We start from the raw sequence: 52,890 nt of genomic DNA, 5'->3' as shown, positions 1-52,890 counted from the left end.
TTGACCTGTATTTTTGCCACCAACGCTTCGGCCGCTTGGACCTGCGCCACAAGCCTGTGGATACTTGAGCCCAGGGTGTTACCTATGTCCTCGCACACCCGTTACCCATGTCCCCGGTCCAAACAGGTGGGCAAGCTCGCTTGCCCACCATCCCTTCACGCCGGCAGCGTTTCCACGAAGCTCGGCCGCTGGACCAGCTTGTCCTGCAGTTTCGCGAGGTTCGGGTACTCGGCGCGCCAGTCGATGTCCTTGAAGCGGAAATCGAGGTAGCCCAGCGCGCAGCCCACGGCGATGTCGGCGAGGCTCAGGTAGATGCCCGCGCAAAAGGGCTTGTCGCCCAGGCCCTGGCTCATGGCCTTCAGGCTGGACTGCGCCTTGGACAGCTGGCGGTCGATCCAGGCCTGGCTGCGCTGTTCGGCCGTGCGGCCGGACCAGTGGCCTTCCAGGCGCGCGAGGATCAATGCGTCCATCACGCCGTCGGCCAGCGCTTCCCAGGTCTTCACTTCGGCGCGCTCGCGCCCCACGGGGGGAATCAGCTTGCCCACCGGCGACAGCGTGTCGAGGTACTCCACGATCACCCGCGAGTCGAACAGCGCTTCGCCGCCTTCCATCACCAGGCAGGGCACCTTGCCCAGCGGGTTGGAATGCATGATGGAGGTGTCCGCCGACCAGACATCCTCCTCGATGAACTGATAGTCCAGCTTCTTCTCGGCCATCACGACGCGGACTTTGCGCACGTAGGGGCTGGTGGTGGATCCGATCAACTTCATGGCGTGTTCGAGTTCTGGTTGGGGGGTTCCGATTCATTCTAGGGTAAGGGATTTCCGGGCCGTCGTCGGTGTGCGACAGGGCGTACGGGGAAAAGCCCGGTGGTGCGCCGCCTACAATTCCGCCATGGCACTCTCCACGATCTCGGCCCTCTCCCCGCTCGACGGCCGCTACGCCGGCCGGCTGGCGCCGCTGCGCCCCCTGATGAGCGAACAGGGTTACATGCACAAGCGCGTCCAGGTGGAGGTGTGCTGGTTCATCGCGCTGTCCGACGCCGGCTTTGCCGAATTCAAGCCGCTGTCGCCGGGAGCGCGCACCTACCTCCTGGGCCTGGTCAAAAACTTTTCCGAAGCTGACGCCGCCGCGATCAAGGACATCGAGAAGACGACCAACCACGACGTCAAGGCCGTCGAATACTGGATCAAGTCGAAGTTCGAGGCGCGGCCCGAGCTGCGCGCCGCCAGCGAGTTCGTGCACTTCGCGTGCACCAGCGAGGACATCAACAACACCAGCCACGCGCTGCAGCTGAAGGGCGCGCGGGAACAGGTGCTGCTGCCCGGCCTGGACGCGGTGATCGCACGCATGCGCGACATGGCCCACGCCCATGCCGCGATCCCGATGCTCAGTCGCACCCACGGCCAGACGGCGAGCCCCACGACCGTGGGCAAGGAAATCGCCAACGTGGTGGTGCGCCTCGCCGGCGCGCGCGAGCGCATCGCGGGCGTGAAGCTGATGGCCAAGATGAACGGCGCGGTCGGCAACTACAACGCGCACCTGGCCGCCTGGCCCGATTTCGACTGGGAAACCTTCGCGCGCAAGGTGGTGGAGTCGTCCGAGCCCCTGGGCCTGGGGCTCACCTTCCAGCCTTACAGCATCCAGATCGAGCCGCACGATTACATGGCGGAGCTGTTCGACGCGATCGCCCGCGCCAACACGATCCTGGTGGACTTCAGCCGCGACGTCTGGGGCTACGTGAGCCTCGGCTACTTCAAGCAGAGGCTGCGCGAGGGCGAGATCGGCTCCTCCACCATGCCGCACAAGGTCAACCCGATCGACTTCGAGAACGCCGAAGGCAACCTGGGGCTGGCCAACGCGCTGCTGCGGCACCTGTCGGAGAAGCTGCCGATCTCGCGCTGGCAGCGTGACCTGACCGACTCCACGGTGCTGCGCAACATGGGCGTGGCGCTCGGTTACGCCGCGCTGGCCTACCACTCGCTGGGCGTCGGCCTGGGCAAGCTGGAGCTGAACGAGGAAGCGCTGCGCGAGGACCTCGATGCCTCGTGGGAGGTGCTGGCCGAACCGATCCAGACCGTGATGCGCCGTTTCGGCGTGCAGGGTGCCTACGAGAAACTGAAGGAAGTGACGCGCGGCAAGACGGTCGCCGCGGCGGACCTGCATGCGCTGATCCGCTCGCTGGAGATCCCGCAGGCCGAGAAGGACCGCCTGCTGGCGATGACGCCGGCTTCCTACATCGGCAAGGCCGCCGAACTCGCGAAGCGCGCCTGAAGTGATGGTGCCCCCACGCTCCGCACTACGTGTCGTCGCTGCCCCCCGAGGGGGCTGGACCGCCTAGGGGCGGCCCGTCGACGGTCCATGGCCCTCAAGTCCACGATCTACAAGGCGCAGCTCTCGGTCGCCGACATCACGCACGGCTACTACGCGGACCACGCGCTGACGCTGGCGCGCCATCCGAGCGAAACCGACGAACGCATGATGGTGCGCCTCGCGGCGCTCGCCTTCCACGCACACGAACTGCAGACCACCTGCAATGGCGACGGCACGCTGGCCTTCGGCAAGGGACTGTCCGATCCGGACGAACCGGACGTCTGGCTGCGCGACTTCACCGGCGCGACGCGGCTGTGGATCGAGGTGGGGCAACCCGACGAAGTGGCGATGACCAAGGCCTGCCGCCGGGCCGACCAGGTGGACGTGTACGTCTTCCAGCATTCGGCCGAGGTGTGGTGGAAAGGCGTGCAGAACAAGCTGACGCGGCTGGACAACCTGGCGGTGTGGCGCATCCCCGCGGACGCGTCGCAGGAGCTCGCGACGCTGGCGCAGCGGAGCATGCAGCTGCAGGCGACGATCCAGGAAGGGACGCTGATGCTCGGGGACGGCGCGCGGCACGTGGATATCGAGCCGGTTCGCTGGAAGTGATTCCCGTCATCCCCGCGCAGGCGGGGATCCAGGGCATTCAGGAAAGCGGAAGCGCTGGATTCCCGCCTGCGCGGGAATGACGGAGTCTCAAGGCATCGCCCGCCCGCAGTTCCAGCACGACTCGAACCCGCCCTCCACCACCTCGCCGCACGCGCACACCCAGCGCCGCTGCGGCAGGCTCTGCAGCTGGCGCAACAGCGTCCGCGCCGCATCGGCCTGCTCGTCGTGCGTGACCCAGATCTCCGGCAGGCATTGGTCCGGCGGGATCTCGCCGGCCACGCTGGAGAGGAACTGCCGCTGCACGCTGGCGTGGATGCCGGCTTCGTGCAGCAGGTCGGCCCACAGCGCGGCGATCGCCGCATTGGGGGCCTTGGCGATGCGCTTCACCGCGAGCGCTCGGCGTAGCGGTTGAAGCGCCAGGCATCGCCTTCCAGCGTGATGCGGCGCCAGACGTGCCGCTTCTCGGCGGGCGACAGCTCGGTCCAGCGCTGCACCTCCTCGAAGCTGCGGCCGCAGCCCTTGCACTGGGCGTCGCCCTGGCTGGTGGAGCAGATCGCGATGCAGGGCGTGTCCGCCTGCGTGTCGTACCAGGCCTTCCAGGCGGCGAAGGCCTTGGGCGGGAAGGTCCACTCGTCGGCCTCGTCCTCGTGGTGGAAGACCATCAGGGCGTACACCTCGGCCAATGCGCGCAGCTCGGGTGCCAGGGTCACCCCGTCCGGCGAGGGCTTGCGGTCGCGCCAGAAGTTGATGGCGGCTTCGATGTCGGTGATGTGGATGCCGGCCATGGGGAACGGTACTGCGGACGGGCATGATAGCCAACACTCGCCAGCGCGGCCCGCTTGTGGTCTAATCCGCTTCGCGAAGGGGAGTAGCTCCCAATCGGTGTGTCGTCAATACGAAGCCTGGCTTCCGGCGCGCCGGGCCTGCCGCAAGGGCAGGCCGAGCAAGACCTTCGAAACGGACCCGCGCGGTCCGGATCGAAGCGCCCTCTTCCGCGTTTCCCTGCGGCTTCGGTCCGGCTCGTTCGGGTGGTTTCCCACCTTTTCGGAGCTCTTGCATGGAATTTCTGTCCGCCGCCTGGTGGTCCGCGCTGCTGGCCATCATCCTGATCGACCTCGTCCTCGCCGGCGACAACGCCATCGTCATCGCGCTCGCCGCGCGCAGCCTGCCGCCCGAGCACAGGAACAAGGCGATCGTGTGGGGGACGGTGGGCGCGATCGTCGTGCGCTCCGTGATGACCCTGGGCGTGGTCTGGCTGCTGAAGGTCCCCGGCCTGATGCTGGTGGGCGGCCTCGGCCTGCTGTGGATCGCCTACAAGCTGATCTCCCAGGACGAGGGCGGCGACGACCACGGTCCCATGGCCACCACCTTCTGGGGCGCCATGAAGACCATCATCGTGGCCGACGCGCTGATGGGCGTGGACAACGTGCTGGGCGTCGCCGGCGCCGCCCACGGCTCGATGGACCTGGTGGTGATCGGCCTGCTGGTGAGCGTGCCCATCGTGGTGTTCGGCAGCAAGATCGTGCTGCGCCTGGTGGAGCGCTTCCCCATCATCATCCAGGCCGGCGCCGCCGTGCTGGCCTTCACCGCCGCCAAGATGATCATCGGCGAGCCGCTGCTCGACCCGGTGTTCGACCCCCATGCGGTCGCGCGCTGGAGCACGTATGCTGTGTGCATCGCGGGCGTTCTCGGCGCGGGCTGGCTGGCCACGCGCGGCGGGCGCCGGTCCACTGGCGCCAGCTGACGGAAGGCGCCCCAAGGAGGCACCATGGACAAGGTCATCGTGTATCTCGACGATCCGGCTTACGCGGCCCAGCGCATGCCGGCCGGTTCGCCCACGCACTGGGTGCTGGTGGCCTGCGCGCCGCGCATGACCCACCGCATCAGCAAGTGGGTGAGCCACTCGGCGCGCGAGAACTGGCGGGCCAAGTGGGCCGACAAGCTGTTCGACCAGGTGGTGCCGCCCCTGCGCGCGCGGGGCGACGCCGTCACGCCGGTGCTGGCCCGGGGCCCCTTGCCGGAACTCACCCGCGTGCTGATGGCCGAACACGGCACGGCGCGGGTGATGGACGTGCGCCGCCCCAAGGCGCCCGAGGGCAGCGAAGGCGGACGCGCCACCCCGGGCGGCGCGCTGCTGGGCCTGGGCCTGCTGCTGCTCGCCTTCGACTAAGCCCCTGCTGGGCGCAGTGCTATGCTCTGCGCCCATCATGCTGAAGCTCCTCGCCAAGTGGCTGCTCAGCGCCTCGGCGCTGCTGTTCGTCGCTTACGTCTACAGCGGCGTCGAGGTCAGCACCTTCACCTCCGCGCTGCTCGCCGCGCTCGTGATCGGGCTGCTCAATGCGGTCGTGCGGCCGGTGCTGGTGGTGCTCACGCTGCCCGTCACGGTGCTGACGCTGGGCCTGTTCCTGTTCGTGATCAACGCCCTGGTGTTCTGGGCCGCCGCCGCGGTGCTCGACGGCTTCCAGGTGCGCGGCTTCGTCGGCGCGCTGGTCGGCTCGCTGCTCTACACCGCGATCGGCGTGGTGATCGAATCAGCGCTCGAGCGCCTGTTCGCGAACAAGTGATTCGACCTGGCGGGCCCGGGTGTCGACGATCGACGCCTCGATGTGGTCGCCGCCGGCGCCGCCACGGCGCACCAGGTCCTGCGCGGCCTTGAAGCGGTCCAGCGCTGCCGTGTAGTCCAGGTCGGCGACGCGCGCTTCCGCTTCCGCGCGGATCGCGCGTAGCTGCTGGCCTTGTGCGGCGTACGCCGATGCGAGCAGCTGCCAGGCCGTGGCGTCACGCGGCTGGTTCGTCACCCAGGTCTGCAGGCGTTGCGCGGCTTCGGCCGCCTTGCCGGATTGCACCTGCGCCTGCGCCGACAGCAGCAGGTCCGGCCGGCGCCGGCTGTCGACGTCGACGAGCTTCAGCACGCGCGCCGCGTCGTTCTGGCCGATCGCGACCTCCGCCGCGAGCAGCCGGGCGAGGCGCTGCGCCGCCGCATCCTCTCCCGCCACGGCGTCCAGCCGGGCTTGCAGTCGCGCCGCCGTGGCGTTGTCGCGCAGGCGCGTGGCAGCCAGGATCGCGGCGTACAGCGCGCCGGCCTGGCGCGCCCTGGGCAGCGAGGCGAAGCTCGCCGCCTCGGCCTCGGCCACCGCGGCGCGCAGCGAATCGACGCCGGGGTAGGAGATCACGCGCGCCCGCGCCGCCGCCATCGCGTGCTCCAGCGTGGACGGCACCGGCGCCCGGCTGGCGAGCTGCTGGCGCGACTGCATGTCGGCCGCGCGCTCGGTGGTCATCGGGTGGGTGCGCAGGTAGGGATAGTTGCCGTTGTCGTTCAGGCGCGCGGCATGCTGCAGCTTCTCGAACATGGTGACGAAGCCCTGCGGCTCGAAGCCGGCGGCGGTCATCACGCCGAAGCCGATGCGGTCGGCCTCGCGCTCCATGTCGCGGGAGAAATTGAGCTGCTGCTGCGCGGCCAGCGCCTGCGACCCGTGCATGATCGCGCCGCCTGCCTGCGGGTTCTTGCTGGCCGCCAGCGCGCCGAGGATCATCGCCGCGATCATCAGCGGCGTCTGCTGGCTCTGCTGCGTCATCAGGCGCGAGATGTGGCGCTGCGTGACGTGGCTCAGTTCATGGGCCAGCACCGAAGCGAGCTCGTCTCGGCTGGCCGTGGCGGCGACCAGCCCGCTGTGCAGCCCCAGCCAGCCGCCCGGCAGCGCGAAGGCGTTGATGCTGCGGTCCTTGCCCAGGAGCACCTGCCAGGCGAAGCGCTGGTCGAGCTCCGGGCCGAGCTCGCCCCGGGCACGCGCCGCCTTCAGCAGCGGCTGCCAGATGTCCTGCACGTATTCGACCAGCACCGGATCGTCGATGTAGTCGGGATCGCGGTACAGCTCGCGGGCGATGCGCTCGCCCAGCTTGCGCTCCGCCCCCAGCGTCATGTCGCTGGTGTCGCCCAGGGTGGGCAACTGCGCGCCCGCGGGCGGCAGCGCCAGCAGCAGCGCGAGGGACAGCAGGGCCGATTTGCGGCGCAGGGAGGAAAGCGGGATCTTCAAGGCCAATCGATTGGGCGGCGGTGGCCGCGGTGCCGTTTCGGACAGTATGCCTCGCCTCCAGGGATGGGCCAGCGCACCCTGGTCGTATGATGGCGGCCCGCAGCGATGGTTCCCGCATGAACGGACTCACCCATTTCGACGAGCAGGGCCAGGCCCACATGGTGGACGTGGCCGGCAAGGCGGCCACGAAGAGGGTGGCGGTCGCCAGCGGCCGCATCGAGATGCTGCCGGCGACCTTCGCGCTGATCGAAAGCGGGACGGTGAAGAAAGGCGACGTGCTGGGCATCGCCCGCATCGCGGCGATCCAGGCGGCCAAGAAGACCAGCGAGCTGATCCCGCTGTGCCATCCGCTCGCGCTCACGCGCGTGGCCGTGGACTTCGAGCTCCATCCCGCGCAGGGCGGCCGTCCGGCCGCCGTGACCTGCATCGCCACGGTGGAAACGGTCGGCCCCACCGGTGTCGAGATGGAAGCCCTCACCGCCGTCAACGTCGCCCTCCTCACGATCTACGACATGTGCAAGGCGGTCGACCGCGGCATGACGATGACGGACGTGAAGCTGCTGGAAAAGCACGGGGGCAAGTCGGGCAGCTACGTGGCACCCTGACGTAAGTCGTTGATTTCGTTAGGGATCCGCTGACAAAGCGTCGTGGCATCCGAGCATGCTCCGGACTTCCGGGAACGGCGCTCATGGTGCGGTAGCGGCCTCGAAAACTCGGTCTTGTCCAACGCCTGTCCAAGTGAGAGGCGCATGGCATCAATCCGGCAACGAGCCGACAAGTGGCAAGCACGTATCGCCCGAAAGGGTTTCCCGCCAGAAGTCAAGAGCTTTGGAACGCGCTCTGAGGCAGTCAGGTGGGCGCGAGAGATCGAGTTCGCAATGGACTCGGGCTCGTTCAGATCGTCTGGAGTTGCGGCAGCGTTGACGCTGCGGGCCCTCTTACAGCGGTACGTAGAGCAGGTCTCCCCCACGAAGCGGGGCTATGCCGACGAAGCAATTCGAATCAAAGCGCTGCAGCGGGCACGCATGGCCGGGTATAGCTTGGCCAACTTGACGCCAGAGGTGATCGCAGCATTCCGGGACGAGCGCTTGCGTACGGTAAAGGCTGGAGCAGTCATCCGCGATCTCTCGCTGCTATCGAGCGCTATTAACCACGCTCGCCGCGAGTGGGGACTTGCCACTGAGAACCCTTGCGTCCTTGTCCGAAAGCCAACCGCGCCGCCGGGACGCAGCAGGGTCCTCTCAGCCATCGAGCAAGAGCGCCTTCTTGCCGCCCTGGCACCCTCCGGGCGGCGCAACCCGTGGATGCTGCCGCTCGCTCAGCTCGCTCTTTGGACAGCCATGCGACGCGGTGAATTGCTCGCGCTCCGCTGGGAGCAATTCGATCTTGCCCGCAGAGTGGCTTTCCTTCCGATGACGAAGAATGGCCAGCCCCGAGCGGTCCCGCTATCAAGCAATGCGGTAACGCTCCTCTCCGAAATGCCTCGCTCCGCTGACGGGCAGGTGTTCCCGATTTCGGCGCAGACGATGGAAGCCGCTTTCAAGCGGGCGCGAACGCGGGCGGGCCTTCAAGACGTCCGGTTCCATGATTTGCGGCATACCGCGACCAGCGAGATGGCGGCCAAGCTGCCCAACGTGATCGAGCTCGCCGCCGTCACCGGGCATCGGACCATTCAGATGCTGAAGCGCTATTACCACCCGACCGCAGAGGCACTCGCACAAAAATTGGGCTGACTCGCGCGGGTAATGAGTTCCGGTACCTGTACTACAGGCAGGCACTGCCCGTGGCGCTCGCGGTGCGCCGTCACACCGTTGGACAAAATTCCTAAGAATCTCCTATGGAGACTTAGGGGTGGAGAATGGATGAGCGATTTTGAACTAGTCCCCGAAGACCTGCCGTTTCTTCTCGGGGAAGCCCCGTCACCCGAGGAAATTCAAGCTGGTCATCGGAGGGCGTCTGACCGCCAACTACTGCGACGCGGCGCAGCGGCGGCGAAGGCATTTCAACCTTTATTGGAGGCGGCCCTCACGAGTTTTCGCCGCAGCCACCCTGAACTGTGCGAAGGCCTCTCCAGTTCTGGGCAGGCCTATTTCAGACCAGCGCCGACGAAGGGACACAGTGCGGTACTGATGCGGCTGATTCAGGTGATTCTGAGCCCGGCATCTGCCACGCGAACGCAGAAGGAGTGTCGACAAATTGTGGAGACGGAGTTTCCGAATCACGCTGTCTACAAGACCTGGACGAAGCCCCTGCCCCCTTGGGCGGTTTCTCGCGCCAAGGCGATGCTCGCCGGGTCACCGCCGCCGATCTCATCGCTAAAGATCAAGGCCGGAGTGACCTTGAAAGACCTGCACAACGCCGTCCGGGCGGCTGTCGAAGGCAAAGGAACTCAGGCAACGGTAGTCCTGGCAGTAACTGAGGACGCTGTGCTGGTGAACGGACACCGGTTCGCTCGCACCATGAACCGGGTCAAAGGGAAGGAATACCCCATTGCCCGGATGGCGATCCCTGCGCTGGAGGCTGCTCTGCGTTCGAAGCCCAAGGCGACATAAGGCCGCTGCCCCCCATGGGGGCGGCTGCAGCTCTACGTGCGCCTGCACGCGATCTGTCTTTGCTTCTACAGCTTGGGCATGCCCTGCCGACACACAGGCAGGCTCATCAGCCACTGCTTCTTACGCCGGTATTCCGCCATAAGGACCACGCTGGGCGGATCGCCCGGCTGATACTGGCCTGGTGCAGTAGCGGCCACGAACACGGTGAAATCGTCTCCTGGCTTCACGGGGCGAAGCCACGTCTGTTGGTCCAGCCGGGTTGTCGTCTTGAACCGTGCTTGCAGTGTGTCTAGGAGCTCGGCGATCTGAGCCGGGGTGCCGTCCGGCACTTCAACTGCAATGAAGTGGAGCCGGTACTTGGTGGACGGGTCTCCACCTTGCGTAACGAGATCGAAGGTAAGCCTGAGACGCGTCCCCTCAGGGGTCACGAGGCGAGCCCCGACTTTCATAAATGGATTGTTCAGGTCGCACTTGAGCGTCTCTCTCGGACTGCCAGAAAACAGGCCGTGGAACGCGCCGAGGTTCTCGACCTCCTTGACGGTCATGCCGATACAGACACCTGCGACGCAGTGATCCCTCATGGCTTCCGAGGCCAACTCGTAATCAGACGGCGGTTCGACTGCCCCTGCAGTTCCAAGGGAAGCGGAAAGGCAAATGAGTGCGGCTATGCGCCTGATGTCGCTCACGGGTTCTCCAGACTTATGAGGTATGGGCGTGTATACCAGAATGTGACGTAAACGCGGCTGACGCAAAAGCTCGAAGACTAAAGACTTCGCGCCGTGCCGCCCCTCACCAAGACCAAGACCCGCTCCGCGCCAGCGCGTGAGGTCCTGGCTCTGAACATGATTCGTCTGCGAGCGGAGCGTGGATGGTCGCAAGAGGACTTGGCACTTGAGTGCGGACTACATCGCACATTCGTGGCTCACGTGGAGCGGCAAGCGCGGAACATCTCCTTGGACAACATCGAGAAGCTGGCAATCGTGTTCGGCTTGCAGGTTTACGAGCTCCTCATGCCTGCCGGAGAGGCGAGGCGGCCCAAAACTGCTTCGCAATAGCGAAGCGGCACCCCTGAGAATTAGTGGGCCAGTTTCCCCCGTGCGCCCCGGCTGGGTCTTGTCGGGAAGGCTGGTAAGAACTGCATGAGAGGTGCGGACTGAGGACCTGAACCGGCCGACTACGAGCGTCCAATTCGCGGGCGCTCCGGCGGTCTCCAATCATGCGGAGCGCACCGCATCTTGCGGTGCTACGTGCAGATTGCCGCTGCACTGTCGCGGACGCGGGCGATGGTTGCCCGGCTCGCGTTCATGTCTCGGGCCACGGAGGCCACAGATGCACCGCTGGCGAGCTTTTCAAGCGCCGTGGCTACTTGCGCCTGCCCCAGGGCTGGCGGGCGGCCCAGCGCCTTTCCAGATGCCTTCGCACGGGCGAGTCCAGAGATGGTCCGTTCGCGCAGCAGGTCCCTTTCGAACTCGGCGAAGACGGCGATCAGGCCCATGGTCATCTTGCCCGCCGCGCTAGTCAGGTCTACCCCACCCAACGCGAGGCAGTGCACGCGAATGCCTTCCGTTGCCAGCCCCTCCACAGTAGCCCGAACGTCCATGGCGTTACGCCCCAGGCGGTCTAGCTTGGTGACAACAAGCACGTCGGCCGCCTCTAGCTTGTGTCGCAGAAGTGAAAAGCCAGACCGCTCGGCGGCAGGAACACTGCCCGAGATCGTCTCGGCCACGACCCGGGAAGGCGCAACCGCGAAGCCTGCCGCCTCAATCTCCCGGACTTGGTTCTCCGTCGTCTGATCGGACGTGCTCACGCGGCAATACGCGAAGGTTCGGGACATGTACTGCGCCTCCTGGGTGCTCGAAAAGGGAGGCCACAACTACCAGCATGCCCGAAAGCCGTCAAGCAGGATTGTGGACAGGCCCGGTGCCGGTGACCACAAACGGACGTTTTTGGGCCGCAGGCTCTTACCTCACCGGGAGAGTGGCTCCTTGTTCGTTTGTCTTGACGCTAGCGTCAGGGAGTCCAGTAGTCGAGTCCCATTTGACGATCGCTCCACTCTGGAGCTGAGGGAACAACTCCGGCAAGTTCATGTGCATGAGAAGTGGAGACGATGCAACGTCATCGCCCGTTGAATCGATCAGTACCAGGCCGATAAGTGAGTTCTGGATGGCATGACCGTGCTGGGGATACCGGCTCGCCAAATGCAGCTCAAACGCCCAGAGCCGCTTCGGCAGTTCCATCAAGCGAAGTTCTTCGCGCAACTCCGGTGACATCGGATTAACCGCCGCCCACTGACGAATCTTGCGCTTGTCGACAAGGGAGAGGCGTACGACAAGCGAATCCGTGAGCGCCTCCATCTCGGCATCTGTTCTGAGCTTCGCCGTGACAAATCCGTCGAAAAGACTCGACACCACCTGCAAGCCAAGCTCGAAAGCCTCCTCGGCGGACATGAAAACATCCGTCGGCAGCAGGGGAATCGCGGAAGCCCCGTGCTCCAAGCTGTAGTCCGCGGGATTGCGACGGTCTAGGAGTCGGTACGGACCGGTGTTGTCGTTGTGAACAATTAGGCTGGGTGTCCAGCTGGCGGCATGGGTGAACCGGAAGGCCTTTCCGTTGCCTCGGTTGACCTTCACCTTGACCGGCGCTTGTGGATTGTCTGTCCACGTGTGCCCGATCGCGACGACTGCATGTCCTCCTCCGGACGGAGGGAAGAGAATCAAGACGACCGGGATTTGAGATTCCACGTAGGGGTGGATTGCCCGAAGCGCACTATCAAGTTGATCATCGCTCATAGCGGGATGACCGTTGCTGTACCAAAAGTCACCGAGCGGCATTAGGTGCGGCGAGTAGCCGGCGGCCCGAATGGCCTCTGTCATTTGCTGTTGCGTGAGGCCACCTCGATTGGGACGAGTCCGACCAGTGACGAAGTACCGAGTTGCCGCATCTGTGATCTGTGCTGGGTCGTAAGCGCGGTCTCCCTCTCGCTTCCGAAGCGTGCGTAGCGCCATCCAGATCGAGGCCTGAGCGCACGCCCCAACAGCATTGTCCTGCTGCATGAACGGCGTCCCTCGAACTGAAAGCTCCTTTCCTGCTATGTGCACCGGAAAACTGTCGTCACTGCGGATAAAGCCGCCCGTAATGGAGCTGCTGAGTATGGTCGCGCCGACTGGACTCTTGATCACCGGCCGCAACGTGATGAAGCCCAGGTAGTCAGCCGGAGAAATTCTGTCCAAGAAATCTAGGACGGTCTCATTCGGGCTGGCCGGGGCGACAGAGAACAGATGAAGTCGCGTGCATTGCTTTGGAACGGACGCAAACTGACGGCTGTAGTACGCCGCAAACTCTGCGGAGAAGTCCGGATCTTGAACCTTTCGCTGAACGAGGACCGCGGCAACTCCAGAGGTTGCGACCGCCTTGCAACAATTCTCTAGCGGCGCCTGAGTGCTCGGTGAGGCGGCTTCCGTCTTGCCAGTAAGGTCCTTTAGCTCGGCATACGCAATCTCGCGGATGTCCTTGGCACTCGCGGCGCCGATCAGCTGGAGGCGATTTGGCATAAAAAAAAAGCCGCTACTGCGGCTTGTCTGAGTTGTCAGTGCTTAGAAGACGGTAACGGACTTGGAGTCCTCGTACGCCCTTCTCTGGAGTGCGCGGAGTTCTTCGATCTTCTCGTTCATCCGTTCCGTGAGGAGGTCTCGCACTTGAGCTGCTTGCTGCTCCGGGAATTTCTTGTTCTTTTCAGCGCTCCGAGCAGTATCGAGAACGAACTGGCCCAGCGTTGCTGTGTTCATCACTTTCTCCTGACAGGCGGCAGGGACGCCTCATTTCGGATTGGCGCGATTATTAGTCGCATAAACTTCTTTTGCCAAGGCTCAGCCCACGCGAAGCAAAGCCTATGATGCTACCACCCAACGGGAGACTCACGTATTCCCTAGGCGATAGCCAACTTTGACGCGACCCAGACTCTCCTGAGGTAAGTCTTCGCCGTGTCACCTCTAGGGCTTTCGACTACAAGCACAAGCTGTGCCGAGCTCTACTCGGGAGACCTGAGCGCCAAGTACGCAGACTCCAGGATGCTTTCCAGCTTGTGTCTGGCATCCTCGTCCAAGCACGGGTCCTGCCGAAAGATGGCTGAAACCTTCTCCAACGTGCTTGGCCCGTCGCTAGGCGGTGAAACCCCGGCAACGTAATCGGCCGGGTTAATTCCAGCCCACGCCGACAACGCCGCAAGGCTTGCTGCATCGGGCCGCCTACCCTGGCTCATTCGAGTCAGAGTCGTCGGGCTGACTCCTGTGGCAGTACTGACCTGTTTCCAGTTGACCTGCCTTTCCCGCAAGGTACGGTCAATCGCGGCATAGAACGAGTCCGCGTCGAACATGTCCTTCATGCGGCGGCACCTCCTGATTCATGTGGTTACACTTGCTTTTCAGCAACTACTTGCCCGTCGGCAACTTCAAGGCTACATTCTCGTCAAGCGATTGCTTTTTAGCAAATAGGTGTCTAACAAGCAAGCGCTGCCGATGAAAGGTTCGACCATGAGCGAAGTAGCCAATGTGACTGCCGAGGGGGCGCACAAGCCCAAGAAGACGGTGACCGTGTACTACGCCGGCACTCCTTTGGAACTGGAGAAGGAACGCTACACCACGGAGCAGCTCCGAGCCGTCTTTCAGGTCGAACAGGGGTACGTGCTGGACCTCATTGCCGGGAACGGGGATTTTGTCGAGCTCAAACCGGGTGAGGAGGTGAAAGTGCGAGAGGACATGCGCTTCGTCTCGCATCCGCCGTGTGGGCAGTCGTCGTGAACGCGCCGGAGCAACTGGTGCGGCTGCGTTCCCTCTACCCGGGAACCGAACCAACGGATGAAGGGGGGAAAACGCTCGCGTTCATCCCCAACATCACTATTACCACGAGTGATGGGCCTACTACATTCGACGCGCTGCTTGACCCGTACGCCCACCCCACTGGGTATACCACGCGCCTGTTTGTAAGCCGCCCGTTGCGGGCACCGGGCGCCGCAAACTGGCAAAGCCACACTGTGTGCGGCCAAACGTGGTGGGTCTGCTCTTGGAACCAAGTGCCCGCATCGCTCCCCTGGGTCGAAATCCTCGCAAACCACCTCAGGGCCTTCAGATGCAGCTGACCATTAAGCTTAGCTCCGGCGAGCTAGCACTGGCGCGTGCGGACCTAGCTGTTCCCCATGCATTCGCATTCGAACGCGTGGGGTTTCTTCTAGCTCGGCCCTCATGGATGACCCCGGACGCCATCGACCTCGTGGTGACAACGTACCTGCGTGTCGATGATGAAGACTACGTTCCTGACGAGAGCGTAGGGGCGAGCATCGGTTCAAGTGCAATGCGTAAAGCTTTGCAGGAGGCGTACAAAGCAAAGGCATCCCTGCTGCACGTACATGTGCATTCAGGACGCGGCAGGCCCCGATTCAGCGGCGTGGACCTCGCCAGCTCGAAGACCTTCGTGCCGGGGTTCTTCAACGTACTTCCAGATCTGCCGCATGGCGTCCTCGTGCTGAGCGACGATTCTGCCGCTGGCTTGGTTTGGACGGCGCAGCGTGGAAGACCGCACCCAGTCACATCGTTTGTTCAACCTTCGGGCCCCTACCGGGTTTATGGGCAACAGCATGGCTAAGTACGACCGACAGAGCTTCCTCGGCCCTAACAGCGACAAAGTTTTGGGAGCGCTCCGCGTGGGCCTAGTCGGCCTGGGCGGTGGCGGGTCCCACGTTGTGCAGCAACTCGCGCATATGGGGGTGAGGAACTTCGTGCTGATCGATCCTGATGTAGTGGAGGAAACGAATCTGAACCGACTTGTAGGCGCGACCACGGCGGACGCACTGAGCAAGATCAAGAAGGTGGAAATTGCATTCCGAGTCGTCCAGGGGCTAGTGGGCGGCGACCGAACCAGGTGCATTGCACAGCGCTGGCAAGAGGCGCTACCGTACCTGAAGGGGTGTGCCGTGATCGTCGGCGCCTTGGATTCGGTGATTGCCAAGGACCAACTTGACGCCTTCTGCAAGCGGTACTCGATCGTGTATATCGACATCGGAATGGATGTACACAAGCTCGGATCTGAGTACCTGATCGCAGGTCAAGTCGTGATGACTTCTCCGGGGGGGCCCTGCCTGCGGTGCCTGGGGGTTGTCACAGATAACGCGCTCGCAGCCGAAGGGGGGCGCTACGGAGCTGCTGGAGGAAAACCGCAGGTCGTATGGCCCAACGGGGTCCTCGCCTCGCTAGCAGTCGGCCTATTGGCGCAGCAGGTGACGCCTTGGCATGCCGCCGGAATACAAACGGCGTATCTCGAATACGACGGCAATAAGCAGACGGTGCGAGAGAGTCCCCGATTGAAGGAGCTTAGGGATCGCACCTGTCCACATCATCCGAAGAGTGAGGCTGGGGATGCACGCTTCAGTCTGAGGCGGCCGCCGGCGGCCCAGTGACCACATGGCCGTCTCTCAGAGGTACACACGCTAGCAGCGCAGATTGACTTCTGCGGAGGCCTGGGCCTAAGCTCCCCGCGTGGACGGTTCCTGTCCACTTTCTGTCCAACTGCGTTGAACAAGACCAGAGTTTTCGGGAAGCCCTCACCGCCGTCAACGTCGGCCTGCTCACGATCTACGACATGTGCAAGGCGGTCGACCGCGGCATGACGATGACGGACGTGAAGCTGCTGGAAAAGCACGGCGGCAAGTCGGGCAGCTACCGGGCGGCCTGACTCCGGGTCCACCCTGATGGGCTGCGCGCCGCGGCCGCCGAGAATCCGCCCTGCAGGGAGCAGCTGTTGGACGCGACGGACCGCCGCAGGCGCCGCGCGCCCGGAGGATCGTCCATGTTCGGTTGGCTGAGGAAGCGCGGGAACGCCGCGCCGCCCACGTCCGCGTCCGCGTCCTCGAAGAAGGATGCACCGGCGAGGCGGGCGGCCGCGGCTGATCCCCTGGCCGTGCCTGCCGCCTTCCAGGACACGGCGCCCCTGCCCGAGGTCGTCGGCGAGGGCAACACCCAGGCCGACTGGAGCGCGTGGGAGGACTCGATGACCGCCCTGGACAGCCAGCTGCAGTCCCTCCTGCCCAGCGACCGCGTGTACGTGCGCGACACCCGCCCCAGCCAGCTCGACGAACTCGATCCCTTCTCCAGCGTCCGCGGCAAGCACGACCGCTGAGCGTCAGGGCGCGGCGGGCAGGGGCTGGCGCTGCCGGGCGCGCCAGTTCTCGTACTCCGCGGGGAAAGCAGCCCGGAAGCGCACCAGGTGCAGCAAGGCCTCGTCCTCGCGCCCGGCGAGCACCGCGCTTTCGATGGCACCCTCGATGACGCGGGGCTCGGGCGAGTAATGCAGCACTTGCTGCGACAGGGCATACATCTCTTGCGCATTGGCGCGCGTGGGCGTCGCCAGCGTGAAGTCGGCGAAGCGCGCCTGCCCCGAGAACAGCCAGGACGCGCGGACCTGCTTCAGCGTGTCCTTGCGCCAGGGGCGCCAGCGCGCCTCCGGTTCGATGTAGGCCTGGCTCACGCGCGCATAGTCGAAGGCCGCGTACGCGAGCGCGGCGCCCAGCAGCACCGCGGCCGCCGCACCGCGCCGCGGAACCACGACGGCTGCCGCCGCTACCGGCAGCAGCCAGCCGAGCGCGAGGCCGGCGGCGATCTGGAACGGCCCGTACCACAGCGGGTATTCGAGCAGGCTGTGCAACAGGACGAGCGCGAGCACGACCCATGCGAGGCGGCGCAAGGGCACCGCCTCGGCCCAGGGCCGCTGCCGCCAGGCCCAGAACAGCGCGCCGCCGCAGGCGAGGAGCGCCGCCGGCGCGCCCAGTTCCACGGCCAGGTGCAGCGGCAGGTTGTGCGCGTTGTCCAGGATTTCGCAGAAGCGCGCACCCGGATACAGCGTCAGGAAGTGCGCGTAATCGAGCTCGCCCCAGCCCCAGCCGGCCAGCGGCTTCAGCGCGACGAGGTGCAGCACGTTGGACCACAGCACGCGGCGGCTGATGCACGGGTCGCCGGCGCCGAGGCGCGCCCACAGGGTTCGATCGCTGGCGATGCCCGTCGCGGCCTCCAGCAGCAGCGGCAACAGCAGCGCCGCCGACACGTAGGCGACCGCGGCGATCCCCGCGAGGACGAGACGCCCGCGGCGCTCCGGACCGCGCCACCAGGCCGCGAGCGTGGCCAGGGCGATGCCTTCGAGCACGCCGGTGCGCGATCCGGTGGCCGCACAGGCCGCGGCCAGCAGCACGAGCAGCGTCGTCGCGGCGGCACGGGGCAGGTGCAACGTGCCGAACAACACGATGGCCGCGCCCATCCAGCACAGCGTGGCGAACTGGTTGGTCTGGCGCAGATTGCCGTAGATCTCGCCGGGCACGGTCAGGTTGACCACCGGTGACAGGGCCGCCGATCCACCGAAGTACTGCACGAAGCCGAACAGCGCATTGACTGCCGCCGCGGCGAGCAGGCCGGCCTGCAACGCGCAAGCCAGTTCGGCATTGCGGGCCACGGCGACGGCGAGCACGACCACGGCGAGTCCGCCGGCCAGCATCGCCAGCTCCGGTCGCACGGTGAATTGCGACAGGGCGGCCCACAGCACCGTGGCAGCGGCCAACCAGGCAAGGACGGGTGGCACCAGCTGCAACCGGAAGCCGCGGGAAGCCACGCCCCACAGCGCGAGGACGCTGGCGGCGCTCACCAGCCAGGGGATGGCCGCGGCCGAGGGGCCGTACGCCGCCGGATTGATCCAGGGCAAGGCCACCAGCAGGGCGGCCAAGCAGTTACTCACCAACAACACCACGGACGGAATCGTACCCAGAACGCCAGGATGCGCCGGTTTTGCACAGCTTCCATTGTGCCCGATGGGGATGGCGCTGCTACAGTAGCCGCGTCGATCCAGCTCATCGTCTGCGCATGCCGTGGGGGCCTCGAATTCCGGTTCGTGGCGAAGGCGAAAGCGCGCGAGTAGGAATCACGCATGCAAACAATCGCAATCCTGGGACTGGGGTACGTCGACCTTCCGCTCGCCGTGGCATTCGGCCAGGCTGAACGCCGCGGGCTTGGCATGGGGCATTCGTAGTGCGATGAGCGCGATCGCATTCAACCCATTCCGTATTTCCTCGGACATCTGGCGCCACCGCTACCTTCTCGGCCAGCTGATCAAGCGGGACGTGCTGCTGCGCTATCGAGGTGCGCTGTTCGGCGTGTTGTGGATTTTTCTGAGCCCGCTGTTCATGCTGGCGGTTTTCGCTTTCGTGTTCGGCCAGGTGTTCCAGGCGCGATGGCCTCAGCAAGAGAACGGCCTGCCTTTCTGGTTGCTGCTTTACAGCGGCCTGATCACCTTCAATATCTTTGCCGAGACGGTGTCGCGTGCGCCGACCTCCGTGCGCGGCTATTCGAGCTTCGTCAAGAAGATCATCTTCCCGGTGCATATCCTGCCGCTGGTGCCGCTTGGAGCCGCGCTGGTGCATGGAGCATTCAACTTTCTCATCCTCCTGGCCGCGCTGGCCTGGACGGGCAGCCTCCATGGCCAAGTGTTCCTTTTGCCGCTGTTGATCCTGCCCGTGTTGCTGCTTGCATTGGGCATTTCGTGGTTCGTGGCGGCATGGGGCGTCTTCATCAAGGACATGAGCCAGATCGTGCCCATGTTCGTGCAGATCGTGATGTTCCTGTCGCCGGTTTTCTACCCAGCCAGCGCCGTCCCCGCCGTGCTGCGCCCCCTGTACGACTACAACCCTTTGGGAGGGGTGATCGAAGCGTCCCGGGCCCTCGTCAGCGGTCAGCCGGTCGAATGGAGGTTCTGGGGCATCACGCTCGCCTGTTCCCTGGCGGCGGCAATCCTGGGACACGCCTTCTTCCAGCATGCCCGGGAGGAGTTTGCCGATGCGCTCTGATGTTGCGATCGCGGCCGACCGCCTGACCAAGACGTACCGCATCTTCGACCACCCCGGCGATCGGATCAAGCAGGCCTTCACGCTCGGACGAAAGAGTTTCCACCGGGGCTTTACCGCTTTGGAGGACGTTTCCTTCGAGATCGGCAAGGGCGAGACGGTCGGGGTCATCGGGCGCAACGGATCAGGCAAGAGCACGCTCCTGCAACTGGTTTGCGGCATTCTGAAACCGACGTCGGGCAAAGTCGAAGTGAACGGCCGGATCGCCGCCTTGCTGGAGCTGGGTTCCGGGTTCAACCCGGAGTTCACGGGGCGGGAGAATGTCTACTTTCAAGGGGCCATCCTGGGCTTGCAGAAGGCCGAAATGGCGGACCGTTTCGACGATATTGCCGCCTTCGCAGGCATCGGCGAGTTCATCGACCAGCCGGTGAGGACCTATTCGAGCGGCATGTTCGTCAGACTGGCGTTTTCGGTGGCCGTCCACGTGGACCCGAAAATCCTCGTCGTCGACGAGGCGCTCGCGGTGGGGGATGCCGACTTTCAAGCGAAGTGTTTTCAACGCATCAAGGCTTTCCAGAAAAGCGGCGGCTCCATTCTGCTTGTGACGCATTCGCTCGAGCAGGTCGGGCATTTCTGCGATCGGGCCCTCCTGCTGGATCGCGGCAAGCTGGTGGCCGACGGAAGCGCCTCTCGAACGCTGACAACCTACGGCGAGAGAATCACCGGGACCGGCAGGCGGATGGAAAGCGCTCCCGCCTCGATCGATGCCTTCTCGTCCCATCCCTCGTACAACGAAAAGGAAACCCGTTGGGGCGACCGCGCCGCAACCATTGCGGGCATCTGCTTGACCCAGGAAGGCTTGAAGGATCCCGCAACCTTCCATGCAGGCCTTGAAATGGAACTGACGCTCACCATCGAATACCACGCCGATGTCGAGAGGCCCATCTATGGCTTGACGGTCAAGTCCTCCGACGGGGCGCCGCTCTTCACGACGAACTCGCTTCAATCCCCTGCCGGCTCCAGGTTTCGGCCCCAGGGGCCGGGCGACATCGTGCAGGCCTGCTTTCGCTTCCAACCCTTTCTCGATGCGGGCGAGTATTCCATTTCCGTCGGCGTGGTCGGTGAAACCCAGGAGGGGATCGTTGTCCACGATCGTCGCTACGACTCGATCGCCTTTTGCATCGGCCGCACACTGACGCCCTCGGGTGAAGTTGCGGTGCGCCCTTCCTTCCGCATCCTGGATTGAGCGAGTGGCGCACAAGAATTCCCTCCAGCTACTGGTATTGAGCGCAGCGGTCGTCGTTGCGTCATTCCTCTGGCAAGGCAGCGCAGGCCTCAACCTCTGGGACGAGGGCTATCTCTGGTACGGCGCGCAGCGTGTGATGCTGGGCGAAGTGCCCATTCGCGATTTCATGGCCTACGATCCCGGCCGGTACTACTGGTCGGCGGCCTTCATGAGCGCCTGGGGCGACAACGGCATCATGGCCTTGCGGAGCGCCGTGGCGATCTTCCAGGCGATCGGCCTGTTTGTCGGCTTGCTTCTGATCTCACGGGCCTCCGACCCCGATGGCAAGCCGGATCGCCCCTACTTGCTCGTGGCTGCGTCCGTGCTGGCGTTGTGGATGTTTCCCCGCCACAAGCTGTTCGACATTTCGCTGTCGATCCTGCTGATCGGCGTACTGGCCTTCCTGGTCCGGAAGCCGACACGCAGGCGCTACTTCGTCGCTGGCCTTTGCGTGGGTTTCATTGCGGTGTTCGGCCGCAACCACGGGATGTACGGCAGCGTAGGGAGCATCGCGGCCATTGCCTGGCTGGGCATCAGGCGCACTTCCGGCCCGGTGGCGTACGAGGGGCTCGCGTTCTGGCTGGCCGGTGTCGGCGTCGGGTTCGCGCCCATCGTCCTGATGGCATGGCTGATACCGGGCTTCGGATCCGCGTTTTGGGAGAGCATTCGCTTCCTGTTCGACATCCGGTTTCAGATGCTCCCCATTCCAGTGCCCTGGCCATGGCGAGTGGATCCTTCAGTACGCTCCGGGGATGGAATCCGCGCAGTGCTGGTCGGGCTGTTTTTCGTCGGGACCCTCGTATTCGGCGTGCTGTCGGTCCTGTGGGCGGTCCGGCAAAAATTGCAGTCCCAACGGATCTCCCCCGTGCTGGTTGCCGCGTCGGTACTGGCGCTTCCCTATGCGCATCACGCGTTTTCGAGGGCCGACGTCGGGCACCTGGCCCAGGGCATCTTTCCCCTGCTGGTTGGCGGTCTCGCCGTCCTGGCCACCCAGCCTGCGACGGTCAAGTGGCCGGCGGCACTCGTTCTTTGTGCAGCAAGCTTTTGGGTCATGCACGGATTTCATCCGGGCTGGCAGTGTCGCACCAGCACGCACTGCGTGGACGTGGAAGTCTCGGGGGACAGGCTCAGGGTGGATCCCTCGACGGCGGGCGACATCGCGTTGCTGCGCAACCTGGCTGAAAAGTACGCACCGGACGGCAAGGGCTTCATCGTCACGCCCTACTGGCCGGGCGCTTACGCCTTGCTCGAGCGCAAGTCCCCCGCGTGGGAGATCTACGCACTGTTCCCTCGATCCGAAGAATTCGAACGAGAGGAGATCGACCGATTGAAAACATCGGACCTCGGTTTTGCCTTCGTCCTGGATCTGCCGCTGGACGGCCGCGACGACTTGCGCTTCGGCAATACGCATCCGCTGCTTCATCGATACCTTCTGGATCGCTTCGAAGCACTTCCGGGCTCGCCCAACCCGGCCTACAGGATCTTCAAGGCCAGGGAAGACGCGCGCGACAAGCCGAAGTGGCAGGCGTCAGGCTCACCAGAACCGACTCATGCGGCCCCATGACTAAGCAATATCGATTCGATGCGACTCAACGCGTTTGGCTGGACCAGGCGTCGGACGCTTTCAACTATTCGGACGGCGACAGCGCCGAGGACTACCTTTATTCGGTCCTGAAGGAATCCGCGGATGTCAGCACCCAATCCGCGGAACTGCTCGCCGCCATCAAGGACTGGCCCAGCGAGTACCACCTGAGCCCGGCCCGCCACAATCTGCTCCGGCCCTTTCCGTTCAAGCCCACCGACAGGATCCTGGAGCTGGGCTGCGGCTGTGGTGCCATGACCCGTTATCTGGCGGAAACAGGTGCGACCGTCGTGGCGGTGGAAGGCAGTCGGCGCCGGGCGGCGATCGCCGCGGAGCGCTGCCGGGACCTGCCCAACGTGACGATCTACTGCGACAACATCGCGGACTTCGCGCCCGTCGACAAGTTCGACTATGTCACTCTCATCGGCGTGCTGGAATATGCGCCCAAGTTCATCCAGGCACCCGATCCGGTGGGTGCCTGCCTGAAGCAGGCCGGCGCCTTCCTGAAAGACGACGGCGCGCTGGTTCTGGCCATCGAGAACCAGCTTGGACTGAAGTACCTGGCCGGGTGCGGCGAAGACCACAACGGCCTCCCCTTCTTCGGGGTCCATGACCTCTACGGCGCGGGGACGGCGATCACCTTCGGCAAGGAGGAGTTGGAGTCTCGCTTGCGCGCGAGCGGCTTGGCCGATGCGTCGTTCCTCTACCCGTTTCCCGACTACAAGCTCCCCAATGTCATCCTGACGGAACGCGCGTTCGATCGCGCGGACTTTTCGGTTGCCGATCTGCTTTGCCGCAGCTTCAGCCGCGACTATGCCGGCGAGAGGCCCCGGGCGTTCCACGAAAACCTCGCGTGGCAACCCCTGGCGCGCAACGGGCTCGTCCAGGACCATGCAAATTCGTTCCTCGTCGTCGGGCGAAAGACGAGACCCGAAGATTCGCCACGACCCGAGTGGCTGGCCCGCATCTACAGCTCCGGCCGCCTGCCTGCCTTCCAGACCGAAACCATCTTCCTTCCCGATGGCGAGGGGGTCGCCGTCGCAAAGCGTGCGCTTTTTCCCGAGGCCCTCCCGCCCGGCCACGTGGAGGGTCCGGATTTTGTTCACCACCCGCCAGCGCGCGCGCCGTACGTTCCCGGGCGGCTGTATGCCGCCGAACTGCAACTGATCATGGCTCGAGGCGGAGATCCTGCGGCGGTGGCCCGGTGGGCAGCCCCATGGGTGGAGCGACTCGTCGCCAAGGCGGTACCGGGGCCGGAAAACGTGCTTGTGCTGCCTGGTGGATGGCTGGACGCGATCCCTGCCAACATGGTGCGGGACGGTTCAGGGGGGCTGGTCGATATCGACCTGGAGTGGGGAGCCAAAGCGCCGGTGCCGCTCGCTTGGGTGCTCGTGAGGGGACTGTTCAATTCCCTGGCCGCCTGCCCGCCATCTCCCGGCTTCACGGGTTTGACGTTCCGCGAGGGCGTGCGCCGGATCCTCGAGAAATCGGGCCGGACGCTTTCGGACGAAGATTTCGCGACGGCCGCTCTTTTCGAGGACAGCCTGCGTGGCGCGGTGTTCGGCCGCGATAGCGTCGTGAGGTCTTTTGCCGAATTCCTGGCCGAACCCATTTCCAGCAACGCACCCACGACCTTCGATCAGGAAATCGCCCGCCTGAACGAGGAGATCGCCCGCGTCAAGGGCACCTTTTCCTGGCAGATCACCAAGCCATTGCGCTTTCTGGCCTTCCTTGGCAGAAAAGTCGGCCTTGGCTTGGCCTTTCTTTCCTCGCACCCTCTGCGGAAACGGCGAGTCATCGGGTAGGACCTATGAACGATCAACGGCACAAGTACGAGTACAAGGTGAAGCGCCATACGGCGGCCGACAAGGTGGTGAACATGGTCGGTTCGGACAAGCGCGTCCTTGAACTGGGCCCCGGACCCGGGTCGATCACGCGCCTGCTGAAGGACAACAACTGTCGCGTCACTGCCCTGGAGCTCGACGCCAAGGCCATAGAGATCGTCTCTGAATATTGCGAGAGCGTCCATCCGTGCAACTTGAACGATGCGGACTGGCCCACGAAGCTTCCCGGAGCCGGGAAGTTCGACGTCATCGTCGCTGGAGACGTGCTGGAGCACTTGTACGATCCGTGGGCCGTGTTGGGCGCACTGCCGTCACTGCTGGCGGACGATGGCTACGTCGTCCTCTCGCTTCCTCACATCGGGCATAACGCGGCCATCGCCTGCCTGCTGGCGGGGAACTTCGAGTACCAGCCATGGGGCTTGCTCGACAAGACGCACATCCGCTTTTTCGGCATCGCGAATATCCAGAAGCTCTTCGAGAATGCAGGCTTCAAGATCGTCGACGCCGGCTTCGTGACGAAGTCTCCCGAACAGACGGAGTTCTCACGGCAGTGGAGCCAGCTTCCTGCGGAAACCAGGCAAGCACTTGCGGCCAACCGGTTCGGCACGATCTACCAGGTGGTCGTCAAGGCGGTTCCCAGGCACGCCGAAGGCAAGGGCTTGCAACTTGCCTCCCTCCCCATTCCGTCGCCTCTGGCGATGACCTTCAGCGAGAGGGCCCAGGGGAACCCGGTGCTGCGATTCCTCGTCTCTCTGCTCGGCCCCCGCACGCGGCAGCGTATTTCTCGCGGGCTCGAGCGCCTCGGCATCCGGACCTGATTCCGATCCGGGCACATGAACCATCCAAGGGAATCCCAGAACATGGTCCCGCACACGAACGTCGCGACCCGATCCGCGGATCCCCGCGTGATCGCATTCTTCCTGACGCAGTTTCACCCCATCCCCGAGAACGACGCATGGTGGGGAAAAGGCTTTACCGAATGGACCAACGTCACGAAGGCGAAGCCGCTTTTCGATGGGCATGAGCAGCCCCACTTGCCGACGGACTTCGGGTTCTACGATCTGAGAGTGCGAGCCACGCGGCACGACCAGATAAGAATGGCCAGGCAATACGGCATCGACGGCTTCTGCTACCACTACTACTGGTTTTCCGGAACGCGACTCCTCAACCAGCCACTCGATGACATGCTGGCCGACCCGGACAGCGACATGCCGTTCTGCCTGTGCTGGGCGAATGAAAACTGGACGCGGCGCTGGGACGCCGCCGAGCACCAGGTGCTCATCGCACAGCGCTACCTGCCCGAAGACGACCTCAACTTCATCAAGGGGCTGGTTCCCGTCTTTTCGGACCCCCGCTACATCCGCGTAGACGGTGCTCCGCTCCTGATCGTCTATCGGCCCCAGCACCTGCCCGATGCCCGGAAGACGCTCGCCACCTGGCGCGACCATTGCCGTTCGGTGGGTCTCGGGGAGATCCACCTCTGTGCGGCGTTGACCCACGGCAACGAGGACTACGCCCAGTTCGGCTTCGACAGCGGCGTCGAATTCCCGCCGCACAACCTGAAATGCCCCAGCATCGCGGATCAGGTTTCGTTCTACGAGCCTTTCCGGGGTGTCGTGCTGGACTACCAGACCGTTGCCGAGTCCTACCTGGAGCGCACGTACGCGCATCGCAACGTTTTCCGGGGCGTGTTTCCCTCCTGGGACAACACGGCACGGACAGGCAACCGCGCCGTCATGGCTCTCGGCGCCACGCCGGCCAACTACGAATTCTGGCTTGCGGAGAGCCTCAGGAAAACGAGCGAGGACTTTCCGGGCCAGGACCGCCTCGTGTTCGTCAATGCGTGGAACGAATGGGCGGAAGGGTGCCATCTCGAACCGGACCGGAAATACGGGCGCCAGTTCCTCGAGGCAACCTTGCGTGCCAGGAGTGGTCTGTCCACGCTGACGGGATTTTCCGGGCGAGAGGCGTCTCCGCTCAGCGGGGATCGGCAACGATCATTGCTGCGCGACTTGCGCGAAGTAGCTGCCTACCATTCGTTCGCGCTGGTGAGGCGGCTCGCCAGTTGGCTCAAGCGACATTCACGCCTGAGGAAGATCGTCAGATGGGTGTTGAATCTCAGGCCTGGCTAGGCTCCTGGGCAGGCTGCGAACTGCACTACTTCAAGACCGGAACCGGAATGCCGGCCAGTCCCTTGTTGCGAGTCCATCGTGCCCCCAACCGGATGGCCGGCGCCTCGATCCATCGATAGCAAAGCGCCGCCAACGGCAGGACCACTGCAAAGGTGATTGCCGCGGACAGGGCGAAAGCGACTCCCCCCGCGCCAACCTCCCGCTGGATTGCGAGGTACACCGGCTTCAGCTTGTACACCACGTACGGATGCAGCAGAAAGATGCTGTAACTGATCTTGCCCAGGTAGAGCGTGAGCGGATTGACCACGGCAACGGGGGGATGCGTGACGATCCAGAGCATCAGGCAAAAGAGCGGCAGTGTGCTGGCGATCAGCAGATGCACGTAGCTGAATCCCAACGGCCGGCCCGGCAACGTGAGAGTCACCGCCGCGAGCACGGTGCTTCCGACCATGAGCGCGACAAGTCCGAAGGTCGATCGGCTCCCGCGGGCTATAAGCGGCGTCTGCAAGCGGAAGGCCGCCAGCCCGAGCGCGAAAAACGGGATGTACTGATGCCAGGCAATCGCATAGTACCGAGGTGAGCCAGTGAAAGCAGGCGCCGTGAAGGGGGCCAGCAAAAGGCTCACGATATGAGCAGTTACCGCGACCGCGAGCAAGGTCGCCGTGCTGGGCGCAGCACGAAGGATCAGCGGAAATGCGCAATAGAAAAGAACTTCGACGCCGATCGACCAGGAAGCCCACACCAGTCCCTCTGCCAGCGCCGGCACCACCGCAAACAGGAGAGAGGCATACAGCGCGACCTGTCCCGCAGAGAGAGTGGGCCCGTTGCGATAGAGGAGGCACAGCAACAGCGCGAGATAAAGCGGGTAGATCCGCATGACCCGCCGTGTGGCATACCTCGCGAGCGCTTGGCGGGAATCGATGCCATCGGCGTATCGCGATGCCAGCGCGAATGCGCTGATCATGAAAAAGAGCGGCACGCCCAGTCCCAGGAAGGTGCCGGCAAGCCAATAGAACGGACTTGACGGGCCGGGAGTGGTGTGCGCCATGTGGTACAGGACCACCCCGACGCAAGCGACCCCTCGAAGCGCATCCGAGCGATCACGAGTCAACGCATCGCTTTTCACCGATTCACCTCCCCTGAACGGGCAATCAAGAAGGACGGGGCCATCATTTCAAGTGCGGAAATCCATGTCGAAGGAGCATCTGGAGCTTGTAGGGCGCCGCCTGGAACGCGGACCAGAAGCTCCGCAGGCCGACGACTCTTTCGGCTTGGATTTCCTGTCTCAAGCGAATGAGCCTTTTCCGTTCTTGCCAGAGCGAGCGCAGGCACGCGAAGTAGATATCGCGGAGTAGTTTCAGATCCCGCTTGGCCAGCGCCAGGACCGCGCCTTCCAGCAACAGCAGGACGAGATGCAAGGGAAAAAGCACCTGGAACAGGGGGCTCGGATAAGTCACCGCCATGACGAAGCTCTTGTTGCGTTCGGACAGGGCGCGTCTGCGCCTCGACGTGACGAGGCGCCTGTCGGCCGTGACCTTGCCACCGCCGAGGCTGTGGCCCACCCGATGGCGAAACCCGGACCGCGCGATCGCACGCACCGGGTGGCCCGCGAGGCGGGCCCGGGCGCAAAGCCACATGTCCTCGGCCAGGGTGTGGAACCATTCGGGAAAGCCGCCCAGTTCGGCCCACAGGGTCCTGGGCAGCCACAGGCAGGCGCCGATGATCATGCCCACATCCTTGAGTTCCGCATCGAGGTTGGGAACCGGATTGAGAAAGGGATCGAACCGGCTGCCGATATCGATCAGTTCGCCGCTGGCGGCATCGTATTGAGGAAGTCCCAGGATCGCGGGCCGGCCCAGGCGATCGGCTTCCGCGAGCAGGCTTGCCAACGCATCCGGGTAAAGGGCGGCATCGTTATTGAGCAGCAGGATGTACTTTCCCCTGGCCTGGGCCACCATGCGGTTGTTGGCTACGCAGAAACCGACGTTGCTGCTGCTTTCGATGAGCCTCGCATCCGGATAGCAGGCGCGGATATGGGCCGCCGAGTCGTCGCTGGAGGCATCGTCATGGACCAGGATTTCCACGTCGATGCCGCCCTCCTGCTCGAGGATGGACCGAACGCAGTCGTCGATGACCTGCATGCCGTTGTAATTGGCAATGCATACGGAAACGAGCGGCGTGCTTCCGGTCACGTCAGACGCAGCCATTCCCAGGTTCCCTTGACGCCTTCCGCCAGCCCGATGCCGGGCCGCCAATCCAGACGCGCCTGGAGACGCGACGTATCCAGTACCAGGCTGCGGACATCGATCCCTCTTGCCGGCCGATGGAGCGCCGGCAGTTCCGCGCCGATCGCCGCTTCGACGATGCGCCTGACCTGGTTGATGCTGAAGCCGATGCCGCTCCCGAGGTTGTAGGTTCCCGAGTCCTGGGGCAGCCTGACCAGGCGGGTGGTGGCCTCGACGACGTCGTCGATGTGGATGAAGTCCCGCACGTTCTCGCCGTCTCCCCAGATCTCGAGCAGGGTGCCGGCGCGAGCGTGTTCGAGCATGGTGCGGACCAGCCCGAAACCGCTTTTCAGTCCTTGCCCCGGCCCATAGGCATTCGACGGGCGAAGGATGGTCACGGCGTGACCTCGGGCGCGAAAGGCCTGGCAGAAGACCTCCGAAGACGCCTTGCCTGCACCGTGGTTGGAAAGCGGCGCGATCGGGCTGTCTTCCGTCACGGGCAAGCGATGCGGATTGCCGTACACCGTGCCGCCGGAGGAAAAGAAGACCAGGTGGGTTTGCGGCTGTCGTTTCAGCAACTCCAGCAGGCGCAAGGTCAACGCGAGGTTGTCCAGTTCGAGGTCCGGCTGGGTGGCGGACGATCCCGGCGTGGTGGCCGATGCCAGGTGGATCACCGTACTGCAAAGAGGCAGCACCGACTCCACCCGGTCGGACTGGTCGCGGCCAATGACGTGCACGGGAACGCCGTCTCGCGCCAATCGCCTGGCCAGGGCGTTGCCGATGAAGCCCGCGCCACCCAGCAGCAACACGCCATCACGGCTCACGCTCGACGCTCCAGCAGGCTTCGGTACGCGGCGGCATAGCGGCCGGCGCAGTCGTCCCACGTCCCCACCGAGTCCTTGATCCACTTGCGGGCAGCCTGCCCCGTGTGCTGGTTGTGCGCCGGGTCCTCCAGCCAGCCCAGCCCCTCGCAGAGCGCGTCTCGGCTGGCCGCGAGCCAGCCGGTGTGCCGATGCTGCAGGAGATCGCGATGCGCCGGCAGGTCGGATGCCAGCACCGGCAGTCCCGCGGCCATCGCTTCCAGCATCACTTGGGGGCGACCTTCGTCGTGGCGGCTCAGCGTGATCAGGCCGCAGGCCGTGGGAAACCATCGCTCCAGCAGGTCACGCGGGTGCGTCGCGCCGTGGTACTTCACCCAGCGCGGAAGTTCGAGCTCCTCCTGCATCGGGCCGAACAGGTGCAGCTGCCGCTCCTCCCCGAACAATCCATCGCCCCAGTCGAACAGGTCTCCGATCTTGTTCCGGGTCAGGCGGGTGACGGCCAGCCAGTGGCGCAGCGGCTCTTCGGTCGGCCGACGCGCGACGGCGAACCACGGGTCGTCCACTCCGAAGGGAATCGGACGGATTTCGGCGACGTCGCCGAAAGCCTTCTCCAGGGCAGGCCGCATCCATTCCGCGTTGGGCGCCAGGATGGCGGTGCGTTGTTTCAGGACGGAGCGCAGGAGCATCTTCATGCCAGGGAGACGCAGCAAGCCGAAGTCCGTTCCCAGGACGGTGATCAACGCGGGGGTCTTGCTGCCCCAGAGCGGCAGCGCGTTCTGCAGCCAGTTGACATGGGCGACGTCGGCCGGGTGCCTGCGGTAAACCGAACCGAGCCGCCCGATCAACGCCAGGATCGTCCCCAGGGCAAACACCTTCCGGGTTCGCATCAGGTGCGCGATGCCGCCCTGCTGCGACAGGCGACCCAGCCAGCGTGCATCGGACGGTGTCGAGGCGGGCGCCACCCCGGCAGGCAGTTCACCCGGCGGCGCCCACAGCGAGAGCTCCGTGTCCTCACGCCGCGCCAGGCCGGCCGCCAGGTTGGCGATGAAGCGCCCACGCCAATCCTGAAGATCCTCAGGATACGAGGTACTGCTCATCAGGATGTTCAAGCGTTCTACCTGCGGAAGTCGATGGGCGTCGAATCTCTAGCGGCCGTCGCGGTCGCTCGTATCGATGTTCTTGTAGTGAAGCGCCGATATCTGCTCGGACACGATGCCGATCAGGAAGGTGAAGATGGCGGAGATGAACAGCAGGGCGCTCATGTTGGTGAAGCGGCCAGCCGTCGTGTACGTGTACAGATAGTAGGCCACCCCCGTAAGGGCGAAGCCCGCACTGATCGGGAGAAACAGCCTTTGTGGCGAGAAGAGGGTGCCGATCTTGATGATGATCAGCAGGAACCGCAGGCCATCCCGCAAGGGATGGATATGGCTGGCGCCCGCGCTCCGGCGCGGCGAGTGGATCGGGACGTAAGCCACGCTGTAGCCCGCGCGAAAGAAGCTCATGGTGATCGTCGTCGGATACGAAAACCGGTTCGGCAGCAGGTACAGGAACTGACGAAACTTCGACGCCCGCACGACCCTGAATCCCGAGGTGAGATCGGCGATCGGCTGCAGGACCATCCAGCTGGCGAAGCGGCTGAAGATGTCGTTGGCGGCGGCGCGATGAAACCCGGCTTGTGAACCCGACTGGCGCGCGCCCACCACCATGTCGAAGCCTTCGTCGAACCGCTCGAGCAGGCCGGGAATGTCTTCAGGTCTGTGCTGGCCGTCGGCGTCCATGAAGACGATCACTTCACCGCGTGCCGCGCGAGCACCGGTCTTGATGGCCGCGCCATTGCCCATCGAATAAGGATGGCGCAAGTGCTTGACCTTGGCTGCAGCGCAGACGGCGGGCGTATCGTCGCTAGAGCCATCGTCGACCACCAGGATCTCGGCATCGCCCATCAGGGCCTCGATGCGAGGCAGCAACTCGCGCAAGCTCGCCGCCTCGTTCTTCGCCGGGATGACGATGGAAATGCGTGGTTTATCCACTTTCAAGGGATTTTCCATCGATGTCGACCCGCTCATTTGGGATCCCCCAGGCCGAGACCCATGTTTTCCACTTCGCTTCTGTTGATAGCGGGGATCGGGAGCCTGCTCAACTCCGCGTACTGCCGCTTGGCCGCTTCGATGTCGTTCAGCCTGACAAGCACACGAATGAGGTTGATCCGGAGCGGCACGCTCCCCGGATCGCTTTTCACCGCTGCAAGGGCATGAATGCGCGCACGCGGCAAGGAACCCAGCTTCGCGGCTGCGTAATCCATCGCGAGTGCATGCAGCATGCCACGGATCTTTCCTGATGCCATCGGATTCGAGAGTGCAGCCGTGAACAGTGCCTCGACCTCCTGATCGCTCAAACACAGCATGTTGTTTGCCAGGATGTCCGAGAGGCTTTGGATGAATACTTGGTCAGCCCAGGTCATGCGCGCTGTTGCAAGACGATCGAGCAAAGTCTGCAATACCTCTGCATCTTTTTTCGCGCCAACGGCGCAATCGACGAAGAGAACGCCTACCAGCGCCGCCTTGCTGTGCGGATCGAACTTTGCCGCGCGCTGGTAGTGAATGCGCGCCATGTTGTAGGCAGGCACGCTCATGAAGCCTGTAGGCAAGGTCCTGTCCAGGATCGCGCGAGCCGCTTCGGAATGCGTTCTCGCTGAATTGGGGTGCGTGTTCGATTCGATCTGGGTGCGTATGTACTCATCGCCCCACTGCATGGCACGCACGCCGGTGATGACTCCGCACAGGACCAAAAAACATGCGGCCAGTGCCATTCGCGGCACTTGCGTCTTCTTCGCACTGGAGGAAAAGAACAAGGCCGCGATACCGAAGATCAAGCCGATCGATGGAATGTAGTTCCGATGTTCATAGGCAATCTCGAGGCCCAGGAAGCTCGATTCCAGCACATGCCCGATCAGGAACCAGAGGATGGCGAAAGTCAGCCAAGGCCTGGCCGTCCTTTGCATGATGGCGATCGCGCCGAGCAAGAGACAGCCCAGGATGGCAAGAATCGTGTCCGCGGGCGCCAGCAGGCCCTTGGAGATCACGACATCATCGTGATGCAGCGCATAGAGATCCGGTTGCGGAAAAGCGATCTGTGCCACGTAAAGCCAGAGCACGCGCGCCTCGGTCATCAGACGCTCGACCAGCGTGAAATCCCGAAGCAGATAGGTGCGGCCGATCAGCGGCCAGCTCGCGGCCAGCACACCGGCGGCGAGCAGAATGCACCCGCCCAGCACAAGCCAGCGGTGCTTTTGCGGGATGCCGTCGAAACTTCTGAACACCTGCCACTCGCACAGCAGGAGGAATAGGGGCAGGACCAGCGCCGTTTCCTTCGACAGCACGCCAGCCGGCCAGAGGAGCAGCAGGCTGGCACCGATGGCGCTCCAGCGTTTCCAGCCGAAGTGCTGTCGTCCGAACAGGTACAGGCAGATCGCGGCCAGGGTAAAGAAGCTGGCCAGGCTCGTCATGCGCTGCACCACGAAGAGTACAGGCGTCAGGTTGATGGGATGCAGCAGCCAGGCAGCCGCAACCCACAGTGCGGCCCACCGGGCATTGCTTGCGCCGGCGATCAGATGCGGCCAGACCTGCTTGACGAGCGCATACACCAGAAGGCCGTTGGCCAGGTGGATGAACAGGTTGGTCAGCTTGAAGTAGTACGGGTCACCCGGCGTCAGGTAAGAGTTGAACGCGAAGCTGGCCAGGCTGAGAGGCCGACCCCACGGACTGGCCAGCCCGCCCGCAGTCGCATCCGCCAGGCTCGCCAGGGAGCCATCGAACAAGCGCAGGGAAGCGTTGTTCACGATGCTGGCGTAGTCGTCGAAGACGAACCCGCCGGCCAGACCGGGCCAGTAGACGGCAGCCGCGACAAGCAGCAAAACTAGCAGCGCCGGCGTTGCGCCGCGCTGCGACAACGTCGGCTTTTTCGGGATGAGGGCTTCCATGCGACCCAAGCAAAAGACCCCACCGAAGTGGGGCCTTGAAAACAACAGTCAGCTTGCGATTACTTGCACGAAGACGGCAGGTACTTGGGCGGAACGGGGGTACCCGTGCCACCGGCGCAAACCCAGTTGATGATACCGGTGGTCGGGGTGCCCGTGCCCGTGTACGCGACGGTCTTGCCATCCACGTCGGTGTGGACGCCGTTGGCCACGGTGACGGTGATCACACCGACGGTGTCAGACGTCTTGCTATAGATCACGCTGGCGACCTTGTTGGTGGCGTTGTTCTGCACGCCGGCCGAGGCACCGTTGGCAGGCATCACGCCGCGGTTCTGGTAGAACTCCGCCACCGGCACCTTGCCGGCCGAGCCAGCCAGCAGCACTTCGGACAGCTTGGCGCGGATCGTGTAGTCCTGGTACGCCGGCAGGGCCACGGCGGCCAGGATACCGATGATCGCGACAACGATCATCAGTTCGATCAGGGTGAAACCCTTCTGGATAGAACGCTTCATAGATACCTCCAGGTTTGTTGAAAGAAGCGAGGAGGTAGTGCAAGCGGTGTGCCAAGCCGGTTCGCGAACTATTCGGTCGGTTTTGGGGGATGAGCGGCGAAGCTGCGACGAAGAACGTCGGAACACGCTGACAAATCTTGTCGCTACCGGATACAAACCGACCGAACCTGCTTCAGGTCCGTCAGCCCCATCAGGATCTTCTCCATGCCGTCCATCTTCAGCGTGCGCATACCGGTGGCCACCGCGGCGACGAAGATGTCCGCCACGCGGGCACGTTCCTGGATCAGGCGCTTGACTTCGTCGTTCGCCACCAGCAGTTCGTGCAGGCCGACGCGGCCCTTGTAGCCGGTCTTGTTGCACTTGTCGCAGCCGACGGCGCGATAGAGCCTGACGGAGCCGTCGTGGCCGTAGGTCTCGACCCAGTCCTCGTACAGCTTCTGCGCCTCGCCGCCCGGGTCTTCCTTCCAGGCTTCGGTCTGCTTCAGGTCCAGCGCGTACTCGCTGATGAATCCGCGCAGTTCCTCGTGCGAAGGCGCATAGGCTTCCTTGCAGTCGCACAGGCGCTTGGCCAGGCGCTGCGCCAGGATGCCGAGCAGCGCGTCCGCGAAGTTGAACGGGTCCATGCCCATGTCCAGCAGTCGCGTGATGGACTCCGGCGCGGAGTTGGTGTGCAGCGTGGAGAACACCAGGTGGCCGGTGAGCGAGGCCTCGACGCCCATCGCCACCGTTTCCTTGTCGCGCGACTCGCCCACCATGATGATGTCCGGGTCGGCGCGCAGGAAGGCGCGCATCACCATGGCGAAGTCGATGCCCGCCTTCTTGTTCACCTGCACCTGGCGCAGGCCCTTCTGCGTGATTTCGACCGGATCCTCCGCCGTCCAGATCTTGGTTTCCGGCGTGTTGAGGAATTTCAGCACCGAGTGCAGCGTGGTCGTCTTGCCGGAACCGGTGGGGCCGCAGACGTAGAACAGGCCGTAGGGCTTGCTGACCGTCGCCTCCAGCGCCTCGCGGTTGTGCGTCGTGAGCCCCAGCTTCTCCAGCGGGATCGGCTCGCCGGCGGCAAGGATACGCATCACGATGTCTTCGACGCCGCCCGCCGACGGGATGGTCGCCACGCGCAGCTCGATGTCCAGCGGGCCGAACTTCTTGAACTTGATCTTGCCGTCCTGCGGCTTGCGCTTCTCGGAGATGTCGAGGTCGCACATGATCTTCAGGCGCGTCACCATCGCCTGGCGAAAGTGCGCGGGGACTTCCACGTAGGGCGTGAGCGAGCCGTCGATGCGGAAGCGGATCCCGGTCTTGGCCTTGCCCGGCAGCGGCTCGATGTGGATGTCCGAGGCGCGCTGGTGGTAGGCGTCGATGATGATCTTGTTGACGAACTTGACGAGCTCGTTGTCGGCCGCGGCCGATTCGAGCGAGCCCTCCTCGGGCCCGGACTCGTCGTCCAGCGGCGCGTTGAGGTCGGCCAGCAGTTCCTCGACCGACTGGCCGGAGTCCTGCGAACCCCACAGCTGGTTGAGCGTCTGGTTGAAGTCGGTCTGCGTCGTCACGCGCCAGGCGAACTTGCCCACGCGCGGGAACACCTGCGGCACGATGCGCGAGTTGCGCACCTGCTCCGGGTCCAGGCACATCACGACCAGGCCCTCGGGCCCTTCCTCCAGCGGGATCCAGCCCTGTTCCATCACGAACTCGGGCTTGAGCGATCCCTGCAGCGTCTCCACGCGGATGCGGCCGGGATTGGACGGCTCGTAGGGCACGCCGAAGAACTTCGTGAGCGAGGGGCCGATCTGCGCCGGCCGGATCGAGAAGTCCTCCGTCAGCACCTGTTCGACCGTGATCGCTTCCTCGCGCGCCTTCTGCACGGCCTGCTGGAGTTCCTCGTGGGTCACCACGCCGTCGGCCACGAGGCCGTCGTACTTGGTGGCCTTGCGCCGCGTCGCTTCGGCGGCGCGCTGCACGCGCTGGTGGATGGCGGTGGCGAGCGTCTTGCAAAGCTGCGTCGCGCCCTCGACCTCCAGCTCGCCGAAAGGCTGGTCGCTCTTGTTGTTGATCACCTGCAGCACGCCGTGCAGCACCGTTCCGTCGAGGATCGGCAGCACCAGCATCTGCCTGGTGCGGTAGCCGGAGCGCTTGTCGACTTCCTTCAGGAAGTGCAGGCCGGGATGGATGCGCTTGAGGGCCTCGTCGTCGTAGACGTCGGCGATGTTCACCAGCTCCTTGGCATGCGCCACGTAGCCGGCAATGCTCTGCGTGCTGATCGGCAGCTTCAGGTCGCGGCTGGTGTTCAGGCCGGTCTTGACCTTCGAAACGATCGACGTGCGGTCCTCGCTCACCGCGTACAGCGTGAGCCGGTCGGCGTTGAACAGCTTGCAGATCTCGGCGCTGGCGTCCAGCATGATCTCGTCGACGTTCTCCGTCGCGTGGATCCGCGTGGTCACGGCCTGCAGCTGGCGGAAGAACAGCGCCTCGAAGCTGACCCCGCGCTTGTCGGGCGGCAGCTGCTGCGAGCTGAGGAACTCCTGCTCGGTGTTTTTCAACACTGCACTCACAGTTCGAACTCCTGGCCGGCGCGCAGCCAGCGGATGTCATGCGCGACGTCGGGCCCGAAGGGCTGCGTCTGGTCGAAGCGCTGGATCTCCGCCATGATCAGCTCGGTCTCCGCCGGCTTGGTGTGGGTGATGAAGATGGGGAAGCGCCGGCCCTTGTCGATGCAATCGAGTTCGTCGGCGAGCGCCTGCGGCGACAGGTGCAGGCTGCGCCTGGCGAGGTCCTGCTCGCGGTTGCTGAAAGCCGTCTCGATCACGAGCGCCGCCACGTCCATCTGGTTGATGCGGCGCCAGAACGCCGGATTGCGCTCGGTGTCGCCGGTGAACACCCAGCAGCCCTGGCCGCCGCTGACCGCATAGCCGCAGGCCGGCACGGTGTGCACCGCGGGCATCACCTCGACGCGCTTGCCGCGGATCTCCAGCACCTGGCCCACCTGGACCTCGTGGAAGGCGACGAAGGGCTCCTGCGGCGACGGGATGCGGCTGAAGTCCGGCCAGATCACGTTGTTGAAGACGTGCGCCTTGAGCGCCGCGATCGTGCCGGGCAGCGCATGCACGTGGATCGGGCCATCGAGCTGCGAGGCGACCGAATCGATCATCAGTGGCAGCGCCGCCACGTGATCGAGGTGGGAGTGCGTGAGCAGGACGTCCCGGATGCCCAGCATCTCCTGCAGGGACAGGTCGCCGACGCCCGTGCCGGCGTCGACCAGCACATCGGAGTCGATCAGGAAGGACGTGGTCCGGCAGTCCTTCGCGATCGCGCCGGAGCAGCCCAGCACGCGCACCCTCATGAATCAGCGCCCCTCTACTATTTCGTCTCGAACGTGGTCGCGCCGTCCCACGCCGGGTCGAATGGCGGCAACCTCATCGAGGCTACACGTTCGGCGTACAGCTCGTAAAGGTATTTTTTGGCGCCCAATCGCTGCAGGTTCAGCAGTTGCAGGTCGCACTGGTCCCAGTCCTGGGCGCGGTAGGCCTTGAGGAAGGCACCCCAGGTGCGCAGTTCGTCGGCCCCCTCCTTGCCCAGCGCGCCCGCGGGAGCGACGGGGTAGTAGATGGCCACGGCCTGCTCCTTGCCCTTGACGCGCACCCGGTCCAGTTCCTGCCAGGCGAAGTCGGGCGCCTGCTTGCGCGCACTCTCGCTCACCACGATGTCGACGCCGTAGACCTTGGACAGGCCTTCCAGGCGGGAGCCGAGGTTCACGGAGTCGCCGATCACGGTGTAGCTGCGCCGCACGTCCGAGCCCATGTCGCCCACGCACATGGTGCCGGTGTTGATGCCGATGCCAACTCCGATCTCCGGGATGCCCTTGGCGCGATGCTCCTCGTTGATGCGGAGCACGGCCTGCGACATGCCGATCGCGGTCTGCACCGCCAGCGCGGCGTGGTTGGGCGTGTCGACCGGCGCGCCCCAGAAGGCCATCACGCAGTCTCCCATGTACTTGTCGATGGTGCCGCGCTGCGCGCGGATGATGTCCGTCAGCCGGCTGAAGACCACGTTCAGCAGCTCCTGCAGCTGCGTCGGCTCCATCTTCTCCGACATCTTGGTGAAGCCCCGCATGTCGCAGAACATGACGGTCAGCTCCTTGCTGGCGGCCTTCATGCTGTAGCTGTCGGGATCCTTCACCATCTCGTCGACCAGCTCCGGCGGCACGTAGGTGCCGAACAGGTTGGCGAGTTCGCGCTTGCTGCGGCTTTCGACGAAGTAGCCGTAGCTCATGTTCAGGGCGAACGCGGTGCCGACCATGGTGAGCGCCGCCGCCAGCGGCAGCGCCAGCATGTGCGCGTGGTACAGCCAGAAGTTGAGCGCGACGATGGCGGCGGCGGCCGCCACCGACAGGATCACCGCGCGCGGCGCCGACATCAGCGGCAGCGCGAAGGCCAGCACGAGGCCGGACACCAGCAGGATCAGGACGTCGTAGCCGAGCGCCCAGTCGGGCTTCACCGGCACGCGGTCGTCCAGCAGGCCCGAGAGCAGGTTGGCGTGGGTCTCCACGCCCGCATAGGCCTCGCCCACCGGCGTGACGCGCAGGTCCAGCAGGCCCGGCGCGGTGGTGCCGAACAGGACGATCTTGCCGCGCAGCGATTCGGCCGGCAGCCGCCTGGCGAGCACGTCGGAGGCGGAGACGTACTGGTAGGAGCCGCCTTCGGGCCCGCCTTCGCCGCGGAAGGGCACCAGCGTGAGCACGCCTTCGGCCACCGGGATGGCGCGGCTGCGGCTGCCCAGGCGCAGGTCGACGTGGTCCAGGCCCTGGTAGCCGCGGGGCAGGAACTGCTCCGGCGGGAAGCCGGGCTCCACGCTGGGCCCGCCCATCAGCATGCGGAACATCGCCAGCGCCAGCGATTCGTAGTACTGGCCCCTGTGCTCCGCCACCAGCGGCACCGAGCGCACCACGCCGTCGGGATCGGGCAGCGAGTTGAAGAAGCCGGCCACCGGCGCCGCCCTGGCGATCGCGTCGATGTTGGAGCCGTAGCCGTCCCAGCTGGTGAACCGGATCGGCCGCCCGCGCAGCGCCTCGCGCGTCATCACCGGCTGCGGCAGCACGCCGCTGGTGCGGCCCTGGCGGTCGGCGGTGAAGTAGTAGCCCAGCACGATGGGGCGGTCCTTCAGCGCCTTGGCGAACACCGCGTCGTAGTCGAGGGCCGGCTGCAGCGCCGACAGGCGTTCGGCGAAGGCCGGCTGGTCCTTCAGTTCCGCCTGCGCCAGCTGCTTCAGGCGCGCGAGGCCGGAGCTCTCGTCGGCCTCCGCGAACAGCACGTCGAAGCCGAGGAGGGCGACCTTCTGCCGGTCGAACAGTTCATCGACCAGGCCGGCGAGCTTGTTGCGGCCCCAGGGCCAGCGCCCGACTTCCGCCAGGCTCTTCTCGTCGATGTCGACGATGACGATGCGCTCGTCCAGCGTGCGCGGCATGGTGGCGCGCAGCCGGGCGTCGTAGACGATGTCGTCGAGGCGCTGCACCACGTGCACCGGCAGCAGGCCGATCGCGTGCGCGAGCGCGAACAGCAGCGGGACGAGCGTGACCGCGATGCGGGACCCGTGCCGCCGCAGCTGCTCCACCATCGGCCGCAAGGCGAGCTCAGCCCGCCTGGAGGAACTGCATCTGGGTGCCGGCGAGTTCCAGCATGTCGCCGTTCTTCAGCGCCACCGGCTCGGCGCCGATCGCGGCGCCGTTGAGCGTGGGCTTGCTGGAACCTTCGACATGGGCCACGACGAAGCCGTGCGACCGCTTGGTGATGGCAGCCACCGCCACGCCGGGCTTGCCGATCGTGGTGACCACCTTCACCAGCGGCACCTCGCGGCCGGCGGCGGCGCCGGACAGCACCTTGATGCTGGCGGTGCCGCTGGCGGGAGCGCCTTCGGCAGCGGCGGCCGGGGCCCCGGCGGGCTTGGCCGCCACGGCAGCACCGGCACCAACGGCCGCGGCCGGCGCGGCGCCCGCGGGGGCGCCGGGCTTGGGCAGCGGCGGCACCATCCCCGGCTTGATGATCATGGTCTTCTCGAAGGTCGCACCCGGCGCCTCGTTGATGAACTTGATCTTGTACTTGCCGATCTCCACCGTGTCGTTGTTCTGCAACAACTGCTTCTTCACGGCCTTCCCGTTCACGTAGGTGCCGTTGGTGGAATTGAGGTCCTCCAGGTAGACCTCGTTGCCGGTCAGCTGCAGCACGGCGTGCTCGCCGGACACCGCCAGGTTGTCGATCACGATGTCGTTGTACGGACGCCGGCCCAGCGTCGTCCGGTCCTTCGTCAACTGCACTTCCTTGATGACGACACCGTCGATCGAAACGATCATCTTCGGCATGGCCGACTCCTGTATTTCATCCTAGCCCGTTACTCTTCCCCGAGGTCACTGTCCCAGCCATCGCGAGATCAGGCCCCTCCTCCTGGAGCCGCTGTTGGCCTGGGCCAGCAGCACCGAAATGTTGTCGCGCCCGCCATTGGCGTTCGCCGCGTCGATCAATTGGACCGACTTCTGTTCGAGCGAACCCTCCGACGAAAGGATGTGCGCGATCGCGGCGTCGTCCAGCATATCGGACAGGCCGTCGGAACACATCAAATACAGATCGCCGGGATCCACCCTGTGCTCGTTGACTTCCAGCAGCACGGCGTCTTCCACGCCCAGGGCGCGGGTGACGAGGTTCTTGTTGGTGGACGTCGCGGCCTGCTCCGGCGTGATCAGGCCGGCGTCCATCTGCTCCTGCAGCAGGGAGTGGTCCTTGGTGATCTGGTCGAAGTGGCCCGCGCGCAGCCGGTAGCAGCGCGAATCGCCGATGTGCCCCAGCATCAGCCGGCCGTCCTGGAACACGCCGACGACCAGCGTGGTGCCCATGCCGCTGTACTGCGGGTTGGAATTGGCGGCGTTGAAGATGGAGCGGTTGGCGTTGTCGACGCAGATCTCCATCGCCCGGCGCACCTCGCGCGCGTTGGCGTGCCGGCCGGCCTGCGCCAGCCAGCGCCCCAGCTCCGACTTGATGAAGGTCGTGGCCATGCCGCTGGCCACTTCGCCGGCGTTGTAGCCGCCCATTCCATCCGCCAGGATGCCGAGGCGGGTCGGCTCGTCGACCGTCACCGAATCCTCGTTGTTTTCCCGCGCCAGACCGGGGTCGGTGCGGAAGCAAAACTCATAGTTCATAGTTCGCGGGGTGGCTCCTGGCCGGCCTGCCCGGGCAGCCCGTCGTCTCTTTGGGCCGCATCATAGCCGGGCTGCCCGGCCGATTGGGTTCCGCGTACGAAAGCGTTGTGGGCGCCCATCACCGGCGGACCGTCCGGATCGGCCGGCCGGCCGTGGCGGAAGGCCACGGTTCGCTGGTCGTCGGCCGGGGCGGACGGAGCGGTGGTCACGACGGGCCGCACGGCCGGGGCGGCCTCCGCGGCCTGCGCCAGGACGCCGCGCAGCTCGCGGGCGAACTCCTCGCCGTCCTGGTAACGCAGGTCCGGCTTCTTGTGCAGCGCCCGGGCCACCACCTGCGCCAGGCGTTCCGGCAGGTCCTGGCGGACGGTGCGCGGATCCGGCGCGTCCTCGTTGGCGATCTTGTACATCAGCTCCGCCATCGAGTCGCCGCGGAACGGCAACGTGCCGGTCAGCAGCTGGTACAGCATGACGCCCAGCGAATAGAGGTCGGAGCGGCCGTCGACCTTCTTGCCGGCGAGCTGCTCCGGCGACATGAAGCTGGGCGTGCCCAGCACCAGGCCGGTCCTGGTCTTGCTGGAATCGGTGATGCGGGCGATGCCGAAGTCGGTGACCTTCACCGTGTCCGACGCCGCCTCGTACATGATGTTGGCCGGCTTGATGTCGCGGTGCACCACGTTCTGCCGGTGCGCATAGGCGAGCGCCTCGGCGACGCGCGCGACGATGGCGAGCACCTGCGGCGCCGGCAGCAGGCTGCCGTCCTTGCAGTGCCCGGTGAGGTCGCGGCCCCTGAGGAATTCCATCGCGATGTAGGCGAGGTCGTGCTCCTCGCCGGCATCGAAGATGGTCACGATGTTCTGGTGCTGCAGGCGGCCGGCCGTCTCGGCCTCGCGGAAGAAGCGCTGGCGCGCGTCCTCCAGTTCCTCGCCCTCGAATTCCTGCGACAGGGCCATCGTCTTGATCGCCACCACGCGGCCGATCTTCGGGTCGCGGCCCTGGTAGACCACGCCCATCGCGCCCTTGCCCAGTTCCTTTTCCACCTGGTAGCGACCGAGCATCGGCTTTTCCACCGCGCCGCCATCGAGCAGCAGGGTGCCGCCGGGATGCGTGCCGCCGCCGCCGAGGATCACGGTCTCGGACAGGTTCTTCGCCCGATTCAGCTTGGATTCGAGATCCTTGTACTTCGGGTTGTGCGAGGCCATGTGCTCGTACACGGCCTGCGCCTTGTTGAACTGGCGCTTGCGCTCGAAGTCCAGCGCCAGGTTGTACAGGTTGGCCATCACTTCGTCGCCCAGCGGCACGCGGCGGAAGCGGTCGAAGGCCATGTCCAGCTGGCCCTGCCCCTGCAGCGCCAGGCCCATCATGCGGTTGGTCTCGGCCGACTCCTCGTCGGCCTTCGCCTTGCCGGCCTCGGTGACCAGGAAGCGCTTGGTGGTGAGCGCGACGTGGCCCACCAGCAGCAGCGTGGCCGGGAACACCAGCTGCACCCACGTCGAGGCGCCGGCCAGCAGCCCGAACTCCGCCCCGAGCAGCCCGAGGAACAGGACGGCGGTGAGCGTGCCGGCCACGCCCGCGGAAAGCCGGGGCAGCAGCGCGACCAGGTAGGCGGCGACCAGCAGGAACGCGCCCAGGGCCGCGAGCACGCCCCACGCGGGCTGCACGATGAAATGCTCGCCGAGGATGCTGGACGTGACGTGGGCCATCATCTCCACCGGCGTCACCGCGGCATAGCCGGGCGCCGGCGACTGCACGCCCACGCCTGTGGCGGTGGCGCCGATCAGCACGATCTTGCCGGCGTACTTGGACGGCGGGATCTTGCCGGAGAGCACGTCGTAGAAGGAATCGATCGCGAAGGGCGGCTTGCCGTCGCGGCCCTTGTAGAACTGCGGCAGCAGGTGCGCCGAGGCGTCGGTGCGCACCCGCAGCTTGCCGACCTGCACCGATTCGCCGGCATGCAGCTTGATGTCGGCCGGTCCGAGGTTGAGGCTCTTGGCCGCCGCCAGCAGCGCCATCGAAGGCACCGCCTTGCCGTAGTAGTTCACCAGCAGCGGATTCCAGCGCACGGAGCCGTCGACGTCGTTGGTGAGGTTCAGGTGGCCCACGCCCGCGGCCGCATTGCCGATCGCCTCGATCGGCGGCTGCGTGCCGATGCTGGGCACCGAGAACGCCTGGTTCTCGTCGATCGCGCTGCGCAGCACCGCCGCCGGCAGCGGGCGGTCCGCCTTGCCCTGCGGCTCGCCGAGCGTGAAGAAGGAGGGCACCAGCACGTTGCCGGCCCGGGCCATGCTGGCGGCGAGCTTGGCGTCGGTGTCGAGCGCCTGTTCGGCCTCGGCGATGAGGGGCGCCGCCGCGCCGGGGCCGCCGGCGTGGTCGAGGGCGTCCCTGATCTTGCGGATGTACGCCAGGCCGCGGTCGGTCTGCGGCTCGGAGAACACCACCGTGTGCACGATGGTCCTGGCCTTGGCCGCCGCCAGCTTGTCGATCAGGTCGGCGTGGACGTCACGCGGCCAGGGCCACCGGCCGATGTTGGCGATGCTCTGGTCGTCGATCGCGATGATCGCGATGCGGTCGGAGGGCTGGCGCGCGCTGGCGGTGCTGGCGAAGTCGTAGTAGCGCCGCTCCAGGGTGCCGATGAAGTCGGCGGCCTGGTGGAAGGCGAAGACCGCCACGACCACCAGCACGCCGACGAACCAGTCGGTGCGCCAGAACTGCCCGCGCCGCGCGGACGCCGATGTGCTCACTGCCAGCCCCTTGCCCGGCGCATGCCGGCCCGTTCGCTGTGGAAAACCACAGCCCATGCCTTCCCAACAGCGCCATCCGGGGCCGCAGGACTCTCTTGCGTTGGACGGTAGCAGAGGGCATTGCAACGGACAAGGGACTTTGTTGCGCCCGTTGAACCTTTTGTTGCAACTACGCGGCGGGCCTCAGGCTTCGCTTTCGCTCGCGCGCTCGTTCTCGCCGGCCCCCGGTCGGCGCAGCGCCATCATCTTGCCGATCACGAGCACCAGCAGCGCGCCGGCGATCGCGGCGCCGTACTCCCAGGTCTTGGACTCGGGCAGGTAGGGCTTCAGGCCGGGGTCGGTATAGATCATCTGCCCGGCGATCCAGCCGAGGAGCATGCCGCCCAGCGTGATGATGACCGGGAAGCGGTCCATCAGCTTGAGCACCAGCTGGCTGCCGGCCACGATGATGGGGATGCTCACGACCAGGCCGAAGATCACCAGGAACAGCTGGTGCTGGCCGGCGCTCTCGGCCGCGCCGGCGATGGCCAGCACGTTGTCGATGCTCATGACGAGGTCGGCGACGATCACCGTCTTCACCGCGCCCCACAGCTTGTCGCTGGACCGGATGTCGCCGTGGTCCTCCTCTTCCTGCGGCACCAGCAGCTTCACGCCGATCCACACCAGCAGGAGGCCGCCCACCAGTTTCAGGTAGGGGATGGACAGCAGCGCCAGCGCGAAGGCGATCAGGAAGACCCGCAGGACGATCGCGCCGGCGGTGCCGTAGAGGATCCCCATCCTGCGCTGGCCGGGCGGCAGGCCGCGGCAGGCCAGCGCGATCACGACCGCGTTGTCGCCACCGAGCAGGATGTCGATGAGGATGATCTGGCCGACGGCGACCCAGAAGGCGGCGGTGAGGAACTCTGCCATGTCGTCTCGCTGGTGTTCTCAAAGCAAAAGCCGACTGCCTCCTTGCGGAGGCAATCGGCTCTGTCTGGTCGTTGTGGCTGGCCGGGTGCCGCTTACAGCAGCGCCTTCAGGAGCTTACCCATTTCCGACGGGTTGCGGGTCACCTTGAACCCGCACTCTTCCATGATCGCCAGCTTGGCGTCGGCCGTGTCGGCGCCGCCGGAGATCAGCGCGCCGGCGTGGCCCATGCGCTTGCCGGGGGGCGCCGTGACGCCGGCGATGAAGCCCACGATCGGCTTCTTCATGTTGGCCTTGCACCAGCGGGCGGCGTCCGCCTCGTCGGGGCCGCCGATCTCGCCGATCATGATCACGGCGTCGGTGTCCGGATCGTCGTTGAAGGCCTGCATCACGTCGATGTGCTTCAGGCCGTTGATCGGGTCGCCGCCGATGCCCACGGCGCTCGACTGGCCGATGCCCAGCTCGGTGAGCTGCGCCACGGCTTCATAGGTCAGGGTGCCGGAGCGCGAGACCACGCCGACGCGGCCCTTCTTGTGGATGTGGCCGGGCATGATGCCGATCTTGATCTCGTCGGGCGTGATCAGGCCGGGGCAGTTGGGGCCCAGCAGCAGCGTCTTCTTGCCGCCCTTGGCTTCCTTGGCCTTCATCTTGTTGCGCACTTCCAGCATGTCACGCACCGGGATGCCTTCGGTGATGCAGATCGCGAGATCCAGGTCGGCTTCCACCGCTTCCCAGATCGCCGCGGCGGCGCCCGCCGGCGGCACGTAGATCACGGAGACGGTTGCGCCGGTCTGCTTGGCGGCGTCCTTCACCGAGGCGTAGATCGGGATGTTGAAGATCGACTCGCCCGCCTTCTTGGGGTTCACGCCGGCGACGAAGCAGTTCTTGCCGTTCGCGTACTCCTGGCACTTCTCGGTGTGGAACTGGCCGGTCTTGCCCGTGATGCCCTGGGTGATGACCTTGGTGTCCTTGTTGATGTAGATCGACATGTCTGTTCCTTACGCCTTCTTCACCGCGGCCACAACTTTTTGCGCAGCCTCGGCCATCGTGTCCGCGCTGATGATCGGCAGGCCGCTCTCGGCCAGCATCTTCTTGCCCAGTTCCTCGTTGGTGCCCTTCATGCGCACGACGAGCGGGACGCTCAGGTTCACGGCCTTGCAGGCGGTGATGACGCCGGTGGCGATGGTGTCGCACTTCATGATGCCGCCGAAGATGTTGACCAGGATGGCCTCGACCTTCTTGTTCTTCAGCATGATCTTGAAGGCCTCGGTCACCTTCTCGGGGGTGGCGCCGCCGCCCACGTCGAGGAAGTTGGCCGGCTCGGCGCCGAACAGCTTGATGGTGTCCATCGTCGCCATCGCGAGGCCCGCGCCGTTCACGAGGCAGCCGATGTTGCCGTCCAGGGAGATGTAGGCGAGGTCGAACTTGGAAGCCTCGATCTCGGCGGGGTCCTCTTCGTCCAGGTCACGCAGGGCGACGACCTCGGGATGGCGGAACAGCGCGTTGGAGTCGAAGTTGAACTTGGCGTCCAGGGCGACGACCTTGCCCTTGCTGTCGCGGTTCAGCGGGTTGATCTCGACCAGCGAGGCATCCGTGTCCATGTAGCACTTGTAGAGCTTCTGGCAGATGTCCACGAACTGGGCCACCGAGTCGGCCGGCATGCCGATGCCCCTGGCCAGCTCTTCGCCTTGCGCCTGCGTGAAACCCACCAGCGGGTCGACGAAGATCTTCACGATCTTCTCGGGGGTGGCGTGCGCCACTTCCTCGATGTCCATGCCGCCTTCGCTGGAGGCGATGAAGGCCACCTTCTGCGTCGCGCGGTCGGTCACGGCGGACAGGTAGTATTCCTTCTGGATGTCGGCGCCGTCCTCGATGTAGAGGCGGCGGACCTTCTGGCCTTCGGGGCCGGTCTGGTGCGTCTTGAGCTGCATGCCCAGGATCTGGCCGGCGAGCTTCTTGACGTCGTCGACCGACTTGGCGACCTTCACGCCGCCGCCCTTGCCGCGGCCGCCCGCGTGGATCTGGGCCTTGACCACCCAGACCGGGCCGCCGAGTTTCTGCGCGGCTTCCACCGCTTCCTGCACCGTGAATGCCGGGATGCCGCGCGGAACGGGCACGCCGAAATTGCGCAAGATCTCCTTGCCTTGGTACTCGTGAATCTTCATGAGGTGTCTCTCGAGGAACTGGAATTCGGGGGAGGTGCGTCCCTGCGGCGGGACGCGCGGCTTCGTCGGCCGGGCTGCATGGAACCGGCACGAACTGTATCATGGTGCAATGCACCATTCCGGCACGTTTGCTTGGAGTAACGATAAGCTGCCGCTATAGGAAAAAACACATGGCCAAGGTCTTCATCGATGGCGAAGCCGGCACCACCGGCCTGCAGATCCGCGAGCGGCTCGTCCAGATGCCGCAGGTCGAACTCGTGAGCATCGCGCCCGAGAAGCGCAAGGACCCGGCCGCCAAGCGCGAGCTGATGGCGGGCGTGGACCTGGTGATCTTCTGCCTGCACGACGATGCGGCGCGCGAGTCGGCCGCGATGATCGAGGAGATCGGCAAGGCCGGCGGGAGGAAGCCGCGCATCATCGACGCCTCCACCGCGCACCGCGTGGCCGAAGGCTGGGTGTTCGGCTTTCCCGAGCTGTCGCGCGGGCAGGCCGAAGCGGTTCGCAAGGCGGAGCGCGTGAGCAATCCGGGCTGCTACGCCACCGGCGCGATCGCGCTGCTGCGTCCGCTGGTGGATGCCGGCGCACTGCCCTCCGACTACCCCGTGGTGCTGCCCTCGGTGAGCGGCTATTCGGGCGGCGGCCGCTCGATGATCGAGGCCTACGAAGCCGGTTCGGCACCGCCCTTCGAGGTCTACGGCCTGGGCCTGAAGCACAAGCACCTGCCCGAGATCATGAAATACACCGGGCTGGTGCGCCGCCCGATCTTCATTCCCTCGGTAGGCAATTTCCGCCAGGGCATGCTGGTGCAGCTGCCGCTGCACCTCGACACGCTTGCCGGCAAGCCGACGCCGGCGGACCTGGAGAACGTGCTCAAGCGCCACTACGAGGGCAGCGAGTGGGTGACGGTGGAAGCGGCGACGGAAGACGGCAAGCTCGAGCCCACCGCGCTGAACGACACCAACAAGATGGAACTGCGCGTGTTCCACAACATGGACTACCGCCACGCGGTGCTGGTCGCGCGGCTGGACAACCTGGGCAAGGGCGCCAGCGGGGCGGCGGTGCAGAACCTGAAGTTGATGCTGGGGATCTGATCCGTCATCCCCGCGGAGGCGGGGATCCAGCGCGTCCGAAGAACAAGGCGGCCACTGGCCGCCTTTTTCCAATGCCCTGGGCCCCCGCCTCCGCGGGGGTGACGGTTAACCGTGCACCAACCCTTCGCCCCCCAGCGCCCGGAACTTCTTCTTCATCGGCTTGTACTGGTGGTCCAGGCTGATGATCATCAGCTCCACCGGCCATTCGATCTCCGCCAGGCGGTTCACCACCGCACCCTGCTGATCGCGGTACTGGCCCCACCAGGTGAGTTCCACCGCGAGCAGCAGCTGGGTCATCTTCTCGCTGCCCGGAAGCACGCGGCGGCCGAGGTAGATCGCCTTCACGTGTTCGTGGTCCAGGCTGGCGATGGTCGCGCGGATCGCGTCCGCCACCTTGTCCTCCAGGCCGTGCGGGACGACCGGATGCTTCGGGTCCACGTTGCTCAAGGCCTTGTGGTGCCGCGTCTCCTTCTCGTCGCGGCGCTTCCAGCGCTGCAGGTACACGTCCGCCACATCGTGCTCGCCGCGCTCCTTCAGGAAGCCATACGCCACGTCGCACGCCGGCTTGATCGCATCCTCGTCGAGTTCCATCACGCGATCGAGCAGCTTCAGCCCGTCCCGGTCGCCCTTCTCCAGGCGCGCGGTCGCTTCGGTGAAGAGGCCAAGCGGGTGGTCCCCATTCTCGGCGTTGAAGGCGGCGAGCGCTTCGCGCCAGTCCTGTTCCGGCTCGAAGCGCAAGGCGAGGCGCAGCATCTCGAGCTCCTCGTCGCTGCTGCGCGTGGCTTGCCGGCGCAGTCCGGCCAGGCGCTCCACCTGCTGCTTCGCCGCCTCGTGGCGCTCCGCCCAGGGCTCCTGCACGCGCTGGACCCACTCGGACTGCAGCTGCTTGCGCAGCAGCTCGAGCCGCTTGCCGAACCAGGCGCGGGCGGCGGATTCGTCGGTTTCGGGAGGCGGCAGGTCGATCGCGTCCGCCGTGACGCCGAGAGCGGCGAGGCGCGCGCGCAGCGTCGGGTGCGTGTCCCACACGCTCGCCTGCCGGTCGAGCGCCTTCTGCAGCCACAGGCTCGCGTCGGCGGCCGGCGCCGGCTGGTCCAGGTGCGCGGCCCACCGGTGCATCAGGTCCGCGGGCGGCTGCGGCTCGTGGCGGATGCGCTCGAAGGTCAGCTCCATGAAGCGGTCGTGCCGGGAGCTGGCGACGTTCACGCGCTTCAGGGCGTGCGCCGCGTTGTCCTTGCCGACCAGGCGCGCCGAGGCGGCATCGGCCTCGTATTCGTTGGTGCGCGCCAGCACGAAGGTGTAGGCATTGAAGTAGGGTGCGTACCAGCGCACGAGCGGCGCCACCGCCTTGCCCAGCCAGCCTTCCACCTGCTCGGTGAAGTCCTGGATCGTGCCCCAGGTGGTGCGCAGGCGATAGATGAACGCCGAGAAGCGGCCGTGCGATCCGGCCAGGTGCCCGTATTCGTGCGCCACCACCGCGAAGGCCTCGCGCGGCGGCATGCATTCCAGCAGCGGCAGCCCGAGCAGCAGGTAGTTGCGCGGCCAGCCGACGAGCCCCCAGGCGGGACGCTGCACCACCGCGGCGTTCACCTCGTTCACCAGCAGCACGTGGTGGAAGGCCGGGCCGTTCATGCGCTTGCGCATGCGGTCCAGGCCCTCGAACAGGACTGGCGCTTCGCCGCGGCGGATCTCGCGGCCTTCGGGCACCGGCAGGCGGATGAGCAGCGCGCGGATCGCGCTCTTGCCCATGTACCAGAGGGGCACGGCCAGCAGGAAGATCGCCTTGCCGGCCTTGGCGAGCAGCACGAGCGCCGAGCCGCCCTTCAGGGCCAGGAAGGCGACCAGCGCCACGATCCCGGCCAGGCCGCCGCCGATCGCCGCCAGCAACAGCGCCAGGATCCCGAACCCGAGCAGCGCCAGCCCCGCCACCTTGACCCGGTATGCGCCCGGCGCGTCTTCGCTTTCCTGCTCGAGCCGCTCGACGAGCTGCTTGAAATCGGCGTCGTCCATCTACCCCTCCGTCCCTCGTTTTCTTGGGGCGACATGATGGGCAGGAGCGCCGCGCGGCGCCTCAGGCGGCCGACAGGCGTCGGGCGGGCGCGGGATGGTCGGTCAGTCCTCCTCCATTCGAAGGACCCGGCGGATCACCTCGCCGCCGAAGCCCCGCGCGGCCAGGAAGCGCGCCTGCCTCGCGCGCTGCGCCGCGTCCACCGGGGGCACGCCGAACTTCTTGCGCCAGACCTCGCGGGCCCGTTCGACCTCGGTGGCCTTCAGGCTCGCGACCGCCAGCGCGACGCGCTCGGCGTCGAGCCCCTTGGCCTGCAGTTCCTGCTTGATGCGCCCGGCGCCGAGCCGGCCGGCGCGCCGGTGCACGAGGGAATCGACCACGCGCTGTTCGTCGAGGAAGCCGCGGGCCTGCAATTCGTCGAGCGCGGTCTTGAGCTGGCCCGGCTCGGTCTCGTGCTGGGCGAGCTTGCGTTCCAGTTCCCTGCGGGAGTGCTCGCGGGCCGCGAGCAGTTTCAGCGCGCGGCCCTTGAGCGAGAGTTGCCCGAAGGGCATTTACTCCGCGACGACGCCGTCGGTGGGCAGCGGCGTGATGCCGATGATTTCGCGGATCTTGTTCTCGATCTCGCGCGACAGGTCGGGGTTCTCGCGCAGGAACTCGCGGGCGTTGTCGCGGCCCTGGCCGATCTTCTCGCCGTTGTAGGCGTACCAGGCGCCGGACTTCTCCAGGATGGAGTGCTGCACGCCCATGTCGACGATCTCGCCCTCGCGGCTGATGCCCTCGCCGAACAGGATGTCGAACTCCGCCGTCTTGAACGGGGGCGAGACCTTGTTCTTCACCACCTTGACCTTGGTCTCGTTGCCGATGGCCTCCTCGCCCTTCTTGATGGTGCCGGTGCGGCGGATGTCCAGGCGCACGGAGGCGTAGAACTTCAGCGCGTTGCCGCCGGTGGTGGTTTCCGGGCTGCCGAACATCACGCCGATCTTCATGCGGATCTGGTTGATGAAGATGACCATGCAGTTGGTCTTCTTGATCGTGGCGGTCAGCTTGCGCAGCGCCTGCGACATCAGGCGGGCCTGCAGGCCGGGCAGCGAATCGCCCATCTCGCCTTCGATTTCGGCCTTGGGAACCAGCGCCGCCACGGAGTCGATGATGATGAGGTCGACCGCGCCGGAGCGCACCAGGGAGTCGACGATCTCCAGTGCCTGCTCGCCCGTATCGGGCTGGGAGATCAGCAGGTCGGACACGTTCACGCCCAGCTTCTGCGCGTACTGGATGTCCAGCGCGTGTTCGGCGTCGACGAAGGCGCACTGGCCGCCGGTGCGCTGCATCTCGGCCACGACCTGCAGCGTCAGGGTGGTCTTGCCCGAGGATTCCGGCCCGTAGATCTCGACCACGCGGCCGCGCGGCAGGCCGCCGACGCCCAGCGCGATGTCCAGGCCCAGGGAGCCGGTGGAGACGACCTGGATGTCCTGGATGACCTCGCCTTCGCCCAGGCGCATGATCGTTCCCTTGCCGAACTGCTTCTCGATCTGGGCCAGCGCGGCCTGGAGGGCCTTGGCCTTTTCGGTGTCCGCCGCCGGCGCGATCTTGCTGCCCTTGACTTGGGTGTCCATCGGTTTCTCCTTGCGCATCAATGACTTACAGAGTTTGAGTGGTTGGGGGACATCCACTGGTTCGACGAACAGGCTGGATGCATGCCCAGTAATGTAACGAGCGAGGTGCCACGCGGACAACAGGTTTTTTTGTCAGTTTGCCTTACGATCACGGAATGACAACAGCAGAGGAAGGCTGGCGGCTCACGCACCTCGGTCGATTGCTCGGGCACGCCATGCGCCGCTTCGACGAGCGCGTGCTGCACCTGATGGCCCACAACATCGACGTGCCGCTGGCGCTGTCCAACCTCGCGGCCCGGGCGCAGATCAGCGCGGCGCACATCCACATCACCCGCCACCTGGACCTGCGGGGCACGCGCCTCACGGAACTGGCGGACAAGGCCGGCATGAGCAAGCAGGCCATGGGCGACCTGGTGGACCAGTGCGAGGCCTGGGACCTGGTGCGGCGCGAGCCCGATCCGCGCGACGCCCGGGCGCGGCTCGTTCAGTTCACGCCGACCGGTCTGCTCTGGCTGCAGGCCTTCAAGGACGCCGTGGCGCAGGCGGAGAAGGAATTCCGCTCGGAGGTGGGACAGGACATCGCGACCGTCGTGAAGATCGGCCTGGAAGCCTACGCGGGCGGGTATGGCGCGTCGCCGTAAGGCCTCGTAGGCTGGGGTGGAACCCCAGCCTACAATTTCCGCAAGGCCCGCAGAAGCCACCTGCCAGGAGACGAGCATGCGCATCCTCATCGCCGAAGACGACCAGGTCCTGGCCGACGGCCTCCTGCGCAGCCTGCGCGCCGCGGGCGCCGCCGTCGACCACGTCGCCACCGGCACGGAAGCCGACGCCGCGCTGATGACGAACAACGAGTTCGACCTCCTGATCCTCGATCTGGGCCTGCCCAAGATGCACGGCCTGGAGGTGCTGCGCAAGCTGCGCGCGCGCGGCTCGCAGATGCCGGTGCTGATCCTCACCGCCGCCGACGCGATCGAGGAGCGGGTCAAGGGCCTGGACTTCGGCGCCGACGACTACATGGCCAAGCCCTTCGCGCTGTCCGAACTCGAAGCGCGGGTGCGCGCCCTCACCCGCCGCGGCATGGGCGGCACCAGCAGCACGATCAAGCACGGCCCGCTGGTGTACGACCAGGCCGGCCGCGTCGCCACCATCGACGGCAAGATGGTCGAACTCTCAGCCCGCGAGCTGGGGCTGCTGGAAGTGCTGCTGCAGCGCGCCGGCCGCCTGGTGAGCAAGGACCAGCTCGTGGAGCGCCTGTGCGAATGGGGCGAGGAGGTGAGCAACAACGCCATCGAGGTGTACATCCACCGCCTGCGCAAGAAGATCGAGAAGGGCCCGATCCGGATTGCCACGGTGCGGGGGCTGGGCTACTGTCTGGAGAAGATCCCTTGACCTGCCGTCATTCCCGCGGAGGCGGGAATCCAGGGCATTGAAATGCG

General features: G+C 65.5%; 51 protein-coding genes and 1 pseudogene. 23 read left to right on the top strand and 29 right to left on the bottom strand.

Going from position 1 to position 52,890, the window contains the following annotated elements:
- Positions 1-155 precede the first annotated feature (155 nt).
- Entirely contained in the window at positions 156-770 is a 615-nt protein-coding gene (locus tag VF522_RS04095) for a glutathione S-transferase N-terminal domain-containing protein (RefSeq protein WP_330906946.1), read from the bottom strand.
- A gap of 124 nt (positions 771-894) precedes the next feature.
- Between VF522_RS04095 and purB the strand changes: the two genes are divergently transcribed.
- Both purB and VF522_RS04085 read left to right on the top strand, forming a co-directional pair.
- Positions 895-2,274 carry an adenylosuccinate lyase gene (purB, locus tag VF522_RS04090; protein ID WP_330906945.1) on the top strand — a complete coding sequence of 460 codons (1,380 nt, stop codon included), beginning with the start codon at positions 895-897 and terminating at the stop codon, positions 2,272-2,274.
- Between the two features lie 87 nt (positions 2,275-2,361).
- On the top strand, positions 2,362-2,922 hold the full coding sequence (locus VF522_RS04085; RefSeq protein ID WP_330906944.1) for a YaeQ family protein: 561 nt from the start codon (positions 2,362-2,364) through the stop codon (positions 2,920-2,922).
- An 87-nt stretch (positions 2,923-3,009) separates the two neighbouring features.
- Here VF522_RS04085 and VF522_RS04080 read toward each other — a convergent pair whose 3' ends face one another.
- Positions 3,010-3,309 (bottom strand): putative signal transducing protein, encoded by a 300-nt coding sequence (locus VF522_RS04080; RefSeq protein WP_330906943.1) that lies wholly within the window; start codon positions 3,307-3,309, stop codon positions 3,010-3,012.
- The gene (locus VF522_RS04075) at positions 3,306-3,707 is read right to left on the bottom strand and encodes a DUF3717 domain-containing protein (RefSeq protein WP_330906942.1); all 402 of its coding nucleotides are present in this window, start codon (positions 3,705-3,707) and stop codon (positions 3,306-3,308) included. Before VF522_RS04075 ends, VF522_RS04080 begins: the two co-directional genes overlap by 4 nt.
- A 272-nt stretch (positions 3,708-3,979) precedes the next feature.
- Between VF522_RS04075 and VF522_RS04070 the strand changes: the two genes are divergently transcribed.
- Genes VF522_RS04070 through VF522_RS04060 form a run of 3 tightly spaced genes read left to right on the top strand, consistent with a single transcriptional unit; the run spans position 3,980 to position 5,486 of the window.
- The gene (locus tag VF522_RS04070) at positions 3,980-4,666 is read left to right on the top strand and encodes a TerC family protein (protein WP_330906941.1); all 687 of its coding nucleotides are present in this window, start codon (positions 3,980-3,982) and stop codon (positions 4,664-4,666) included.
- A 24-nt stretch (positions 4,667-4,690) separates the two neighbouring features.
- Entirely contained in the window at positions 4,691-5,092 is a 402-nt protein-coding gene (locus VF522_RS04065; protein ID WP_330906940.1) for a hypothetical protein, read from the top strand.
- 40 nt (positions 5,093-5,132) lie between these two features.
- Positions 5,133-5,486, top strand: coding sequence for a phage holin family protein (locus VF522_RS04060; RefSeq protein ID WP_330906951.1), 354 nt, complete (start codon positions 5,133-5,135; stop codon positions 5,484-5,486).
- Here VF522_RS04060 and VF522_RS04055 read toward each other — a convergent pair.
- Positions 5,454-6,842 (bottom strand): M48 family metalloprotease, encoded by a 1,389-nt coding sequence (locus VF522_RS04055; RefSeq protein WP_330906950.1) that lies wholly within the window; start codon positions 6,840-6,842, stop codon positions 5,454-5,456. The two genes, VF522_RS04060 and VF522_RS04055, sit on opposite strands and share 33 nt — an antisense overlap.
- A 230-nt stretch (positions 6,843-7,072) precedes the next feature.
- Between VF522_RS04055 and moaC the strand changes: the two genes are divergently transcribed.
- The 3 genes from moaC (at position 7,073) to VF522_RS04040 (ending at position 9,508) form a co-directional block, all read left to right on the top strand.
- Entirely contained in the window at positions 7,073-7,561 is a 489-nt protein-coding gene (gene moaC / locus VF522_RS04050; RefSeq protein WP_330906939.1) for a cyclic pyranopterin monophosphate synthase MoaC, read from the top strand.
- A 315-nt stretch (positions 7,562-7,876) separates the two neighbouring features.
- A complete protein-coding gene (locus VF522_RS04045; protein ID WP_330906938.1) occupies positions 7,877-8,689 on the top strand; it encodes a site-specific integrase in 813 nt (270 codons plus the stop codon).
- 129 nt (positions 8,690-8,818) lie between these two features.
- The gene (locus VF522_RS04040) at positions 8,819-9,508 is read left to right on the top strand and encodes a hypothetical protein (RefSeq protein ID WP_330906937.1); all 690 of its coding nucleotides are present in this window, start codon (positions 8,819-8,821) and stop codon (positions 9,506-9,508) included.
- 65 nt (positions 9,509-9,573) lie between these two features.
- On the opposite strand, the gene VF522_RS04035 is transcribed toward VF522_RS04040, so the two are convergent.
- The gene (locus VF522_RS04035; RefSeq protein ID WP_330906936.1) at positions 9,574-10,194 is read right to left on the bottom strand and encodes a hypothetical protein; all 621 of its coding nucleotides are present in this window, start codon (positions 10,192-10,194) and stop codon (positions 9,574-9,576) included.
- A gap of 156 nt (positions 10,195-10,350) precedes the next feature.
- On the opposite strand from VF522_RS04035, the gene VF522_RS04030 reads away from it, so the two are divergent.
- Positions 10,351-10,563, top strand: a complete 213-nt coding sequence (locus tag VF522_RS04030) for a helix-turn-helix transcriptional regulator (RefSeq protein WP_330906949.1) — start codon at positions 10,351-10,353, stop codon at positions 10,561-10,563.
- Positions 10,564-10,751: 188 nt separating this feature from the next.
- Here the strand turns inward: VF522_RS04030 and VF522_RS04025 are convergent, their stop codons facing one another.
- The 4 genes from VF522_RS04025 to VF522_RS04010 form a co-directional block, all read right to left on the bottom strand.
- Positions 10,752-11,342 carry a recombinase family protein gene (locus VF522_RS04025; protein ID WP_330906935.1) on the bottom strand — a complete coding sequence of 197 codons (591 nt, stop codon included), beginning with the start codon at positions 11,340-11,342 and terminating at the stop codon, positions 10,752-10,754.
- A 127-nt stretch (positions 11,343-11,469) separates the two neighbouring features.
- Positions 11,470-13,059 carry a hypothetical protein gene (locus VF522_RS04020; protein WP_330906934.1) on the bottom strand — a complete coding sequence of 530 codons (1,590 nt, stop codon included), beginning with the start codon at positions 13,057-13,059 and terminating at the stop codon, positions 11,470-11,472.
- 42 nt (positions 13,060-13,101) lie between these two features.
- Positions 13,102-13,293 (bottom strand): hypothetical protein, encoded by a 192-nt coding sequence (locus VF522_RS04015; protein WP_330906933.1) that lies wholly within the window; start codon positions 13,291-13,293, stop codon positions 13,102-13,104.
- Positions 13,294-13,535: 242 nt separating this feature from the next.
- The gene (locus VF522_RS04010) at positions 13,536-13,889 is read right to left on the bottom strand and encodes a helix-turn-helix domain-containing protein (protein WP_330906932.1); all 354 of its coding nucleotides are present in this window, start codon (positions 13,887-13,889) and stop codon (positions 13,536-13,538) included.
- Between the two features lie 148 nt (positions 13,890-14,037).
- Here VF522_RS04010 and VF522_RS04005 point away from each other — a divergent pair, with 148 nt between their 5' ends.
- The 5 genes and pseudogenes from VF522_RS04005 to VF522_RS03985 all read left to right on the top strand — a co-directional run bounded on the left by VF522_RS04005 (position 14,038) and on the right by VF522_RS03985 (position 16,675).
- Complete coding sequence (locus VF522_RS04005) at positions 14,038-14,304, top strand: hypothetical protein (protein ID WP_330906931.1); 267 nt, start codon at positions 14,038-14,040, stop codon at positions 14,302-14,304.
- A gap of 328 nt (positions 14,305-14,632) precedes the next feature.
- Positions 14,633-15,145, top strand: coding sequence for a hypothetical protein (locus VF522_RS04000; protein ID WP_330906930.1), 513 nt, complete (start codon positions 14,633-14,635; stop codon positions 15,143-15,145).
- Complete coding sequence (locus VF522_RS03995) at positions 15,138-15,956, top strand: ThiF family adenylyltransferase (RefSeq protein WP_330906929.1); 819 nt, start codon at positions 15,138-15,140, stop codon at positions 15,954-15,956. Before VF522_RS04000 ends, VF522_RS03995 begins: the two co-directional genes overlap by 8 nt.
- 137 nt (positions 15,957-16,093) lie before the next feature.
- Positions 16,094-16,231 (top strand): annotated as a pseudogene (locus VF522_RS03990) (cyclic pyranopterin monophosphate synthase MoaC); the annotation flags it as partial.
- A 114-nt stretch (positions 16,232-16,345) separates the two neighbouring features.
- On the top strand, positions 16,346-16,675 hold the full coding sequence (locus tag VF522_RS03985) for a hypothetical protein (protein ID WP_330906928.1): 330 nt from the start codon (positions 16,346-16,348) through the stop codon (positions 16,673-16,675).
- 3 nt (positions 16,676-16,678) lie between these two features.
- Here the strand turns inward: VF522_RS03985 and VF522_RS03980 are convergent, their stop codons facing one another.
- Entirely contained in the window at positions 16,679-18,265 is a 1,587-nt protein-coding gene (locus tag VF522_RS03980; protein ID WP_330906927.1) for a PglL family O-oligosaccharyltransferase, read from the bottom strand.
- A gap of 307 nt (positions 18,266-18,572) precedes the next feature.
- Between VF522_RS03980 and VF522_RS03975 the strand changes: the two genes are divergently transcribed.
- From VF522_RS03975 to VF522_RS03950, 6 genes are all read left to right on the top strand, one after another.
- Positions 18,573-19,382 (top strand): ABC transporter permease, encoded by an 810-nt coding sequence (locus VF522_RS03975; protein WP_330906926.1) that lies wholly within the window; start codon positions 18,573-18,575, stop codon positions 19,380-19,382.
- Positions 19,372-20,625, top strand: a complete 1,254-nt coding sequence (locus VF522_RS03970; protein WP_330906925.1) for an ABC transporter ATP-binding protein — start codon at positions 19,372-19,374, stop codon at positions 20,623-20,625. Before VF522_RS03975 ends, VF522_RS03970 begins: the two co-directional genes overlap by 11 nt.
- Before the next feature lie 4 nt (positions 20,626-20,629).
- Positions 20,630-22,228 carry a hypothetical protein gene (locus VF522_RS03965; RefSeq protein ID WP_330906924.1) on the top strand — a complete coding sequence of 533 codons (1,599 nt, stop codon included), beginning with the start codon at positions 20,630-20,632 and terminating at the stop codon, positions 22,226-22,228.
- Positions 22,225-24,051: a class I SAM-dependent methyltransferase gene (locus tag VF522_RS03960; RefSeq protein ID WP_330906923.1), complete on the top strand. Its 1,827-nt coding sequence runs from the start codon at positions 22,225-22,227 to the stop codon at positions 24,049-24,051. The genes VF522_RS03965 and VF522_RS03960 overlap by 4 nt, the downstream gene beginning before the upstream one ends.
- Positions 24,052-24,056: 5 nt before the next feature.
- Complete coding sequence (locus VF522_RS03955) at positions 24,057-24,908, top strand: class I SAM-dependent methyltransferase (protein ID WP_330906922.1); 852 nt, start codon at positions 24,057-24,059, stop codon at positions 24,906-24,908.
- A gap of 87 nt (positions 24,909-24,995) precedes the next feature.
- Positions 24,996-26,222: a glycoside hydrolase family 99-like domain-containing protein gene (locus VF522_RS03950; RefSeq protein ID WP_330906921.1), complete on the top strand. Its 1,227-nt coding sequence runs from the start codon at positions 24,996-24,998 to the stop codon at positions 26,220-26,222.
- A gap of 25 nt (positions 26,223-26,247) precedes the next feature.
- On the opposite strand, the gene VF522_RS03945 is transcribed toward VF522_RS03950, so the two are convergent.
- The 16 genes from VF522_RS03945 to sucC all read right to left on the bottom strand — a co-directional run bounded on the left by VF522_RS03945 (position 26,248) and on the right by sucC (position 46,745).
- Entirely contained in the window at positions 26,248-27,348 is a 1,101-nt protein-coding gene (locus VF522_RS03945; RefSeq protein WP_330906920.1) for an acyltransferase, read from the bottom strand.
- Positions 27,349-27,391: 43 nt separating this feature from the next.
- The gene (locus VF522_RS03940) at positions 27,392-28,429 is read right to left on the bottom strand and encodes a glycosyltransferase family 2 protein (RefSeq protein ID WP_330906919.1); all 1,038 of its coding nucleotides are present in this window, start codon (positions 28,427-28,429) and stop codon (positions 27,392-27,394) included.
- Positions 28,411-29,271, bottom strand: coding sequence for an NAD-dependent epimerase/dehydratase family protein (locus tag VF522_RS03935; protein WP_330906918.1), 861 nt, complete (start codon positions 29,269-29,271; stop codon positions 28,411-28,413). Before VF522_RS03935 ends, VF522_RS03940 begins: the two co-directional genes overlap by 19 nt.
- Positions 29,268-30,377: a glycosyltransferase family 4 protein gene (locus tag VF522_RS03930; RefSeq protein WP_330906917.1), complete on the bottom strand. Its 1,110-nt coding sequence runs from the start codon at positions 30,375-30,377 to the stop codon at positions 29,268-29,270. The genes VF522_RS03935 and VF522_RS03930 overlap by 4 nt, the downstream gene beginning before the upstream one ends.
- A 36-nt stretch (positions 30,378-30,413) precedes the next feature.
- Positions 30,414-31,298: a glycosyltransferase family 2 protein gene (locus VF522_RS03925; protein WP_330906948.1), complete on the bottom strand. Its 885-nt coding sequence runs from the start codon at positions 31,296-31,298 to the stop codon at positions 30,414-30,416.
- A gap of 32 nt (positions 31,299-31,330) precedes the next feature.
- Positions 31,331-33,247 carry a hypothetical protein gene (locus VF522_RS03920; protein WP_330906916.1) on the bottom strand — a complete coding sequence of 639 codons (1,917 nt, stop codon included), beginning with the start codon at positions 33,245-33,247 and terminating at the stop codon, positions 31,331-31,333.
- A gap of 59 nt (positions 33,248-33,306) precedes the next feature.
- Positions 33,307-33,756, bottom strand: a complete 450-nt coding sequence (locus tag VF522_RS03915) for a pilin (protein ID WP_330906915.1) — start codon at positions 33,754-33,756, stop codon at positions 33,307-33,309.
- A 143-nt stretch (positions 33,757-33,899) separates the two neighbouring features.
- Positions 33,900-36,305 carry a GspE/PulE family protein gene (locus VF522_RS03910; RefSeq protein ID WP_330906914.1) on the bottom strand — a complete coding sequence of 802 codons (2,406 nt, stop codon included), beginning with the start codon at positions 36,303-36,305 and terminating at the stop codon, positions 33,900-33,902.
- Positions 36,302-37,093, bottom strand: a complete 792-nt coding sequence (locus VF522_RS03905) for a 3',5'-cyclic-nucleotide phosphodiesterase (protein ID WP_330906913.1) — start codon at positions 37,091-37,093, stop codon at positions 36,302-36,304. The genes VF522_RS03910 and VF522_RS03905 overlap by 4 nt, the downstream gene beginning before the upstream one ends.
- 17 nt (positions 37,094-37,110) lie before the next feature.
- Complete coding sequence (locus VF522_RS03900; RefSeq protein ID WP_330906947.1) at positions 37,111-39,363, bottom strand: adenylate/guanylate cyclase domain-containing protein; 2,253 nt, start codon at positions 39,361-39,363, stop codon at positions 37,111-37,113.
- Positions 39,364-39,379: 16 nt separating this feature from the next.
- Positions 39,380-40,105, bottom strand: coding sequence for an FHA domain-containing protein (locus VF522_RS03895; RefSeq protein WP_330906912.1), 726 nt, complete (start codon positions 40,103-40,105; stop codon positions 39,380-39,382).
- 45 nt (positions 40,106-40,150) lie between these two features.
- Positions 40,151-40,936: a Stp1/IreP family PP2C-type Ser/Thr phosphatase gene (locus tag VF522_RS03890; RefSeq protein WP_330906911.1), complete on the bottom strand. Its 786-nt coding sequence runs from the start codon at positions 40,934-40,936 to the stop codon at positions 40,151-40,153.
- Positions 40,933-43,674 carry a serine/threonine-protein kinase gene (locus tag VF522_RS03885; protein WP_330906910.1) on the bottom strand — a complete coding sequence of 914 codons (2,742 nt, stop codon included), beginning with the start codon at positions 43,672-43,674 and terminating at the stop codon, positions 40,933-40,935. The genes VF522_RS03890 and VF522_RS03885 overlap by 4 nt, the downstream gene beginning before the upstream one ends.
- 183 nt (positions 43,675-43,857) lie before the next feature.
- Positions 43,858-44,583 carry a TerC family protein gene (locus VF522_RS03880; protein ID WP_330906909.1) on the bottom strand — a complete coding sequence of 242 codons (726 nt, stop codon included), beginning with the start codon at positions 44,581-44,583 and terminating at the stop codon, positions 43,858-43,860.
- 92 nt (positions 44,584-44,675) lie between these two features.
- Positions 44,676-45,569 (bottom strand): succinate--CoA ligase subunit alpha, encoded by an 894-nt coding sequence (sucD, locus tag VF522_RS03875; RefSeq protein ID WP_330906908.1) that lies wholly within the window; start codon positions 45,567-45,569, stop codon positions 44,676-44,678.
- A 9-nt stretch (positions 45,570-45,578) separates the two neighbouring features.
- Positions 45,579-46,745 (bottom strand): ADP-forming succinate--CoA ligase subunit beta, encoded by a 1,167-nt coding sequence (sucC, locus tag VF522_RS03870; RefSeq protein WP_330906907.1) that lies wholly within the window; start codon positions 46,743-46,745, stop codon positions 45,579-45,581.
- A gap of 170 nt (positions 46,746-46,915) precedes the next feature.
- On the opposite strand from sucC, the gene argC reads away from it, so the two are divergent.
- Positions 46,916-47,836 carry an N-acetyl-gamma-glutamyl-phosphate reductase gene (argC, locus tag VF522_RS03865; protein WP_330906906.1) on the top strand — a complete coding sequence of 307 codons (921 nt, stop codon included), beginning with the start codon at positions 46,916-46,918 and terminating at the stop codon, positions 47,834-47,836.
- 105 nt (positions 47,837-47,941) lie between these two features.
- Here the strand turns inward: argC and VF522_RS03860 are convergent, their stop codons facing one another.
- From VF522_RS03860 to recA, 3 genes are all read right to left on the bottom strand, one after another.
- Positions 47,942-49,843, bottom strand: coding sequence for a M48 family metalloprotease (locus tag VF522_RS03860; protein WP_330906905.1), 1,902 nt, complete (start codon positions 49,841-49,843; stop codon positions 47,942-47,944).
- 102 nt (positions 49,844-49,945) lie between these two features.
- Entirely contained in the window at positions 49,946-50,392 is a 447-nt protein-coding gene (recX, locus tag VF522_RS03855) for a recombination regulator RecX (protein WP_330906904.1), read from the bottom strand.
- Positions 50,393-51,454, bottom strand: coding sequence for a recombinase RecA (gene recA / locus VF522_RS03850; RefSeq protein WP_330906903.1), 1,062 nt, complete (start codon positions 51,452-51,454; stop codon positions 50,393-50,395).
- A 155-nt stretch (positions 51,455-51,609) separates the two neighbouring features.
- Here recA and VF522_RS03845 point away from each other — a divergent pair, with 155 nt between their 5' ends.
- On the top strand, positions 51,610-52,095 hold the full coding sequence (locus VF522_RS03845; RefSeq protein ID WP_330906902.1) for a MarR family winged helix-turn-helix transcriptional regulator: 486 nt from the start codon (positions 51,610-51,612) through the stop codon (positions 52,093-52,095).
- A 76-nt stretch (positions 52,096-52,171) separates the two neighbouring features.
- On the top strand, positions 52,172-52,843 hold the full coding sequence (locus VF522_RS03840) for a response regulator transcription factor (RefSeq protein ID WP_330906901.1): 672 nt from the start codon (positions 52,172-52,174) through the stop codon (positions 52,841-52,843).
- Positions 52,844-52,890 lie beyond the last annotated feature (47 nt).

The sequence above is a fragment of the Ramlibacter sp. genome, from assembly GCF_036383835.1.
Classification (GTDB): domain Bacteria; phylum Pseudomonadota; class Gammaproteobacteria; order Burkholderiales; family Burkholderiaceae_C; genus Ramlibacter.
Note: the sequence above shows the minus strand (reverse complement) of the source record. Positions and strands in the feature narration are given on the sequence as shown.

What these genes read in the sequence shown, in the direction of transcription:
- VF522_RS04095 (WP_330906946.1), bottom strand. Translation starts at nt 770, where the DNA reads ATGAAGTTGATCGGATCCACCACCAGCCCCTACGTGCGCAAAGTCCGC.
- purB (WP_330906945.1), top strand. Translation starts at nt 895, where the DNA reads ATGGCACTCTCCACGATCTCGGCCCTCTCCCCGCTCGACGGCCGCTAC.
- VF522_RS04085 (WP_330906944.1), top strand. Translation starts at nt 2,362, where the DNA reads ATGGCCCTCAAGTCCACGATCTACAAGGCGCAGCTCTCGGTCGCCGAC.
- VF522_RS04075 (WP_330906942.1), bottom strand. Translation starts at nt 3,707, where the DNA reads ATGGCCGGCATCCACATCACCGACATCGAAGCCGCCATCAACTTCTGG.
- VF522_RS04070 (WP_330906941.1), top strand. Translation starts at nt 3,980, where the DNA reads ATGGAATTTCTGTCCGCCGCCTGGTGGTCCGCGCTGCTGGCCATCATC.
- VF522_RS04065 (WP_330906940.1), top strand. Translation starts at nt 4,691, where the DNA reads ATGGACAAGGTCATCGTGTATCTCGACGATCCGGCTTACGCGGCCCAG.
- VF522_RS04055 (WP_330906950.1), bottom strand. Translation starts at nt 6,842, where the DNA reads ATGACGCTGGGGGCGGAGCGCAAGCTGGGCGAGCGCATCGCCCGCGAG.
- moaC (WP_330906939.1), top strand. Translation starts at nt 7,073, where the DNA reads ATGAACGGACTCACCCATTTCGACGAGCAGGGCCAGGCCCACATGGTG.
- VF522_RS04040 (WP_330906937.1), top strand. Translation starts at nt 8,819, where the DNA reads ATGAGCGATTTTGAACTAGTCCCCGAAGACCTGCCGTTTCTTCTCGGG.
- VF522_RS04030 (WP_330906949.1), top strand. Translation starts at nt 10,351, where the DNA reads ATGATTCGTCTGCGAGCGGAGCGTGGATGGTCGCAAGAGGACTTGGCA.
- VF522_RS04025 (WP_330906935.1), bottom strand. Translation starts at nt 11,342, where the DNA reads ATGTCCCGAACCTTCGCGTATTGCCGCGTGAGCACGTCCGATCAGACG.
- VF522_RS04020 (WP_330906934.1), bottom strand. Translation starts at nt 13,059, where the DNA reads ATGCCAAATCGCCTCCAGCTGATCGGCGCCGCGAGTGCCAAGGACATC.
- VF522_RS04015 (WP_330906933.1), bottom strand. Translation starts at nt 13,293, where the DNA reads ATGAACACAGCAACGCTGGGCCAGTTCGTTCTCGATACTGCTCGGAGC.
- VF522_RS04010 (WP_330906932.1), bottom strand. Translation starts at nt 13,889, where the DNA reads ATGAAGGACATGTTCGACGCGGACTCGTTCTATGCCGCGATTGACCGT.
- VF522_RS04005 (WP_330906931.1), top strand. Translation starts at nt 14,038, where the DNA reads ATGAGCGAAGTAGCCAATGTGACTGCCGAGGGGGCGCACAAGCCCAAG.
- VF522_RS04000 (WP_330906930.1), top strand. Translation starts at nt 14,633, where the DNA reads ATGCAGCTGACCATTAAGCTTAGCTCCGGCGAGCTAGCACTGGCGCGT.
- VF522_RS03995 (WP_330906929.1), top strand. Translation starts at nt 15,138, where the DNA reads ATGGCTAAGTACGACCGACAGAGCTTCCTCGGCCCTAACAGCGACAAA.
- VF522_RS03985 (WP_330906928.1), top strand. Translation starts at nt 16,346, where the DNA reads ATGTTCGGTTGGCTGAGGAAGCGCGGGAACGCCGCGCCGCCCACGTCC.
- VF522_RS03975 (WP_330906926.1), top strand. Translation starts at nt 18,573, where the DNA reads ATGAGCGCGATCGCATTCAACCCATTCCGTATTTCCTCGGACATCTGG.
- VF522_RS03970 (WP_330906925.1), top strand. Translation starts at nt 19,372, where the DNA reads ATGCGCTCTGATGTTGCGATCGCGGCCGACCGCCTGACCAAGACGTAC.
- VF522_RS03960 (WP_330906923.1), top strand. Translation starts at nt 22,225, where the DNA reads ATGACTAAGCAATATCGATTCGATGCGACTCAACGCGTTTGGCTGGAC.
- VF522_RS03955 (WP_330906922.1), top strand. Translation starts at nt 24,057, where the DNA reads ATGAACGATCAACGGCACAAGTACGAGTACAAGGTGAAGCGCCATACG.
- VF522_RS03940 (WP_330906919.1), bottom strand. Translation starts at nt 28,429, where the DNA reads ATGGCTGCGTCTGACGTGACCGGAAGCACGCCGCTCGTTTCCGTATGC.
- VF522_RS03920 (WP_330906916.1), bottom strand. Translation starts at nt 33,247, where the DNA reads ATGGAAGCCCTCATCCCGAAAAAGCCGACGTTGTCGCAGCGCGGCGCA.
- VF522_RS03915 (WP_330906915.1), bottom strand. Translation starts at nt 33,756, where the DNA reads ATGAAGCGTTCTATCCAGAAGGGTTTCACCCTGATCGAACTGATGATC.
- VF522_RS03905 (WP_330906913.1), bottom strand. Translation starts at nt 37,093, where the DNA reads ATGAGGGTGCGCGTGCTGGGCTGCTCCGGCGCGATCGCGAAGGACTGC.
- VF522_RS03900 (WP_330906947.1), bottom strand. Translation starts at nt 39,363, where the DNA reads ATGGTGGAGCAGCTGCGGCGGCACGGGTCCCGCATCGCGGTCACGCTC.
- VF522_RS03895 (WP_330906912.1), bottom strand. Translation starts at nt 40,105, where the DNA reads ATGCCGAAGATGATCGTTTCGATCGACGGTGTCGTCATCAAGGAAGTG.
- VF522_RS03890 (WP_330906911.1), bottom strand. Translation starts at nt 40,936, where the DNA reads ATGAACTATGAGTTTTGCTTCCGCACCGACCCCGGTCTGGCGCGGGAA.
- VF522_RS03880 (WP_330906909.1), bottom strand. Translation starts at nt 44,583, where the DNA reads ATGGCAGAGTTCCTCACCGCCGCCTTCTGGGTCGCCGTCGGCCAGATC.
- sucD (WP_330906908.1), bottom strand. Translation starts at nt 45,569, where the DNA reads ATGTCGATCTACATCAACAAGGACACCAAGGTCATCACCCAGGGCATC.
- sucC (WP_330906907.1), bottom strand. Translation starts at nt 46,745, where the DNA reads ATGAAGATTCACGAGTACCAAGGCAAGGAGATCTTGCGCAATTTCGGC.
- argC (WP_330906906.1), top strand. Translation starts at nt 46,916, where the DNA reads ATGGCCAAGGTCTTCATCGATGGCGAAGCCGGCACCACCGGCCTGCAG.
- VF522_RS03860 (WP_330906905.1), bottom strand. Translation starts at nt 49,843, where the DNA reads ATGGACGACGCCGATTTCAAGCAGCTCGTCGAGCGGCTCGAGCAGGAA.
- recX (WP_330906904.1), bottom strand. Translation starts at nt 50,392, where the DNA reads ATGCCCTTCGGGCAACTCTCGCTCAAGGGCCGCGCGCTGAAACTGCTC.
- recA (WP_330906903.1), bottom strand. Translation starts at nt 51,454, where the DNA reads ATGGACACCCAAGTCAAGGGCAGCAAGATCGCGCCGGCGGCGGACACC.
- VF522_RS03845 (WP_330906902.1), top strand. Translation starts at nt 51,610, where the DNA reads ATGACAACAGCAGAGGAAGGCTGGCGGCTCACGCACCTCGGTCGATTG.
- VF522_RS03840 (WP_330906901.1), top strand. Translation starts at nt 52,172, where the DNA reads ATGCGCATCCTCATCGCCGAAGACGACCAGGTCCTGGCCGACGGCCTC.